Origin of the sequence: Sulfitobacter sp. G21635-S1, assembly GCF_027213915.1 — a bacterium.
Lineage (GTDB): Bacteria > Pseudomonadota > Alphaproteobacteria > Rhodobacterales > Rhodobacteraceae > Sulfitobacter.
Window position 1 is genome coordinate 1 of record NZ_JAPWGV010000035.1, and the last position, 47,542, is coordinate 47,542.

A 47,542-nucleotide genomic window follows, 5' to 3' on the forward strand; every position below is an offset into this window, starting at 1 on the left:
GCAATGGCCACCGGGCGGACCCGCTGCTTGGCCAGACTGACAATTTCAGCATAGCGAGAGTTCATTCCTGATCCTCCGTGACGTTGTGCTCACACCGGTTGCAGGCGCGGTACATCGTGACCGATTGACTGTTGGTGTTCGCGAACTTGCGCGATCGCCCGCGCCATTTGCGGCAATGCTGCTTTTCAATTTCCCCCAGGACCGGGCAGGCAATCGTTTCCTTGAGCAACGTACCCCGGACGATATCCTCAACGGTTTCCATGCTGCCGCGATAAGTGTTGCGCAGAACACCCGAGATCACGGGCGCGGATCGTTCAAGGCGTCTTGCAACCTGGTTCTGGGAGCTGCGGTCGCACTCCATTGCCAGGGCTATGATCCAGTCTGGCGGATTGCCCCATGCGTCTTTTGCGGTTTCCAGCGCACTCATGACTTGATGCTCCTGTCTGCCGGGTGAAACGTGTTGCAGTTGGGATCGATCAGACCCTGCAGACGTGTCGTTCTCGGCGCACGGGGGCCGGTGTCATTGATCAGCTGATAATGCGCTTCCCGGCGACCGGGGATCGCTGTCACCCGGACCCGCAGATACTCCGCCGACATAAGCTTCCGGCAATACCCACGTGCCTCTTCCACAGAGACCGCGATGCCACCAGCGTTGGCATGTGCGGCCACATCGGTGGCAGAGAACTGACCGAGACGCCGCATGGCACGCCACATGTTGCCCTCAGGTGTCGGTTTCGCAGAGACCGGTTCAACCTCCAGAACCGGGCGATCCGCAGCGGCGAAGTACCGGCGTTTGTTGTCGTCGGTGCGGACCAGCCTGATCCAGTTCCACCGCTCCCAGCGGCGCATGTAGCCGCGTGCGGTATTCTCGCTGATCCCGAACTGTACGAGATCGGTGTAATGAAATTCGTGCAGTTTCCGGGCGTCTTCCCAGACAACCTGCTCGGTCTTTGTTGGGGAGGGTTTCATGCGCGCTTTACCCGTTTCTCGAGGCTTAGAACCGCGGCGCTCTGCCCCAACTCCTTGGCGTTTCGCTTTGCAGGGGGCAGCCCGGTGTCAAAGGCCCGATCTCCCCAAAATGCAAGATCAGCCTCGGGTTCGCCTCGCCGCCGCGCCAATTCCTGGACGCGCGACAGGTTTGTCGCGACCCGCCTGATCGAGCCGCCCGAGGAATTGACGATGGTCTCCAGCAAATCGTCAGAAACGGCCACGCCCCGGCAATAGATCGGAGCCAGATATTGCGCGTCATCCAGGTTGCAGGGCAGGGCAGGCTCCCAGACCAGCATCCGGTTGTGGATATTCTCCCACTTGGTCAGCGTCTGGGGCAGTTCTTCCTCGCCCACCAGGATCACGGGTGCCTGACTGCTCTCGTAGATGTCGCGGGTCAGTTCGATCATCCGCTTACGCAGAAGGTACTGGGCGTCGTCGATGATCAGGGGCCGGTCGCTGCGCGCCAGCTGCGCCCCGATCATATCGACCATGGCGGCAACCCCGCGCACCTTGGGCAGGCCCATTTCGCGCATGATGGCCTCGGCCAGATAGGTTGGCGTCCAGCAATCCTTGACCTGGACGCAATAGGCCTGAAATTCATTGGCCGCGACCGTAACGGCCGTTGTCTTGCCAAACCCTGATGGCCCATGGAATGTCGCCATGCCCGGCAAGCTGAAGGCGCGTTCCTGGACGCGCTCCACCATGCCGATGAAGGCTGCGACGTTGCGCAGGGGGGCGATGGAAGGTGTCATGCTCTGTTCCTCTCCTAATCGTTGCTCTGACCGAACAGCCTGCGCGTGCGCGCATAGCCGCTGTACTCACTGCTCAACTGGTAATCGGCCAACCAGTCGGCTTGTGCTTTGGTGATGGGATCACCTGCTGCCAGCTTCGCTTCGAAGGCCAACGCACGCGCAAACCGCACCTCTGGCCCTTCAGGCTCTGCGGAACGTGCGCGCTGGCGTTCGGCAAGGCGGGTGACGTGCCCGGTGATCCGGTCAGCATCCTCCCGGTTTGCATCTGAGGCGCGCTCTGGTTTTGGGGCCCGCGGGTGCGGCGGCACCATCCTGACAATCCCGGCTTCGGGGCGATCGTCTTCAGGTGCCGGTGTGGCATCGCGAAGCCGCGCGGCAAGATCTGCGGCCTTGTATTTCTGAGCCGCCTTGGCCTCTTCGCGGATGGCCTTTTTGTAGTTGCCACGCTCCCGAGCTACGGTGCGGGCGTCTTCGACATTCAGGAAGCCGCCCTTGTCGAGGCAGGCTGCATCGCCGAGGTAACTGCCCTCGAGGTCATAGATGTGGATGCCTTCGTGCAGCGCATCAGGATCAAACCGGGCCACGATCTTCTGCCCGGCGATGCGGTACATCCACTCCGACCAGTACCGATTGTCGTGGAGCCGGATTTCACCGTTCTTGCTGTTGCCTCGCAAACCTTCAGCTGAGAGCAGCCAGAGACGGCACTGTTCTTCCGTCGCGCGCCGGATCGGTGAGGTCTTGTAACCCTCTTCAAATACCGCATTAAAAGAGCGACCGAATGCCACTTCGCTGCGCCTTCCGGGACGCTCATTGTGCTCGATCACTTCCTGCGCCAAAACCGCCTTGAATACGTCCAGGTCAATCGCTCGGGACCGGTAGTTCTCAGGCTTCGCATCGGGCTTGTTGCCGGTGTAGGCACCGGAAAACTCGGGGTGCTTGGCAACACGATCACACAGATCACGGAAAGCGCGCTCGATCGGCTTGGATTGACCGGAATAGGGTGTCGCCCAATGCACATCCACACCGAGCAGCGGCAGAAGGCCAGGAATGTCATCGTCGCGGACCTTGAACCGAAAGCGGGTCTTGGCCCCGCCGGTGATCACTTTCGCCGCGAACTCCCGTCCGTTGTCCAGCAAGGCGGACTGAGGGATGCCAAAACGCTCGATCATATCGCCGATGGCCAGCTGCACCGTGTGGCTGTTGGCCGTGGTCGACAGACGCTGTACCAACAGCTTGCCCGAATGGACGTCGGAAAAGAACACACCCTGCGGCCGAACCGGTTCGGGCTCGCCGGGCCAGTTCACGAACACATCAAAGCGGTGGAAATCGCCCTGCACACATTCCATTGGTGCCAGGGCAGTTTTATCGCGTTCCTGATGCGGGAAGAAGCGGCGCAGCGCCTCCTGGCCCTTCCGGTGAAATATCTCGACCGGTTTGGAAACCTCTGCCTTGTACAGACGGCGCAGCTGGTGGATCGGAGCGACTGGCAACCGCTCGGCCTTGGCGATCCGGACCGCACGGTCATAGCAGGACGTGAATGTCGGTTGCTCGGGCCGCAAAAAGTCGTCTTTTACCAGGGCGAAAAATTCAGGATCGACGGCCGCGGTCTTCTTGCGCTTGGTCCACCGATGGCGCGGCGCAAGGAATGCCGCGTGATCTTCCGGGGCAACGCCGTCAACAAGTGCCAGCCAATTATAGACCGTCCGCTCTGATACATTGAACCGGCCAGCGGCACCCGACACCGCCGCGACATGGGTGCAACCGGCCTCGTGAAGGGCATCAACAGCTCTCAGGCAGGCGAGGCGTTCAGCGGCGGCATCCTTGATCCGCTGGGGCAGTCTGTCGAAGGCAATCCATGCCTCATCGCTGCCCAGCTTTTGAGGTTCGGGTTCGCGGCGTGCCAGCAACACACGCTGCGCCGACAGGGGCAGAACCGACCAGTGATATTCCCAGCCCCCACCACGACCGGCCTTGCGCCGGGCACCGCCCGGAATGCGCCGCCATTCTTCGGCCCGCAGGTTCACCGCGCGCTTGGATGTTGGCAGATCGGGCAAGGCGGCATCGACCAACTCGTCGACACTCCACCAGATCTGTTCGGGGGCGCTGCGCTGGGTCATTTGGACACCTGCGCAATCAGCTTCTGCAATGCCTCAAGGTGATCACGTGCAAACCGCTTGCGGCCTTCCTGCGAGGCACGGGCAAAGGCATCCGCCAGCCGTCGTGCGTCAAGATCGGCAGGCTGTCGCGCCACATCGCCGGGCTTGGCGTACCGAGCAGTGAGCGCGGCCTTTGCGGACTTCGCTTCACCCGCCGCTAGGGCCGCGCAGATCGCGCGCCGGTCGGCCTCTACGCCACATTTGGCGAGGGTTTGCAGATCGGCGAGGGTGACGCGTTTCGGAGCGGCACGAAGCTGCCGAATGGATTCTCGGTCAAGGGCCTGACCCGCTGCGACAAGGCGACGAATTTGACGCTCGCTCAGGTCGCGTTGTTCAGCAACGCTTTGGCAAAACGACATGACGTCGTTTTCTTTTGATACGGCGGACATCATGTCCGTCGTATTCCAACGCTTCGCCACAAGGGCCGCTCCAGTAGCCGCTTTTGCCTCTGGATACATCCGCTCATACACGACCTTTCGCTCGGCCAAGAACACCGCCAGATCAAGCGCATTCAGGTCGGCATGGGCGAGGTTGTCGTCGATCTCGGCCATCCGGGCCCAGTCATCCGTGCAATCCCACAGCTTCGATGCGATGGAAGTGCAGCCCAACCGGCTCAACGCCTCGATGCGGTGCCGCCCGAGGATCAACTTCATGCGCCCGCCCTGGTGGCGGATTTTGCGCACATGGATTTCGGATTGCTGCCCGACTTCCTCGATCGACGCCATCAAGCTGACGACAGCGGTCTCGGACAGCGGGCGCAGTCTGTCTGACACGTCAATATCGCGTATCGGCAACTCGCCGGTGAATAGAAGCTTGGCAGCCATCAGGTCTTGGTCTCCGGTGATTTCAGAAGGGTGTAGTAGAACCGCCGCTTGCCATCCTTGACCTCCTGTCGGCAGTTGATCTCGGCTCCGTTGGCGCGCAGTTCGGCAATCGTGGAATTGACAGCGCAAATCTCGGCACGCTCAGCCAGCTCTCGGGTACTGATTTCCCCGTTGGCAGCCTGCAAGGCGCGCAACGCCCGCTGCAGTCTTGGGCTTGAACTGAGCCTGCCGTGATGCATCAGGGACGCCCCGCCGTCTCAATGGCGAGGATCTCTGCACAGCGCTCAAGAAGCCCGCCTGCAAGCACCACCAGGGCCTGCCCGGCCAGCACGTCCCGCGCGGTTTCAACTTGCCTCAGCAAGGCCTCTGCGCGTTCGTGGTCGGCTTCTGCCGATGCCGTGGTCCCCTCGCGCTCCATAAACTGGATGAAATCGGCATGTTGCTGCTGCACGTCGCGATAGTTCTCGATGGCACGTTCAAACGCCGCCAGCTTGTAAGCGGGGGGATGGGGTTGCGAATTCGCGCCAAATGGATCGAGCCACATTGGGTCAGTCATTGCAAAATGCTCCCGATAAAGAGACCGGCAAACAGCATTCCGAAGATGCAGATCACGCCGATCAGGTCTGAAAGGAAAACGGCCGCGCGGCGCTGCCTGGGGGAGGGTTTACCCGCCGCGCGACCACCCGGTACGTCAGGGCTGCCAAGCCGACGCCGGGATGAGAAAAGGGAGGTGCCGATCATGACGCCTTCCGTTCGGTTTTGTTGAGGGATGGGCGCGGAATGTCCTCCGGCCATTCGAGATCGGCGGGCCAGTTCTCATCGAACCATTGGATGATCCGGTCCGCCTTTCTCAGCGTGCAACCTGCACCCTCGGAAAGGCTCTTGAAGAACTTTCCGTCGTTGGCCGCGTAGGTCGACACTGTGGACAGCTTGAGCCCAGTCTGTTGCGCGTATTCCGTTGCGATCTTCGTGAGTGTCTGCGTCTGCATGTTTTGCCTCGGTGTTGTTACCGAGAGATTAGACGGTAATAATACCGATAGTCAAGAGTTGAGTATTTCGGTAATAATCCCGAATCATGATGCCTGACCGGATTGACTTCCAAAAGATCGTTAGAAACCGACTTTCTGAGTTGGACGAAAAGGTCTATGCGATTGAGAAAAAACACGGTTTGCCAGCCGATGCGCTCAGGAATGTTGGTCGTGGTGACAAACACAGCGGGCCGAGGCTAGCGCGAGTAGAAGAGATATGTAACGCGCTCGGGTTGGAGTTATATATTGGCCCTCCACGTGCGCCGATTTCAAATCACCAGAAAATCGGTGCCGACTTTGCCCGCATTCCTCGGTATGAGGCGCAGCTTGCGGCCGGTCATGGTGCGCACAACGGCGATAACATCCCGACCTCGTCTCTGGCGTTCAGGCTGGATTGGCTGTCCAGAATTGGTGTAAACCCAAAGCATTGCTGCCTCGTGAACGTCATGGGTGACAGCATGGAACCGACGCTCTACAATGGTGACTTGGTCATGATCGACCAGCAGGTGCGCAGGTTTCGCAGTAATCGCCTGTTCGCCTTCGTGAACGCCGATGGCGACGCCCAGGTGAAGCGTGTGACCGTCCACTCTCAGGCGCTGGCGCTGATTTCCGACAACAGAAACTACGAGCCGCAGCTGCTTACAATGGACGATGCCGATCGACTGACGATCATCGGCCAGGTCGTCTGGTCAGGGCATGATTTTGAAAGGTAGACTAATGAATAGACGTTGGATTACAGCAGGGATTTTGGTAGCTGGATTGGCTGGGTGTCAGGATCAAGGCACTGCGCTTTCGGGGCCTTTTGATGCTCAATTCATAGTTCAGAATGGATATCAGCAAAACTATGCACGCACTCTCCGAACCATGCGGATATGTTTGGGCTCGGGAGGAATATTCTCACCAACGGGCGCAAGTATCTCCGTTGACGGTCAACTCTATTCAGATCTTCGATACGGCGAGATCATTCATTCGATTGAGAGCTATACGCCAGCAATTTTGGGGATTGTTCGTTTCGATGCAAACGGGGCAAATTCAAAGGTATCGATTAAGGCACCATATGGAATTCAGTCGGGTAGAGCTCGCGAGAAAGCGTGGCTGCGCTATTGGGCGCAGGGCGGCACGCGATGCGCCAAGCTAGGCAGCCCCAATCCACCAACCTAGAAATTCTGCAAAAAATCGCTTCCAGGTTCGCGGCCTTATGTTAAGCCTGTAAACTTGGCTTATGTTTTTGTTTTAATTGATGTAATCCCGTTCTGGGAAGTCACGGATCGAAGTTGGAAGCCCACTTCCCAGTTCAAGCACCGTTTTTTCGCCGATAAAGCTAATTATGCCGCTGCAAAATATCCTTTGAAGCCTTTTTTACTGGGTCTTCCCAGCCAGTGGGAAGCTGAAGGAACCGATGTCGCGAAATGACTTGGTCGAACCTAAAAAGGGCGCTTTGTCGGTCACTGAAAAACACCGGACCACCGCATTGCGGTATCCGAATAGGTTGAGCGTGCCCCTTGTTTATATGGCGCATTTCCGGCCAAAACCGCTTGATTCCGGATAATCCCACTTACTGCAGGTTTCAGTGTTTCCCAACATGGATGTAGTTGTAGCGTGACAGGGGTTCTGCAGGGATTTACGGAGAGGTTTGCAGCAAGGGGTTTTGGGAGACTATTGGCGGGCTGAGGACCTTCGCTGCGGCAGTTTCGGCCCATTGCGGACTTTGGCCACACGACCCTAATGCCGCGATGCGGCCCGTCGAAGGGGACATTCGCTTCAATAGTGCAGTGCAAAGAAAAGTAACTTTGGTATACAAGATGAAAAGGTTATCTGTTGCGCCAAACTCTTGATTTTGCGATGCTTCCGAGAACCACATCGAAGGACCACTCCTGCTCATGACCAATCACACAATGCACGGTATCAGACTGCCGGGGCGACGCAGGAAGCTTCGCGTTTTGAACACTCGGAACTGCTAGATGAATGTGAGCGAAGTTAAGAGACTGGCTGACATTGTTGATCAGAAAAAGTGGGCTGCTTATGATGGCCTTCGAGCATCTGGGGAAACAGTCCTAGACGCACTCAGGTTATTTCTTAGCGGAATGGATGTTCAACAAAGAAAACTGTCGCTCGATATTCTGGAACGATACTTGATCATCAAAGAGTATCAAGTACCAGCAAAGCATCTTCTCGAAAGGATTGTTGCCGAGACAGACCAAGAGCGGATTTTCATTTCAACGGTCAAAGATTTTGAATCAGAAAAGGTGAAAAGCGGTGCGAGCCTTAGCTATGAATTTTCAAGTTTAATCAACCTCTTTCCTCAGAAACGTTTCTCCTTCTTCGAAGACCCAACCAGCGAGAAATTTCTTGCTGCTGATGGCTTCTGTGTTTTGGTTGATGATTTCATTGGCTCTGGAAATCAGTTTTTTAAGATGCTCACTTATCTCAATGACAACGACATTGCGGTTAGGTGCGATTGCGTCGCCGCGCTCATCTTTCAGGATGAGGGGCGACTAAGAATTGAAGAAGAGGGGTATTCAACTGTTCACCTTCACAGCCGCCCAAAATGCCTCCATGAGATTGCCCAACTAAGAGGTGTTGACGTGGCCAAGATACATGAAACTTATGATGCTATTGAAGCCTCGACATGCTGCAATGCTGACTACAAGAGAGGCTATTCTAGTTGTGAAGCTTCGGTTACATTGAAGAAGACACCTAATAACACACTACCAATATTTTGGCATGAAGGACGAAAAAAATGGCCAGCACCGTTCCCTCGCCCCAAAAATTGAGGCAAATTAGAAACAGCATACTTCGTTCAGTCTATTTTCGGCAAAAGCTACCTGTGGACACCTTCCGAAACGGCGTAGGCTGGGTTAGCGCAGAGATGACCGTTCTCGTCAATCAGGGACTACTGGTGGACATTGAAGGCACATTTGAATTGACTGAACTTGGTAGAGCGTCGCTATTTAAGATGAACCGAGGTCGCGCACCCAAGATGATCTCAATGAAACGGGAGATTTTTGAAAGAAGTAAAGCAGGACAGAATTTCATAGTTGGACGGTCTTTAGCGGATGAGATATTCCGCGAGGTTAGTTTTAACGATTGATCGAAAGGTCGGTTGTTGGGGTGGCGTGTCGCCACCCTTGATCGGACTGAGTACTAGCCATCGTCTTAGTGACTTTACTTGGAAAGAAAAGACCACTAAGACGATGTCGTCCTTACGTCCTCCATCTGTAATTAATGAAGAATTAATTACAGTGATTTTGGTAGCCGAAAGACCGCCCTACTATGAAATTAGAAACTTTAGAAATCTCATTCACCGAAAAGGTCAAGGAAGCCCACAAAGCCGCTGTTCTGTCGTATATTGAGAACATCGCCTCAAAGGGTTTGCCAGCGATACTTTCGGTTGAACACTTCTCTATGCTCATTGGAGTCCGCGCTGAGAGCCTATATGAGATGTCGAACGGCCCCCAGCATTTTTATCGATCATTTGATCTCCAGAAAAATAGTGGTGGAACAAGGCGTATCGATGCTCCCCTTCCAAGCTTGCACTTTGTTCAACGCTGGATTCTTGACAACATGTTGTCGAGTGTAACGCTGCATGGAGCAGCCAAGGCCTATCGAAAAGGGGTTGGCATTAGGGAGAATGCCCGTTTTCACAGATCTCAACCATTACTTTTGAAAATGGACGTAAAAAACTTTTTCGGCTCAATCATCGAGCGGCAAGTTGTTTCCATCTTTTTGAAATTTGGTTACTCAAAAAAGGTTAGCGTCTTCTTGGCCAAGCTCTGCTGCTTGAATGGAAGTTTGCCGCAAGGAGCCGCAACGAGTGGTTGCTTAAGCAACATATACTTAACTAACTTTGATGAAGTAATATTTGCGAAATGCAAGGCTGAGAAAATCCGCTATACTAGATACGCCGACGATATGACGTTCTCGGGTTCAGATTTACATGTTGAGAATTACGTGAAATTGGTTTCAAAAGAACTTGGAAAACTGAAGCTTAGCCTGAACCCCAAGAAAACACGCGTACTAAAGCCTAACAATCAGCAAATTGTGACAGGTCTGGTTGTGAATGAAAAGGTATCTGTACCTCGTGAGTATTTGCGCTCATTGAAGCAGGATTGTTATTTTATTCATAAGTTCGGCATTTACGGTCACTGTCGTCAAATAGAAAACGAAAATCCTAGAAGTACCCTTGAACAAGTCATTGGTCGCCTTTCATACGTGTCCAATATCCTGTCCAAAGACAAAAGATGGGTCGATCTTCACGGAAGTATGATGGCCCACAGGAAAGAGACCTTTGGTTACTGATATCAATGTTTTTTCACTTTTAAATTACACCAACGAAAGTTTAGCCTGACTAGGCGTTGATCCCACGGTTGGATATTACGATCCTTTCGAAGGAAAGGAAGGAAACAGTATGGGGCAATTTCATCATGGTAGCGCCATGTCCTATTACCTGACAGCGCACGCAAAGCCTGTGCGAGAGGGTACGCACGCCATTAGAACTGCAATACAACTACCCACTTTCTGGCAAGGTTATGCTCGGCATGATCTCGAGAGGGGCAGCTTCGGTCGCGCAGCTGAGCCGGGATGTCCGCTTAGGAATCCCCGTCGTTTGCACATCGCTACTGCAGCGAATGACCGCTTCCCGCCCTCATCCACTGATCAGCCCCTTCTCCCCGCTCCTCTAATCCTGATCAGCCCCCCAAAGGCTCCTGCGTTCAGAACCCCGCCCGCCATTTTGGTTTGTTCGACGGTGCCGTGGTGATCTGCGCAAGGCCGGAGGTTTCCATCAGGCGGGCGGCCTCTTCCGCCAGCAGGCGCTCCTCGGCCTCGCCCTGGACCGGGACGCGGCCCATTTCAAGGAACAGGGGTGCGGCCAGCGGTGTCACCCGGGACAGGCGGCGGTGGTCGATGCGGCCGCCGATGCGGGTCAGCATTTCTTCGATGCGGCCGAAATCCACCAAACCGCGCAGGGCCTCTTCGCGGGTGATCTGCAGCATCAGGTGGTCCGGGTCGTAGCGCATCAGCGTGTCATAGAGGATGTCGGAGGAAAACGTCGCCTGCCGCCCCGACTTGCGCGCCGAGGGCGTGTTGCGTTCGATCAGCCCCGCGATGGTGGCGGAGGCGCGGAAGGTGCGTTTCATCACCGCATTGCCTGCCAGCCAGGTCTCCAGCCCCTCGTGCAGCGCCGCGGGGTCAAAGAGCGGCGCGGGGTCCTTGAGCGCCTCCAGACCCCAGATCAGCGTGGCATAATCGGTGGCGACAAAGCCCAGGGGATGCAGGCCCAGTTCCTCCATCCGCTTGGTCAGCAAGAGGCCCAGGGTCTGCATCCCGTTGCGCCCGGCAAAGCCGTAGACGACCGTCTGTTCGCGCCCGTCATGGGGGAAACTCTCGATCAGCAAGCGGCCCGGCTGCGGCAGCTGGCTGACCTCGCGCTGCAGATGCAGCCATTCGGCGGTGTGGCGTGGCAGGTCGGGCCAGTTGTCTTGCGTGAACATCTCCTGCACCCGGGCGGAAAGCTGCGTCGATGTGGCGAATTTGGTGCCCATGAAGGTGGCGATCTTTGGCTTTCGGGCCGCATCCCGGCTGACCTCCACCGTCATCTCGCGCAGGCCCTCGTATTTCACGATCTGCCCGCCGATCAGGAAGGTATCGCCGGGGGTCAGGCTGGCGGCAAAGCCTTCCTCGATCTCGCCCAGCGGCTTGCCGCCCCGGTTGCGGCGCAGGCGGACCTTGAGCGTGTCGGTGTCCTGAATGGTGCCGATGTTCATGCGGATGCGCTGTGCCGCGCGGGGGTCGCGCAGCTGCCACCGCCCGTCGGGGCGCTGCAGCAGGCGTTGCCAGCGGTCATAGGCGCGCAGGGCATAGCCGCCCGTTGCGCAAAAGGCGAGGCAGGCGTCGAATTCGGCGCGGGACAGGGCCGCATAGGCCCCTGCGGAAGTGACTTCGGCAAAAAGCGCCTCGGCGTCGAAGGGCCCGGCGCAGGCGGCGATCAGGATGTGCTGGCACAGCACGTCGCGCGGGCCGGGGCCGCGCGGGTCGCCGTCCAGATCCACCGCCAGCACCGCGTCGAGGGCAGCGACACATTCCACCACTTCAAAGCGGTTGGCGGGCACCAGCAGCGCCTTGGAAGGGGCGTTGTAGCGGTGGTTGGCGCGGCCGATGCGCTGCACCAGACGTTTGACGTTCTTGGGCGCGCCGATCTGGATCACCAGGTCCACATCGCCCCAGTCGATTCCCAGATCGAGGCTTCCGGTGCAGACGATGGCGCGCAAGTCGCCACGGACCATCGCCGCCTCTACCCGCTGGCGCTGGTCGCGGTCTAGGCTGCCGTGGTGGATGCCGATGGGCAGGCTGTCGTCATTGGCGAGCCAAAGGTTGTGAAAGAAGATCTCGGCCTGGGCGCGGGTGTTGTGGAAGATCAGCGTGGTCTGATGCTTGCGCACCTCTTCCAGCACCGCGGGGATGGCATAGGCCGCACCGCCGCCGGACCATGGTGGAGCCTCTTCGGTGCGCAGCATCCGGATGTCGGGGGCCGGGCCGGGATCGGCCAGCAGGATCTCGCAGGGGTCGGGATGGCGGGCCATCAGATGGGCAATGGCGGCGGGGTCTTCCACCGTGGCGGAAAGCCCCACGCGCTTCAGATCGGGGCAGAGGGTCTGCAACCGCGCCAGTGCCAGCATCAGCTGGTCGCCCCGCTTGCTTTCCGCCAGGGCATGGATTTCGTCGATCACCACCCGCTTGAGGCCGCGAAACATGCGCGGTGCATCCTCGTAGCTGACCAGCAGGGCAAGGCTTTCCGGTGTGGTGAGGAAGATATTGGGCGGGTCGGCGCGCTGGCGGCGGCGGCGCGCGGAGGCGGTGTCGCCGGTGCGTTCGTCGATGGTGACGGGCAGCGACATCTCCTGCACCGGGGTGGTCAGGTTGCGTTTGATATCGGCGGCCAGCGCCTTCAGCGGCGAAACATAAAGCGTGTGCATCCCCTCGTGCTGCCCATCGGCAAGGTCGATCAGCGTGGGCAGGAAGCCCGACAGCGTCTTGCCCCCGCCGGTGGGTGCGATGAGCAGAAGGGCGGGGTCATCCGCGCGGTCCAGCATCGCCTGCTGGTGCGGGTGGATGGACCAGCCCTTGGCGGCGAACCAGTCGGAGAAGAGGGGGGGCAGGGGGCGCATGTCGGGCAAGGTAGCATGGGACAGACCGGGGGCCAGCCCCCGGACCCCCGGGAATATTTGGGGCCAAAAAGAAATGGATAAGAGCGTTTCGCGTTTACCTTGAGGCAGTTCTTGTCATCTGAGCGTTGAAATCTCTGATTTCCGGCAGCGTCAGGTCACGATTTACGCTTTTGAATGCGGGTAGGGCGCGGAAAACAGCGCCTGATTTCCGGAAACCCCTGGTGAACCAGGTGCCGTTCGCGTCAGCCGGTCAGATCGGGTGCATCTATTTCACGATATGTTCGTCCTTCACGAACATGTTCGCCCAGGCGCGGTCGATCAGATCGGGGCTCATCTGGTAGGGGATGCCTTCGAATTCACAGATCGCGATCATCTGGTCGATCAGGAAGATCGGCTGGTAATTCGCATAGATGTTGTCGATCGTCGGGTATTTCACCTTGAGCAGATGCACCAGGGTCGCCTCGTCCAGCGGCATGCCGCGTTTCTTGGCGACCATGGCAAAGATCTTGAGGAAGTTCTGCTGGTTCGGGCCGTCGATCTTGATCTTGAAGAAGATGCGGCGCAGGGCGGCCTGGTCAAAGATCTCGTTCGGGTGGAAGTTGGTGGAAAAGATCACCAGCGTGTCGAAAGGCACCTCGAACTTTTCGCCCGATTGCAGGGCAAGGATGTCCTTGCTCTCTTCAAGCGGCACGATCCAGCGGTTGACGATGGATTGAGGCGGTTCCTTCTGCCGGCCAAGGTCATCGACGATGAAGATGCCCCCGGTGGATTTCAGCTGCAGCGGCGCCTGATAGGTGCGCGCGGTGGGGTTGTAGACCAGATCGAGCATGTCGAGCGACAATTCGCCCCCGGTGATCACCGTGGGCCGTTCGCAGCAGACATAGCGCATGTCATAGCGGGTGACGCGGCGCAGCGAGGTCGGATCCTGCACTTCGTCCTCGGCCTTGGAATGGACGATAGGATCATAGACCGTGATCACCTGGCTGGCGTATTCGATGGCGCGCGGCACATAGACCCTGTCGCCGAGCGCGTCGCGGATGCCGTTTGAAATCGAGGATTTGCCGTTGCCGGGCGGACCGTACATCAGGATCGACCGGCCTGCGCCGACAGCGGGGCCGAGGTGGTCGAGCAGGCTGTCGGGCAGCACCAGGTGGCCCATGGCGCCGGTCAGCTGTTCGCGGGTGATCTGCAGGTTGCGCACCGACTGGCGTTTGACCTGTTCGCGGTAGACGTCCAGCGGCACCGGCATCGGGCCGAAGTATTCCGACTGCGCCAGCGCGTCCAGCGCGCGGGCCTTGCCTGCGTCTGTCAGCTGGTAGCCCATTTCGTTGCCGTTCTGGGCATTCAGCGTGCCTGTTGCCTCCAGCAGGCGCTGGGTGCGGGCCATGTCCACCAGTTCCTGGGTCACCGGGATCGGCAGGCAGATGGCAGCCGAGAGTTCGCTGACAAGCTCGACGTTCTTGCGGAAGATCGTCTTGAGCAGGATGTCCCGCATCATCACGATCGGCAATTTCATGTCTTCAAGCCGCTTCGGCGGCGGCGGGGCCATGACGGCGGTGGTCTGCATGTTCACGGTGCGGCTCCTGTCGGGCGGGGCGTTGCTGCTCAGACGGGGTTTAACGGCGGATTATGGCGTTTATCAGGCGCCATAGAGGGCACCCAGGATCAGATAGATGGCCAAAGTGGGGCCAAGAGCGAGGCCCATGGGGAATTTCTTGGTCTGCTCCCAGCTGACCCATTCCGGGGCCATCCGGCGCAGGGGGGAATATTTGGCCCCCTTGTGGGCCACGACAGCCGCCAGAAGGGTCACCATGAACAGCGAGATCAGCAGCCGCAGGTCACCCAAGGCGATGTAAGGCGCGGCGGCCGCGGCGAATTTGGCGTCGCCCGCGCCCAGGACCCCGGCCGCGTTCAGGACCACACCCACTGCCAGCACAATCAGCAGTGCCGCAAGCCGCCACAGGTAGACGTCGAAAGGCAACAGGAAGAAACCCAGCACGACAAAGATCAGGGCCAGCAGGATGACAGCCTTGTTGGTGATCTTCATCAGCGCCATGTCGGTATAGGCGACGTAAAGACAGATCGGCAGGACAAAGGGCAGGAACCACAGTGCGTCCGTGGCGCTGATCGTCAAGAGACTAGCTTTCCAAAGCGCGCAGCGATCGCACGGCGGCTTCGAAATGCTGCGGATGGGTGTCAATGGCTTCGCGCAACAGCCCTTTGCCGGTTTCCACATCGCCTTTCTTGATCGCGGACAATGCCATGGTGTGCAGCAGTTGCGCGCGCTCCGTCTGGTCCATCGGGATCACGGGCAGGGTGTAGTCGCGCTGTGCGGCGCGGGCCAGGATCAGGTTGTTCTTGGCGGTGAACAGGGTGGTGTCCTGACGCACGGCTTCAGAGAACAGCCGCTCCGCATCGGCATAATCGCCGCGGGTCAGTTTGGAATAGCCCCAGTTGTTCATGACGGCACCCGGCGTGGTGGTCAGCCCGACTGCGATCTCGTAAAAGCTGTCAGCCTTCTTCCATTCCTGCTTGCTGTCGGCGACCAGCGCCTCAAGCCTGTAGCGCTTGAATGTCTCATGGGTGGGCGGCACGCCATCAAGGATTTTTTCCGCCTTGGCCCAGTCGCCCGCGCGGATCAGCGCATCGGCATATTCGACGCTGTCGTCGCTGGTGGCGCCCTTCATCTTGGTCACCTTGGACCAGGCGACGGCGCCCTCTGTCACCCGTTTTGCCCGGATCAGCGAGGATGCAAGGCCGCGCTGGTGGCTGATGTCATCGGGTTTCTCGGCGGTGGCGCGTGCGAAATAGGTCACCGCCTCGTTCGGGTCCGCAACTGTCAGCATCACATCGGAAAGATTGCTCTCGTCGACCACGTTGACGTCCTTGAAGGCGCGTTCGACAGTGGCGTTTGCGTCTTTTTCACCGCAGCCTGCAACAGCGGTCACGCCTGCGATGCAGACGGCCAAAAGAATAGGGTGGCGCATGTTTGCGTCCTTTTCTGCTCTACCTCGATACCGGTGTCGTTAAAGAGGGGCTGTGATCAGAAAATCACCGCCGCCCCGGCGCACCAGCTTATAATCGTTGTCGTCAAGTTCTACGTTATCAGAATTTTGCGATTTGGCGAGTGCCAAGCGAAGATTGTCGCGGATTGCGTCACTTTGGCCATTGTCGAGCGCATAGGCCTTCTTGAAGATCTGCTCGGCCTCGACGGTCTTGCCCCGTTCCATCAGGACAACGCCCAGGTTGTTCCAGACTTCGGGCTGGCTGCCATCTTCCTTCACGGCGCGGCGCAGCAGGGTTTCGGCCTGTCCCAGACGGCCAAGCCCGAGGTTGGCGGAACCGAGACCCGACAGCACTTCGCCGTTGAGCCCCTGGTCGAGCGCTGCACGGTTGAAGGATTTGATGGCCAGTTCGTATTGCCCGGCGGCAATCAGGCGGTGGCCCACTTCGACACCGTCAACCGCCTCTGCCCGCTGGTCGACGCCGGGGGCATAGACCTGTTCGGATTTCGACGCAGAAAAGCCGCCCGGTGAACAGGCGGCCAATCCAAGGATGGTTGTCAGGGCAAGGGCACGGATAGATCCGCGCCCGTGTCGTGGTGTCATTATTCCGCCAGTCCACCCATATTGCCAAGTTGCGTGATGCCATGGACCGAAGGACCCACAAGAATGATCAGCAGCGGCGGCACCGTGAGCATCATTGTGGCAAGGGTCATCTTGGTTGGCAACTTGTTTGCGGCCTCTTCCGCGCGCATCACGCGTTTATCACGCATTTCCGCGGCATAGACCCGCAGCGCGTCCGAGATCGACGTCCCGAAGGCGGCCGATTGCACCAGCACGGTCACAAAGGACGACACGTCCTGCACGCCGCAGCGTTCGCCCATGTCATTCAGGACCGTGATCTTGTCCTTGCCGGCCTTCATCTCGTAGGCGACGATCTGGAATTCCTCGGACAGGGCGCGGTAGGAGGCGCGCAGTTCGGCGCTGACGCGGACGATACATTGGTCAAGCGACTGGCCGGCCTCGACGCAGACCAGCATCATGTCGAGCGCGTCGGGGAAACCACGGGTGATTTCCTCCTTGCGGGCCTCGACGCGGCGCGTCACCCAGTATTTCGGCAGGAAGTATCCCAATGCGCCGGGCATCAGGGTGTAGATCATTGTCTTTTGCGTGCTCATGCCTTCGCCACCGCCCAGCACACCGGTGTAGAAGATGCCCGCGGCCATGCCGAGCAGCCCCAGCGCCATCTGTGCGAAGTAGAAGATGCGCACCGCGTCGCGCGACTGATATCCGGCCTGGCGCAGCATGAGCTGTTTGGCGGAGAGTTCGGCAACATCCTCGGGTTCGAGGAATTTGGCGAATTTCTGCAATTGTGCGTTCTGGTCGGCCTGACGCAGCCTGGCGTTCTGGTCTGCCTTGCCCGGGTTCGCCGCGTTGCGCTTGAGCTTGGTCAGCGGGTCCTCGGGCTGGCGCATGTACATGATGGCGGCGGTGGCCACCATGACAAAGCCCACGACACCAGCGATGATGATCAACCCCATCGGGCCGAGGGTCCGGGTGACCTGATCGTTGATCTGTAAAAGGATATCCATGTCTCTGCCTTACACTTTGATGTCGGTGAGAATGCGCATCACAAAGAGGTTCATCGCCAGGAAGATACCCACGAGGAAACAGGCGGGAATGAACAGGGCGTGGTCGCGCACTTCGTCATAGTAATGCGGGTCGGAGACGTTGATCACGATCAGCGCCACGATGGGGAAGGCGGACAGGAACTTGCCGGACCATTTTGCCTCTGCCGTGATCGCCTTGACCCGGCGGAACAGGCGGAAACGGGCGCGGATCACCTTGGCCAGACCGGCGAGGATCTCGGCCAGGTTACCACCTGATTGCTGCTGGATCGTCACGGCCACGGCGAGAAAGCGCAGATCCTGCATGTCCAGGCGTTCGGCCATGTCTTTCAGCGCCTCGCCCACGTCGCGGCCATAGGCGGATTCATCGGCGATCACCCCGAATTCGGAGGCCAGCGGATCCTGGATTTCCTTTGAAACAATGGAAATGGCGTTGGAGAACGGATGCCCCACCCGAAGCGAGCGCACCATCAGCTCCACCGCATCGGGCAGCTGTTCCTCGATCATGCCCATGCGTTTGTTCGCCTTGGCCGAGATCCAGAAATAGACGCCGCCGACACCGATGCCGACCGACAGAAGGGCGCGCACCGGCGCGTCGGTTTCGGTGCCCACGGTCAGCGCCATGAAGGCCGCGGCAGAGACCCCGGCCATGATCATCAGAAGCTGCTTGGGCGTAAAGGCGATGGCCGCCTTTTGTGCCTTGATCGACAGCAGCGAATACAGCGGGATGGTCTTGGCATCCATGTGCTGCTGCATTTCCTTGCGCAGCTTGTCCAGCACCTCCTCGCGGCGGGTGCCTTTTTCCAGCATCTCAAGGCGGCGGTTCACGCGGCTGTTGAGGCTGATGGATTTGCCAAAGGCGACAAGGTAAAGGCCTTCGACCAGCACCAGAACACCGATGAAGATCAGGCCGTAGATGATTGGTTCGGCGCTCATTGCACTAATTCCTTACAGGGCAGATGCATTCTTGTGACGCGGCCCGGCGGGCCGGGGGTTTCCTGGGGTGCAGCCTATTGGGCCGCAATCGGTTCATAGATGGACGAGGGCAAGTCATAGCCCCACATGCGGAAGCGTTCCGCATAGTGGCTGCGCACCCCGGTGGCGGTGAAATGGCCGATGATCTTGTTGTCGGGTGTCAGGCCCACGCGCTGATAGCGGAAGATTTCCTGCATGGAGATGACATCGCCCTCCATGCCCGTGATTTCGGTGATTGAAGTCATGCGGCGCGAACCGTCCTGCAGGCGGCTGGCCTGCACGATCAGGTTCACAGCCGAGGAGATCTGGCTGCGCACGGCTTTCAGCGGCATTTCGATCCCGGCCATGGCGATCATGTTCTCCAGACGGGACACGCCGTCGCGGGCGGAGTTGGCGTGGATCGTGGTCATCGAACCGTCGTGGCCGGTGTTCATGGCCTGCAGCATGTCGATGACTTCCTCGCCGCGCGTCTCGCCCACGATGATCCGGTCAGGACGCATCCGCAGGGCGTTTTTCAGACAGTCGCGGGGGGAAACCTCGCCCTTGCCTTCGACGTTGGCGGGGCGGCTTTCCATCCGGCCCACATGGGTCTGTTGCAGCTGAAGTTCCGCCGTATCCTCGATGGTCAGGATACGCTCGGCGTTGTCGATAAAGGACGACAGGGCGTTCAGCGTCGTGGTCTTGCCCGAACCGGTGCCGCCCGACACGATGATGTTCAGGCGGGTCGCCACGGCGGCTTGCAGATAGGCGGCCATTTCCTCGGTGAAGGCACCGAAATTCACCAGATCGTCGATCCCCAGCTTGTCTTTCTTGAACTTACGGATGGAGACAAGGCTGCCGTCCACCGCAACCGGCGGCACCATCGCGTTGAAGCGCGAGCCATCCTGCAGACGGGCGTCCACATAGGGGTTGGATTCATCCACCCGGCGGCCCACGGCGCTGACGATCTTGTCGATGATGCGCAGCAGGTGTTTTTCGTCCTTGAAGGTGATATCGGTCAGCTGCAGCTTGCCGTCGCGTTCGACGAAAATCTGCTGCGGGCCGTTCACCAGGATATCGTTGACCGTATCGTCCTTGAGTAGGGTTTCCAGCGGCCCAAGGCCCGTCACCTCGTCAAAGAGCTCGGAGTTCAGCGTCATCCGGTCTTCGCGGTTCAGAACGATGCTTTTCTCGGCCAGAATCTCCGCCGAGATCGCGTTGATCTCCTGACGCAGGTCGGCTTCGCTTGCATGTTCCAGCGCCGCCAGGTTCAGGTTGTCCAGCAGGGCGCGGTGCAGTTCCAGCTTGATCTCGCCCATCCGCTGCTTGCGCTTCACATCCTTGTCGATGGGTGCGGCTGCGGCAGGTTGCGCGGCCTTGCGCACCACCGTTTTGGCCGCATGGGCGGCGGGTGGCGGTGCGAGGTCAACCACCGCCGCCGGTTTGCGGGCCGCTGCGGTCTCTGGCGTCTTCTTGTATTTCGAAAACATGGCAGGCTCTTTCAGTTCGGGGATCAGGCCGCTTCGGCCTGGTCGCCTTTCAAGTGATGGATTGAGGCGGCAAGCTTGGCGATTTCGCGGCGCAGCGGGCTTTTCGGCGCGGAATTGGCAAGCGGCAGGCCGTGGTCATTGGCCTGCGTGATCGGCTTGCCCCCGTCCGGCAGTTGCACGTCGATGGAGATGCTCAGCGATTCCGCCATCCGCTTGACGCGGCTCTTGCCGTTCAGGTCCGTGAACTTGGGTGCGCGGTTCAGCACATAGCGCAGCTTTTCAACCGGCAGATCCTCGGATTGCAGCGCGCGTTTGAACCGCAGCGTGTTCTGCGCCGACCGCATGTCGAGTTCGAGCATGGCAAAATAGACATGCGCCTGGTTGAGAACGGTTTCAGACCATTGCACCAGCGTCGAGGGCATGTCGATCACCACGTAATCGAACTGGCTGCGCGCGATGCTCAGCACACGTTCGATGTCTTCGGAGCCCAGCAGGTCCAGCGGCAGCATATCCGTGGGGGCGGTCAACACGTTCAGCTTGTCTTCATAGGTCAGCATCGCCTGACCGAAAATTTCGTCGTCCATGGCTTCGGTGTCAGACAGCATCTCGTAGACGGCCTCGCGGCGCGGCAGGTCGAGGAAGGTCGCAACGGAACCGTATTGGAAATCGAGATCCAGCAGGCACACCGAGGGCGCGTTTTTCTTGTCGGCCGTGGCCAGTTCCCAAGCCAGGTTCACCGCCATTGTGGTGCTGCCGGTGCCACCGGCAAGACCGTGTACCACGATCACCGCGCCATTCTTGTTGGCACCTGCACGCAGGCTGGGTCCGCTGGCTTCGACGTGCTGCTGGACCGCCTGGTCGACCATGCGCACGCGGTCGATGGCCTGCGCCAACTCGCCTTCGGGCAGGGGATAGGGAACAAATTCATCCGCGCCCTGCCGCAGCAGGCTGTGCAGCGCGGCGGGGGTGACATCCTCTGCGATCAGGATGACCTTGATGTCGTGGGCCTTGGCCTGGCTGATGATCTGGGTCATCAGCACCAGGTTGTCCTCGTCCTCCTGGTCCATCGCCAGGGCGATGAATTCCATCGCATTGGCTTCGGGCTGGTTGAAAAAGGCAAGTGCCTCGGCAAACCCGAGATCGCCCCAGCTTTCGCCCATGGAATCTTCCATGTCCTCGATCAAAAGATCGAAGTTCTGCACGTCGCGGCTGACGGTACAGGCAACAATCGGCGCTGTTTCTGGTTGGGGCATTACACTACTCATAGCCTTTATCCTCTACTCACAAGGGCTTGGCGGCTGGAGCTGCTGCAGGTTCAATGCAGTTTCGATCCCGCGCGGTCACCCATGTCTGGCATTCTGCACAGACACATCTGTCCTATTGCGTGAATATCGCGGCAAACTTGGGCGAGATTGGGGCCAAAACGGTCTGATTGTTGGGTATGTTGAAACGATCAGGCGCTGCGGTTGAGATTGATCAGACCGCTCCGTCTGGGCCAAAAAGGCAGGGGACGGGCAAGAAGAAGGGGGCCAATGGCCCCCTGCTGTCCGGATTACTGGCCGCCGACCCCTGCGGTCAGCGTATCGCTCAGCTGACTGGGGGGCACGCCGCTTGCGACGTAGTCGCGATAGATGATCTGCGCGTATTTGCCATCCAGAACGGTGGGGTGGCGTTCCACAAAACCACTGACCTCGGTCACGGTACGGCGGTTCCTGCGCTCGCGGCCCTGTGTCACGATCAGGGGCTGGGTTTCGCCAAAGGAGACCACAGCTTCGAGACGGCTGCGGCTGATGCCCAGTGTCGACAGATAGCTCACGACAGCATTGGCGCGGCGCAGGCCAAGGCCCTTGTTATAGCGGTTCGATCCCACCGCGTCGGTGTGACCGTAGACGCGGAAGCGGATTTCCGGGAACTGGCGGATCCAGCCGGCCTGCTGGCGCAGGATCGCCTGGGCGTTGCCATCCAGCTGCGATGAATTGAAATCGAAGTTCACGACCGATGTCACTTCGTTGGCAAAGCGGTTGGCCAGATCGAAAGTATATTGCCGCTCGCCCGTCATCACCAGACGGTTGTTCAGCGTCGCATTGCCAAAGTAGCCGGTATCGGCCAGCGCGCCCGCCTCGCTGTAGAACTGGGTATAGACCGGATCGGAACTGGGCGCGCAGCCCAGAAGGGCGGCCAGAGCTGCCGAAGCAGTGGTTACTTTGAGTTTCATGGCCAGCATTGGTGTCATCTGTTCAGTCCAGTACATAACCATATGACCCGCCAAAGTCCTGTTTGGCAACCTCGCCGGCGGCACCCTTGCTCGGGGCGCGTGTGCCTTCTGCGGTGCGGCCATAAAGGAACAGGTCCTTCTCGGTAGGCGGCTTGATCCGGTCGGTGGGCAGCGCAAGCGCTTCGCCACGGGTCGGCGTGACCAGATGCGCGGTCACGATGATGACAAGTTCGGTCTGGCTGCGCTGATAATCCGCGGAGCGGAAGAGGGCGCCCAGGACCGGCACATCGCCGATCCACGGCAACTGCCGGGAATTGTCGGTAAAGTCGTCGGTCAGAAGCCCCGCGATGGCAAAGCTTTCACCGTCACGCATTTCAACCGTGCTGGAGGTCTCGCGACGGGTGAAGGCGGCAATCGAGATGCCGTTGCCCAGTTCGAGGCTGTTGGTCGGGTCGATGGCGGAAACCGCCGCCTTGAGTTCGAGGTTGATCAGATCCTTGTCGACCACGCGGGGGATAAATACCAGTTCGACGCCAAAAGGCTTGAATTCGACCGAGATCCGGTTGTCCGTCTGCGCCACGGGGACGGGATATTCGCCACCGGCGAGGAATTTTGCCTCCTGCCCGGAAAGTGCAACCAGGTTCGGCTCTGCCAGGAACCGGACGACACCTTTTTCTTCCAATGCTTCCAACAGGATACCAACCTGGGTCGATCCTGCATTGAATCCGAAGAGGACCGCGCCCGCGTTCTGGTTGCCGGCTGGAATGTTGCCACCAAGCGAGCCTGCGACCCCGCCGGAGGTATTTGTCGTTCCGGTGCCGCCGTTGATCCCGGTGCCGCCGATGGCCCCGTTCAGCGCCAGCGATGCGCCAAGCGATTTGGAAACGTTGCGCTGCATCTCGGCAAAGCGCACTTTCATCATCACCTGCTGGATACCACCGACGCTCATCAGGTTGGACACCCGTTCGGGGGCGTAGCGCTCCGCGAGGTCCAGCGCGCGTTGAAGCCGCTGGGTGGAAGAGACGATGCCCGACAACACGATGCCGTCATTGGCGGTGCGCACTTCGATATTCTCGCCGGGCATGATCTGCCGCAGGCGTTCCTTGAACTCCGACACATCCGCCGCGACGCGCACATCGACGTTGGTGATCAGCTGGCCGCTTGCGTCAAGCAGTGTCAGCGTGGTCAGACCCGGCGATTTGCCCAGCACATAGATGGTGCGATCGGAGAGCGATGAAATATCCGCGATACCGGGGTTGGCGATGCTGAGCTCGGCAAAGGGGATATCGCTTTCCACCACCACCGCACGGTTCATCGGCACGTTGAGCGCCGCGTTCGTGCCACGTTTCATGACCCGCAGCGTATCCGCCTGGGCGGTCAGGGGAGCGAGCACTGCGACAGGCGCAGCGGTCAGTGTCAGGCCCAATAGAGCCGCTTTCAGAAATCTGTCGATTTTCATGTGACCTGCCTTTTTGATCACGCCTCAATGTAGGGTCTTTTCGCCCGTCGTTTGAAACACTCTGCGTCAGTTTCGATTTTATTGCAAGAATCAAGGTGTTCGGCTGGTTTTCTTATGTGGACAAATAGCAACATAACGCAAAACCGAACCGGCGCCGCATCACTGCGGCGCCGGGTCAAGCGATTGGTTTCCAACAACCTTGATGGCCTTGGAGCTGATCAGTTGGTGCAGGGGATCGGCAGTTCGACCACTTCAGCACCGCGCCGTGTGCGGATGGTGCAGACCTTTTCCTTGGCAACTTCGGCCTTGATTTCCTCGGCAGCGATGCCAAGCAGCGCGCGTTGGTCCACTTCGATGGCAGAGGCCACCGTGTCATCTTCGGCACCCACCAGCGACAGCGAGAGGTTCCCGGTCGATTGCGCCTGGGCAAGCCCGGCAACCTGCTGCGGGCTGACGGCAACAGTGACGGTGCGGGCGATGGTCGCCTCGCTCAGCTCGCCACCGGCGGATTGGTCCACCGCGATCAATTGCACGCCGGCCTCGATCAGCTTGGTGACTTCGGTGCTGGGTGTGTCGCGGTTGATGCTGACGCGGCCTGTCCAATAGACATCGACCTTGTCGCCCGGACGCAGGAAGCCCGAAACGCCACTGGAGACGTCAACCTTGATGGTAAACGCGCGTTTGCCGCGTTCCAGCCGCGAAGTCAGACCGGTATCTTCACCCGGTGCCGTGACCTTGAGCGCCATGATTGCTTCGTCTTTCTCCATGGCGCGCAGGACAACGCGGGGTTCATCCGTATTTTCGGGGAAGAGGACCGCATAATCTGTAAAGGCACCTTCGGGGATGGCATTCTCGGGCCATGCAACTTCGCGTACGTCCTCCGGGGTCAGCCGCTGCCCGTATTTCAGGGGGCCTTCGGCGACAAAGACCGAAACCGTGGGCACAACCTGGGACAAGGCTTCCTGAGCGCGCGCATTCGCCAGTTGGTATTGCGCGATCCGATCCTTGGCCAGATATACCGCCCCGCCGGCAAGCGCGATGCCCACCAAAAGGACCAGTCCAAATACCATCCGCATGTTATCACCTCTTGCTCATTCGTGCCGGGATTGCCCGACGCCTCTTTGTCAACACCCGGCCTAGCAGCCGAATATGACGAAACTTTGCCTCTCCGGTGGAAAGGGTTGGGCGCCCGCCGCCGCGACGCTGACAGGGTCAGGATCATCGGAGAAGAGCGCCCGAAAGGCCGACCCGGAGGCCGGCCCGTCAAGTCAGTTTGTGGTCAGTTCCCGACCAATCGATTGCCCAGCCAGGTGCCAGTGCCATCGCCCACGCTTTCTGCGCCGTTGTGGATCGCCACGACAATTACAACCGCCAGTGAGACGACTGCAGCAGTCAGGACAACCCAATCCACCGTGACTGCGCCACGTTCGGATTTTCGGAATTGCTTCAGTTTGCGCAACATGGTTGTGCTCCTCTTAAAGAGGGTTGACCCGATCGTCCGACCGGGACGAAAACGGGGCCGCAGTCTGATCAACAGAGTGCGGCCCCGCAATTTCACACCATCAGGTGAGAATTAGTTGGTGCCGGGTGTACGGTTGTCCAGGTATGTCGCTGTACGGTCGGTCAGGCCGGAAGCGCCGGTCTGGATCGAGGAGTAGGCTGCGACGGCCAGGCCAACAACGGCGGCGGTCAGCACGACCCAGTCAACAGTCACGGCGCCGGATTCGTCAGATTTGAAGTTTGCGAAGAAGTTCATCATGGTTTGTCCCTCCAAGGATCAGGTTTTAAGGTTACACCCTGCCGTCCGTTGGTGGCGCCGTTCTCTCAGTTGAGCGCCTGTCCGACTTGGTATGACGCTATATAGCTGTCTGATTGGGGCATGAATTTGGCGGCAAATGTGACTTTTTGGTTTTTTCGCCCATCTCTGGCCAAAAAATTTACAAGCACATGTTATTAAACGAAATTTCCCGCGATACACGTGTGGGTTTAGTTAAATTCGAAAGATCTTGGGGCGAATTATGGCGAAATTGCCGCAATTCCTGCCTCGATTTAGGGGTTTTGGCAGGGCGCGCGGCGCGATTTACTGGTTTCGACAGTGATTTTGTGGGAAGCTGTCTGAAAATCGAGCCGATAAACAAACAACGGCAGGCAGGCATGTATCGTATTCTGGCAATCGCGCTCTTTTCGGGCGCCATGGTGGCGGCACCGCTATGGGCGGAGAGCGCGCGTCCCTTTGCAGATTTCAGCGCCAAGCGGATCAAGGCCCCCAAACCGGGAAGCCGGCCACGGATCGGCATCCAGATCGACCCGGCGGTTCAGGCCGCAGCGCTGAAGCCCAGGGTCGGCCCCGACGTCGTGGCGCAGCCATCGGGGGCCATCCCGCCCAGGGAACCTGGTCAATATGACTGGTTCTGGGAAAAGGTATCTCCGAATATTGCGCAATCCGGTCCGGGACGTCTGGAAACCGCGATGGCAACGCTGGCGGGCGCGGCCGACCGCGTCAACAGCCCGCGCCTGCAGCAGATGCAGGATATCGCCAAGGTCAACGGCATCGACATCCTGCGTTCCACCATCGGGACGCAGGTCTCGCCCGCGCTGGTGCTGGCGGTGATCACCGTGGAATCCGCCGGAAAGCCTGATGCCGTCAGCCGGGCCGGTGCGCAGGGGCTGATGCAACTGATGCCCGCCACGGCGGAACGGTTCGGGGTGACGGACAGCCTGGCGTCTTCCCAGAACATCACCGGCGGGGTGAAATACCTGAACTGGCTGATGGACGAATTTGACCGCGACCCGATCCTGGTGCTGGCAGGGTATAATGCCGGAGAGGGCTCGGTGCGCAAACACGCCGGTGTGCCGCCCTTTGCCGAGACGCGCGACTACGTGCCCAAGGTGCTGGCGGCCTTCCAGGTGGCCAAGGGCTTGTGCAAGACCCCGCCCGAGCTGATCTCGGACGGCTGTGTATTTGCTGCGATGAACTGAGTGGCGAGAAACGGAGTTTTTAAAAACTCCGGCCCGATCTTTTTGAAAAGATCGCGACACCCGGCCTTGCAGACATCGAAAGCCTCCGCCAGTCACGGATGTTTTCGCCACCCGCCACTCACGAGAGGGCAGAGCGCCATGGTCAGCGGGAGAACCGGAGTTTTTGAAAACTCCGGTCCGATCTTTTTGAAAAGATCGCGACACCCGGCCTTGCAGACATCGAAAGCCTCCGCCAGTCACGGATGTTTTCGCCGCCCGCCGCTCACGAGAGGGCAGAGCGGCATGGTCAGCGGGAGAAACGGAGTTTTTGAAAACTCCGGTCCGATCTTTTTGAAAAGATCGTGCAACCCGGCCTTCAGACGTTGAAGGCGTCCGCCCATTCCGGATGTTTCCGCCGCATCGCGTTCACGAAGGGGCAGAGCGGCACGATCTTGAAACCCTCGGCACGCGCATCCTCGACCAGCCGTGTTACCAGTTTCAGACCGGCGCCAGTGCCTTTCAGGGCTTCCGGTACGCCGGTGTGATCCGCGATCACCTGGGTTTCACCAAGGCGCGAATAGGTCAGCTCAGCCTCGTGACCGTCCTGGGTCAGGACATAGCGGCCCTTGCTGCCGCTGACCTCGCGGGTGATCTCAGACAATCGTCGCCTCGGTCGCCGCGCGCAACTCGTCCTCGGTGACGCCATCTGCGCATTCGACAATTCTCAAACCGCCTTCGACCACGTCCAGCACACCAAGGTTGGTGATGATCCGGTCCACCACGGCCTTGCCGGTCAGCGGCAGGCTGCATTCCTTGAGCACCTTGCTTTCACCGGCCTTGTTCTGGTGGTCCATCACGACAATGACCTTGCCGACCCCTGCGACAAGGTCCATCGCGCCGCCCATGCCCTTGACCAGCTTGCCGGGGATCATCCAGTTCGCCAGATCGCCGTTTTCGGCCACTTCCATGGCCCCCAGGATCGCCGCGGCAATCTTGCCGCCGCGGATCATGCCGAAACTCATGGCGCTGTCGAAATAGGAGGTGCGGGAAAGTTCGGTGATCGTCTGCTTGCCCGCATTGATCAGGTCGGGGTCCTCATCGCCCTCAAGGGGGAAGGGGCCCATGCCCAGCATGCCATTCTCGGATTGCAGGGTGATGTCCTTGTCACCGACATAATTGGCCACCAGCGTCGGAATCCCGATGCCGAGGTTCACATACATGCCGTCTTCCAGCTCTTGTGCCGCGCGTGCGGCCATCTGATTGCGATCCCAGCCCATTATGCTTCCTCCCGCTTGCGCGTGGTGCGCTGTTCGATGCGTTTCTCGTGGGTGCCCTGGACGATCCGGTGCACGTAGATGCCCGGCAGGTGGATCGCGTCGGGGTCAAGAGACCCGCGCGGCACGATTTCCTCGACCTCTGCGATGCAGACCTTGCCGCACATGGCGGCAGGCGGGTTGAAATTGCGCGCGGTCTTGCGGAACACCAGGTTGCCGGTGTCGTCGGCCTTCCAGGCCTTGACGATGCTGAGGTCGGCAAAAATGCCCTCTTCGAGGATGTAATCCTCGCCGTTGAACTGTTTGACTTCCTTGCCCTCGGCGATCTGGGTGCCGACACCGGTCTTGGTGTAGAAACCGGGGATGCCGCAGCCGCCCGCGCGCATCCGTTCGGCCAGGGTGCCTTGGGGATTGAACTCAAGCTCCAGCTCACCGGACAGATACTGTCGCATGAATTCCGCGTTCTCGCCCACGTAGGAGGAGATCATCTTTTTCACCTGCCGGGTCTGCAACAGGATGCCGATGCCAAAATCGTCCACGCCCGCGTTGTTGGACGCAAAGGTCAGGTTCTTGGCACCATTCTCCTTGATCGCCTGCAGCAGCAATTCCGGAATGCCGCAGAGGCCAAAGCCCCCGGCGGCGATCAGCATGCCATCTGACAGAACGCCTTCCAGCGCCTCGGTGGCGGTTGCGTAGATTTTGTTCATTCTGCATGATCCCCTGTCGCTATGGTCAGAAGAACTTGTGACGCCGCGTCGCGGCAAAGTCAATTCATGCAGGGGTTGCGCGCCGACCGGCGGATTACACGATACGCACCTGCGTCCCGATCGGGGCGATCTGGTACAGGGCTTCGATCATGTGGTTGTAAAGCCCGATGCAGCCGTCAGAGCTTTGCCGCCCGATCTTGCGCGTGTCATGGGTGCCGTGGATCAGATAGGCGGGCCAGCTCAGGTACATGGCATGGGTCCCCAGCGGATTGTCGGGGCCGGGGGGCATGTATTTCAGCTCCGGGTCGCGTTCGATCATGCTGGGTGTCGGGGTCCAGTCGGGACCGACGCGCTTGCGCACGATCTTTGTATACCCGCGCTTGGTCAGCTCGTCGCTGCGGGGCACGGAGGTGGGGTAGACATTGTAGGTCTTTCCGTCACCGCTCCAGAAATGCAGCGCGCGGCTGGTGGTGTCGGCAACGATGGCGGCCTTGCCCAGGCTGTCAAAGTGGTCCTGCCAGCGTTGCGAGACAAAGCTGGTCGCATTGCGCCGCACCGGGTTGAGGTCGCCGGGGTCTGCCCGCAGGACAGTCGGGGCAAACAATGTTGCCGTTGCCCCGATGATGAAACCGCGCTTGCTCAGATGCTCTGTCATTGGTCTGCCTTTCGCCTGAAGTTTTGCCACTGGTCTGGCAAGCTTCGGGGGCAGGTTCAAATCACAAGTCTTTGATCAGCGGTCATTTTGTCGCAGTCAGGCTTTCTTGACAGCGGGTTTTTTGGGGGCGGCCTTCTTTTTCGCAGCCGGTTTTTTCTTTGCCACGGGTTTTTTCTTGCCGGACTTGGCCGCGCGTTCGTCGATCAGGGTGATCGCCTGCGCCATGGTCAGATCTTCGGGGTCGATCGTGTCGGGAATCGTCGCATTGATCTTTTCCCACTTCACGTAAGGCCCGTATTTGCCCTTCATCACATTGACGGCACCGCCCGCTTCCGGATGCTCACCCAGTTCGCGCAGCGGTTTCGCGGCCTGTCCGCGTCCGCCCCGGCTGGCGACTTTCTCGGCCAGCAGCTGCACCGCGCGGTTCATGCCGACGGTAAAGACCTCTTCGATGTTTTCCAGGTTGGCATTGGTGCCGCCCCGGTGCGAGGTGCTTTCCGCGTGTTTGAGGTAGGGGCCGTAGCGCCCGATGTTGGACCAGACCATCACGCCATCCTCGGGGTGCGGACCAATCTCGCGCGGCAGCGACAGCAGCATCAGCGCGCGTTCAAGCTCCAGCTCCTCCGGCGGCCATTCCTTGGGGATCGACTGGCGCGGCGGCTTCTTGTTTTCTTCCGTCACCTCTCCGCGCTGGACATAAGGCCCGAAGCGGCCCTTGAAAACGCGGATCTCCTCGCCCTGATCGGTGCCCAAAAGCTTGCCGTCGGGGGGGATGGCGCTGGCCTCGGCTTCCGGGTCGGGCGGGCCAAAGGGGCGCGTATAGCGGCACTCAGGATAGTTGGAGCAGCCGATGAACGCCCCGCCGGACCGCGCGGTGCGCATCGAAAGCCGGCCCGCACCGCAATGCGGGCACAGCCGCGGATCGCTGCCGTCTTCGGTGGGCGGGAACAGATGCGGCTCCAGCACCTCGTTGATCTTTTCCAGCACCTCGGTGATGCGCAGCTCGGAGGTTTCCGCAATCGCGGCGGAAAAGTCGCGCCAGAACCGGCCCAGCACGTCCTTGTAATTCGCATCGGCCGCAGAGACCTTGTCGAGCTGGTCTTCGAGATCGGCGGTGAAATCATAACCGATGTAGCGGCGGAAGTAGTTCTCCAGAAAGGCGGTGACCAGACGGCCCTTGTCCTCGGGGATCAGGCGCTGGCCCTCGCGGCGCACATATTCACGGTCCTGGATCGTGGTGACGATGCTGGCATAGGTGGAGGGGCGGCCGATGCCCAGTTCTTCCATCCGCTTGACCAGCGTCGCCTCGGTATAGCGCGGCGGGGGCTGGGTGAAATGCTGTTCGGGCGTGACGGCGCGCTTGTCCATCTTGTCGCCTTCGCTGATCTGGGGCAGGCGCTTGTCGTCCTCGTCCACCACGTCATCGCGGCCTTCTTCATAGACGCGCAGAAACCCGTCGAAGAGCACAACCTGACCGGTGGCGCGCAGGCCGACCTGACCGTCCTTGCTGCCGACCTCGACCGTGGTCCGCTCCATCCGGGCGCTGGCCATCTGGCAGGCAAGGGTGCGTTTCCAGATCAGGTCGTAAAGCTTGGCCTGGTCCGATTCGAGCTTGAGCGAGGCCGCATCACGGGTCATGTCCGTGGGCCGGATGCATTCATGTGCTTCCTGCGCGTTCTTCGCCTTGTTCTTGTAGATGCGCGGCTCACCGGGGACATAATCGGCGCCGAATCGTTCCTTGATCGCGTCGCGCGCCATGGTCACGGCCTCGGGCGCCATGTCGATGCCATCGGTCCGCATATAGGTAATGTGCCCCGCTTCATATAGGCGCTGCGCGGTGCTCATGGTCTGGCGCGCGCCCATGCCGAACTTGCGGCTGGCCTCCTGCTGCAGGGTTGAGGTCATGAAAGGGGCGGATGGGTTGCGGGTGGCCGGTTTCGCCTCGACGCTGGTGACGGTGAGGTCGCGGCTGGTGATCGCCTGCACAGCCATTTCGGCCCTGGTGCCATCGGAAAGGTCGAATTTTTCCAGCTTGTCGCCCGCCAGCGTGACCAGCCGGGCCTCGAATTCCTGACCCCGTGGTGTCGCCAGCAGCGCCTTGACGGTCCAGTATTCGCGGGCGCGGAAGGCTTCGATCTCCATCTCGCGCTCGACGATCAGGCGCAGGGTGACCGATTGCACCCGGCCCGCCGATTTCGCACCGGGCAGCTTGCGCCACAGCACCGGAGAGAGGTTGAACCCCACCAGATAATCCAGCGCGCGGCGGGCCAGATAGGCCTCCACCAGCGGCATGTCGACCTGACGCGGGTTTTTCATCGCTTCGGTTACCGCGGCCTTGGTGATCGCGTTGAACACCACGCGGCTGACCGGCGTGTCCTTCTTGATCGACTTGCGGGCGGTCAGCGTCTCTTGCAGGTGCCAGCTGATCGCCTCGCCTTCGCGGTCGGGGTCGGTTGCGAGGATCAGTTCGTTGTCGTTCTTCAGCGCATCGGCGATGGCCTTGACATGTTTCTTGCTGTCGCTGGCGACTTCCCATTTCATGTCGAAATCATGCTCGGTGTCCACAGACCCGTCCTTGGGCGGCAGGTCGCGGACGTGGCCGTAAGAGGCAAGAACGGTGTAATTGTCCCCCAGATACTTGTTGATCGTTTTGGCCTTGGCAGGAGATTCGACAACAACAACTGGCATGAATTCAGTACCTTGATAATAAAAGCGGGCGCGTTCGTGCGTTGTGTCATGTGGGATGGCGGGGTGGATTGTCAATGCGCCTCAGTCCGACGGGCCGATCCCCGAAGGCTGCGGGAGGGGCTGATCGTGGCAGTCAGCATGGCGGCAAAGGCAGCTCTGCAGACGATGCGATGCGCGCGGCAAACTGCGGCCCTGGCCGCTTCGCATGCCTCCTGGTCCGGGGCGGCAAGGCTCAGCGGATGAGGGCCGCCTTTCCCCGCCGCCACCTTGTTTCATCTGCCGCCTTGGGACGCGGATCGGGCGATGGTCAAACCACTCTGGTCAGCAGGCCGCCGGGTTGCCGCGCGATTTGTCCGTCAAGTTCGAGGTCGACAAGCGCCGGTGCGACCTGCGCCGGTGCGGCTTTCAGATCGCGGATCAACTGGTCTTCGGCAAGGGGCGACGGGCCAAGACGTGACAGGATCTGCTGGTGCAGGCGCGCGGCGTCCTTCAGGCTGTGCCGGGGCGGTGGCGCCGAGGCGGGCGCGCGCAGGCCAGACAGGTTTTCGGCAGTGCCCGGCACCGTGCCATTGAACGGGGTGCTTTCCGACAGGGCATCCAGGACATCCACCGCGGACCGCACCAGCATCGCCCCGTCGCGGATCAGCATGTTGCAGCCTGCCGCACGCGCATCCAGCGGATGACCCGGCACTGCCAGCACCTCGCGGCCCTGATCAAGCGCATCGCGCGCGGTGATCAGGCTGCCGGATTTCGCGGCAGCCTCCACCACCACCGTGGCGCGCGACAGGCCCGATATGATGCGATTGCGGCTGGGAAAGTGGCGCGCCATCGGTTGCAGGCCAAAGGGCTGTTCGGAAAGCCGCAACCCGCGGCGGCCAATGTCGCGGGCCAGTTCGGCGTTTTCCGCAGGATAGATCACGTCGACACCGCCCGCCTGCACGGCGATGGTTCCGCTGTCCAATGCGCCCAGATGTGCGGCGGCATCGACCCCGCGCGCAAGGCCGGAGACCACGACATATCCCGCGGTACCAAGATCATGTGCCAGGGCGCGCGCCATCCTAGTGCCCAGCGACGATGCATTGCGCGCACCCACCAGGGAAACCATGGGCCGCGACAGCAGTGCGGGATCGCCCAGACACCACAGAAAGGGCGGCGCATCCGCAAGTTCCGCCAGTGGTTCGGGATAGGGGGATTCCCCCAGTGCCAGCAATTGCGCGCCCGCAGCACGGGCGGTTTTCAATTCAGCGAGAACCACGCCCTCGGGGCAGGGGGTATAGCTGGAAACGCCTGCGGCGCGCGCCACCTCCGGCAGCGCGGCCAGCGCGTTCTGCGCAGTGCCGTATTCAGTCAGCAGTCGTTTATACGTCGCTATTCCGACCCGGCGCGAGCGCAACAGACGAAGCCGGGCAAGCTGTTCGTCTTCCGGGGTGGGTGGGAGTGGGGGGTGAGTGGAAGAAGGATGTTGGTCCTTGTCAGTCATCCCGTGTCTCCGTCCGTTGCAGAATCAGGTATAGGACAGCGCGGTTAACAGGGCGTGAATCAACTGCTGCCGTTTTGGCACAAACTGCCTGCCTGACGGCAAGGGTCGGTATATCATGAAGGGCGCAACGGCAGTGCCGGTTCAGGTGGCAGAGCCGCCTACCGTCAGCCCGCCGATCATCAGCGTCGGCTGGCCCACGCCCACCGGCACCCACTGGCCCTGCTTGCCGCAATTGCCCATGCCGGGGTCAAGGCTGGGGTCATTGCCGATGGCCCTGATCTGCTTCAGCGCGGTGGCACCGTCGCCGATCAGCGTCGCCCCCTTGACCGGTGCGCCGACCACGCCGTTCTGAACCCGGTAGGCCTCGGTGCAGGAGAACACGAACTTGCCATTGGTGATATCGACCTGACCGCCACCGAATCCCACCGCGTAGATGCCATCGCGCAGGTCCGCCACGATATCGCCGGGGGCTGCATCGCCGCCCAGCATATAGGTGTTGGTCATGCGCGGCATGGGAATATGCGCAAAGGATTCGCGCCGCCCGTTGCCGGTGCTCTTGACCCCCATCAGCCGCGCATTCTGCCGGTCCTGCATGTAACCCACCAGCCGCCCGTCCTCGATCAGCACGTTCCTGGCCGAGGGCGTGCCCTCGTCATCGACGCTGATCGACCCGCGCCGGTCCGGGATCGTCCCGTCGTCCAGCACCGTGACACCGGGGGCGGCGATCTGCTGGCCCATCAGCCCGGCAAAGGCCGACGACCCCTTGCGGTTGAAATCGCCCTCCAGCCCGTGGCCAATGGCCTCGTGCAGCAGGATACCGGGCCAGCCGGGGCCAAGCACCACATCCATCACACCCGCGGGGGCAGGCACGGCATCAAGGTTGACCACCGCGACGCGCAGCGCCTCGCGCGCCTTGGCCTGCCAGTCTTCGGGGGCCAGCATGCCATCCAGCCCGATCCGCCCGCCGCCGCCTGCCGTGCCGCTTTCGCGGCGGCCGTTCTGTTCGACGATGACCGAGACATTCACCCGCGTCATCGGGCGCACGTCCCTGACGGAGGTGCCTTCCGGCCGGAGAATCTCGATTTCCTGCAGCGAGGCCGAAATGCTGGCGCTGACCTGCACCACCCGGCTGTCCAGATCGCGGGCAAAGGCGTCGATCTCGCGCAGAGTCTGGATCTTGACGGGAAAGGCGGCCCCGGCGATCGGATCCTCGTCCGTATAGAGCTTGCGGTTGGTGCCCTCCGGCGCATCGGCCCAGGTGCCGCCGCCGTCTGCCACGGCCAGGCGCGCAGTCTCGCAGGCGCGTTCCAGCGCGGCATGGGAGACTTCGGTGGAATGGGCGTAACCCGCCACCTCGCCACGCACCGCGCGCAATCCGAACCCTTCGGAGGCATCATAGCTTGCCGTCTTGAGCCGCCCGTCATCGAACATCAGCCCCTCCGACCGGCGCCGTTCAAAGAACAGCTCGCCATCATCGGCACCGGCAACGGCCTCGCGCAGGGTTTTCAGGGCCGCATCGCGGTCCAGCAGGTCGTTGAAGGGGGAAAAGGGGGTGCTGCTCATGAAATTGTCCTGAATTGGTGCCACAAAATGCGCATCGCGTCTGTTTGCCGCAATCGAAGTGGCTTTATCTTGAGGATAGAATATGATTGTAAGCACCCAGATTACAACGGGGCGGGCAGGGATCATCTGCTTCTTCCGGCGAAACCGTAGCCAAACATGGTCACAAGATCAGGACGACTTATGAAAAAACTTCTCTCTCTTAGCGCGCTCTTGGCAGGCCTCGGGGCCATGCCGGTACTGGCCCAGGACAATCTGCGCATTGATGGGCTTGAGGTCATCGGTACGCCCGTGGACGGCAAAATGGGCTTTCAGCCTGCCGTGACCCGGCTGGCACAGGATATTCATGATCTCGACTGGCTGATCCTTGTCATCATCACCCTGATCACCCTGTTCGTGACCGGTCTGATCATCTGGGTGATCCTGCGCTACGGCAAGAAGCGGAATCCGAACCCGTCGTCCTTTACCCACAATACACCCATCGAAATTGCCTGGACGGTTGGTCCGATCGTGATTCTGGTGCTGATCGGCGCCTATTCGCTGCCGATCCTGTTCCGCCAGCAGGAAATTCCCGAAGCCGACATCACCATCAAGGCGACCGGCAACCAGTGGTACTGGTCCTATGAATACGTGGACGAAGGTTTCGGCTTTGACAGCTACATGATCGGCGCGCCCGCCACCCTGACAGCCGAGGACGAAGCCGCAGGTGCCATCGCCAACACCCTGGACGATGTCATGGTGGCCAAGCTTGAAGCCGCCGGTTATTCGCGTGACGAATGGCTGCTGGCGACAGATACCGCTGTTGTCGTGCCGGTGGGCAAGACCATCGTGATGCAGGTCACCGGCTCTGACGTGATCCATGCCTGGACCGTTCCGGCCTTTGGCGTCAAGCAGGATGCGGTGCCGGGCCGTCTGGCCGAACTGTGGTTCAGCGCGGAGCGTGAAGGTGTCTATTTCGGCCAGTGTTCCGAACTTTGCGGCCAAGCCCATGCCTATATGCCGATCACTGTCAAAGTGGTGTCCGAAGCCGCCTATGCCGACTGGCTGGGCAAGGCCAAGGAGGAATACGCCGGTATTCCCCAGACTCTGACAGTCGCTTCGGCTGACTGATCCTCGCGGCGCGGTGTCCGTCACCGCGCCCGACCTGCAGGCCCCGAGTGGCCTGCAGTGATTGTATGGTGGATGCTGTCCACCCTGTTGCCAGCTAAAGGTGTCCCATGACCGACGTCAGCCAAACGCCAGCCTTGGAAAACGAAGCGGAACTGGGTGATTACTTTGCCCTGTTGAAGCCGCGCGTGATGCAACTGGTGGTCTTCACGGCCCTGGTCGGCATGCTGGCCGCACCGGTGTCGGTGCATCCGGTGATCGGTTTCGCCTCCATCCTCTTTGTGGCCATTGGCGCGGGGGCCTCGGGTGCGCTGAACATGTGGTGGGACGCGGACATCGACTCGGTGATGCGCCGCACGGCCAAGCGGCCCATTCCGGCAGGCAAGGTGCAACCGGGCGAGGCGCTGGCGCTGGGCGTGGGGCTTTCGCTCCTCTCTGTCATGATGCTGGGCCTCTCCGCGAATCTTCTGGCAGCCGGCATGCTGCTGTTCACCATCTTTTTCTATGCCGTCGTCTATTCCATGTGGCTCAAGCGTGCGACACCGCAGAACATCGTGATCGGCGGCGCGGCAGGGGCCTTTCCGCCGGTGATCGGCTGGATCATCGCAACCGGCAGTTTCTCGGTCGAGGCCTGGCTGATGTTCGCGCTGATCTTCATGTGGACGCCGCCGCATTTCTGGGCGCTGGCGCTGTTCATGCGGTCCGATTATGACGATGCGAATGTGCCGATGCTGACCGTGACCCACGGCCGCCCGGCCACACGCCGTCACATCATGGCCTATACCGTGCTGCTTGCGCTGCTGGCTGTCGGCACCGGCTTTACCGCCATCGGCGGCTATATTTATCTGACCGTATCGGTGGTGCTGAACCTGCTGTTCCTGATCGGCGCATGGCGCATCTGGCAGCGGGACGAGGCAGCGGCCGAAGCGGACAATTATCTGGTGGAGCGCAAGTTCTTCCGTCTGTCATTGTATTACCTGTTCCTGCACTTCGGCGCGATCCTGGTCGAGGCGACGCTGCGGACCTGGGGCATGGGAGGCTGGTAATGGCCATTCGCGCAGAGCATGAGATTCACACAAGACGCAAGGGCCGCAACGTCGGCGTCGGCCTGATGCTGGGCGGCTTCGTGGTGCTGGTCATGGTGCTGACCTTTGTCAAGATTACCCAGACCGATTTCACCCGCGCGCCGGGAACAGCCAATCCGCCCGCCGCCGTCGGGGGGCAGGACTGATGGCAATTACCGGTCCGCAGAAGACAGTTCTTCAAACCGTTTCTGTTGTGGTCCTCATGGGCGGTCTGGCATGGGCCTCCGTGCCTTTCTATGACTGGTTCTGCCGGGTCACCGGCTTTGGCGGCGTGCCGCAGGTCGTGGGCGGCGGCGGCGACAATATCCTCGACCAGACCATCAAGGTCCGCTTCGACGGCAACCTCAACAGCGGCATGCCCTGGAGCTTCAAGCCGGTGGAGCGCGAGATGGAAGTGCGCATCGGCGAGACCGCCCTTACCTTCTACGAGGCGCATAATCCCACGGATCGGCCCATCGCCGGGCAGGCCAGCTATAACGTGACGCCCTATTCCGCGGGGGCGTTCTTCGACAAGATCGACTGTTTCTGCTTTACCGAACAGGTTCTCGCCCCCGGTGAGACCGTGCAGATGCCGGTCAGCTTCTATGTCGATCCCGAAATCGTCAATGACAGGGATGGCAAGTATGTACACACCATCACCCTGTCATATACATTCTACGAAATTGATCTGCCCGAGGGCTATGCCGCCCTTGATGCAGAGACAGCAACAGACCTGAATTAATCAAGAGGGACCCCGGCACATGGCCCATGCTAAGAACCACGACTACCATATTCTCGCCCCGTCCAGCTGGCCGCTGATCGGCGCGATCAGCGGCTTTGCCATGCTGTTCGGCGCTGTCCTGTGGATGCATGACGTGACACCGTTCCTGTTCTGGGGCGGCTTTGTGGGCGTGCTTTACGTGATGTTCGCCTGGTGGAAGGACGTCGTCGCAGAAAGCCACATCGGCGATCATACCCCGGTCGTGCGCATCGGCCTGCGCTATGGCTTCATCCTGTTCATCATGTCCGAGGTGATGTTCTTTGTCGCCTGGTTCTGGACCTTCTTCAAACAGGCCCTCTACCCGATGAACGAATATGTGGGCTCGGAATACGTGCCGCCGGTCTTCGACCCGGTGAACGCCTTCCACCTGCCGCTGATCAACACGCTGATCCTGCTGCTGTCGGGCTGCGCCGTGACATGGGCGCACCATGCGCTGGTGCATGAAAACAACCGCAAGGACCTGGTCAGCGGGCTGGCAATCTCCATCGTACTGGGCATCGCCTTTACCGCGCTGCAGGCCTATGAATACGGCGAGCTGCTTTTGCATCACGAATGGACCTTTGGCGGCGACGCGTTCTTTTCCGCCTTCTTCATGGCCACCGGTTTCCACGGCGCACATGTGATCATCGGCACCGTGTTCCTGACGGTATGCCTGATCCGTGCCATGCGGGGTGATTTCACACCCGAGAAGCATGTCGGTTTCGAGGCCGCTGCATGGTACTGGCACTTCGTGGACGTCGTCTGGCTGTTCCTGTTCTTTGCCGTCTACATCTGGGGCGTGCCTGCGGGCTGATCCTTCGCGCGGGGTTGCATCCGCCGCCCCGTCGCCTAAAACCCCAAAGCGCGCGATCCGCTTCGCGCGCTTTTTCGTTGCAACACGGACCCCTGCATGAGCCGCGCGCTTTTTGTCATCCTCATCGGTCTCGGCGGTGCCGCCATCCTGATCAGCCTCGGCGTCTGGCAGGTGCAGCGCCTGACCTGGAAACAGGGCATCCTGGCCGAGATCAATGGCAGGATCGAGGCACCCGCCGTCCCCCTGCCGGAGCAGCCCGACCCAAAAGAGGCAGCCTATCTCCCCGTCGAGGTTACCGGAAGCTTTGAAGGGCAGACCCTGCGTGTACTTGTCTCGCAGAAAGATCAGGGCGCGGGCTACCGTTTGATCACCGCGTTGAACACCGGAGATCGCCGGTTGCTGGTGGATCGGGGCTACATCCCCAACGAGGCGGTTGCACCCCCGCTTCCGGACGGGCCGGTGACAATCACCGGCAACCTGCAATGGCCGCAGGAGACCGACAGTTTCACACCCGCCCCGGACATTGACGGCAACATCTGGTTCGCCCGCGATGTCACCGCCATGTCACAGCTCTTGCAAAGCGAACCGGTGCTGGTGGTTGCGCGCGCCCTGTCGTATGACGCGGCACCGGTGTCGCCCTTGCCCGTGGACACGTCGCGTATCCCGAACGATCATCTGCAATATGCCATTACATGGTTTTCGCTGGCGGCAATCTGGGCCGCCATGTCCCTCTATTTCCTGCGCCGCCGTGCCAAAACCGAAAGCTGAACCCATGCGCTATATCTCCACACGGGGCCAGGCCCCCGCGCTGACCTTTGAAGAGGCGATGCTGACCGGGCTGGCGCGCGACGGCGGGCTCTATGTGCCGGAGGTGATTCCGACCCTGACCTCCGACCAGATCGCGGCACTGCACGGCAAGAGCTATGAGGAAACCGCCTTTGCCGTCATGCGCCCCTTTATCGGGGATACCTTCAGCGACGACGCCTTCCGCGCCATCATCGACCGTGCCTATGCCGGGTTCAGCCATGGCGCCCGCGCGCCGCTGGTGCAGCTGGCCCCCGGCCATTTCCTGCTGGAGCTGTTTCACGGCCCGACGCTGGCGTTCAAGGACTTTGCCATGCAGATGATCGGCCAGATGTTCCAGGCGGCGCTTGCCCGCCGGGGCGACCGGGTGACCATCGTCGGCGCGACCTCGGGCGATACCGGATCGGCGGCGATCGAGGCGTTCCGGGGGTTGAGCAACGTGGATGTCTTCATCCTCTACCCGCATGGCCGGGTCAGCGACGTGCAGCGCCGCCAGATGACCACGCCGTCGGAATCCAACGTGCATGCGCTGGCCGTCGATGGCGATTTCGACGATTGTCAGGCCCGGCTGAAGGATATGTTCAACGATTTCGAGTTCCGCGACAGTGTAAAGCTGGCAGGCGTCAATTCGATCAACTGGGGCCGGGTGCTGGCACAGGTGGTCTATTACTTCTCTGCCGCTGTCAGCCTTGGCGCGCCTGAGCGCGAGGTCAGCTTCACCGTGCCCACAGGCAATTTCGGTGACATCTTCGCAGGCTATATCGCCAAGCGGATGGGCCTGCCGATCCGCGACCTGGTTGTGGCCACCAACCAGAACGACATCCTGGACCGCTGCCTGAAGGGGCAGGGGTATCACAAATCCACTGTACATCCCTCGATCAGCCCTTCGATGGACATCCAGGTCTCCTCGAACTTCGAACGCGCGCTGTTTGATGCCTACGGGCGCGACGGCAACGCGGTGGGGCAACTGATGGCCGAGCTGGGGCGGGGCGGTTTCGACGTGAGCCAGGGTGCGATGCAGGCCCTGCAGGCCATTTACCGCTCGGGCCGCGCCTCGGAAGAGGAGACCTCCGCCACCATCGCAAGCGCCCGTGAAACCATGGGCGAGCTGCTCTGTCCGCATTCCGCCGTGGGGGTCAAGGTCGCCGAGGAACATCGTGACGCGACCACCCCAATGGTCACACTGGCCACGGCACATCCGGCAAAATTCCCCGATGCGGTCGAGGCTGCCACCGGATTGCGCCCTGACCTGCCGCCGCATATGGCGGACCTTTTTGACCGGCCGGAGCGTTTCACACGCATCGACAACGATCTCGGTGCCCTGAAAAAACATATCAAGGAAAATCTTTCCGCATGAGCCTGAACCAGACCCGCCTGCCCAATGGCTTTCGCATCGTGACCGAACATATGCCGGGGCTCGCCTCGGCCTCCGTCGGGGTGTGGGTGACTGCGGGCGGACGCCACGAGACGCCGCAGCAGAACGGCATCGCACATTTCCTTGAACATATGGCGTTCAAGGGGACGGCCAGACGCAGCTCGCTCCAGATTGCCGAGGCGATCGAGGATGTGGGCGGCTATATCAACGCCTATACCTCGCGCGAGGTGACGGCCTATTACGTGCGGGTGCTGGAAAACGACGTGGCGCTGGGGCTGGACGTGATTGCCGACATCCTGCGCAACCCGGTGCTGGACCCCAGGGAGATCGAGGTCGAGCGCGGCGTGATCCTGCAGGAAATCGGACAGGCGCTGGATACCCCCGATGACGTGATTTTCGACTGGTTGCAGGAAGAAGCCTATCCTGATCAGCCGCTGGGACGCACCATTCTGGGGCCGACCGAACGGGTGTCGAATTTCAACCGCCAGGACCTGCAGGGTTTCATTGCCGATCACTATGGCCCCGACCAGATGATCCTTGCCGCCGCCGGTGCCGTGAACCACGACGAGATCGTGAAGCTGGCAGAGACCCTGTTTGGCGACATGCAGGCCAAGCCGATGTTCCAGATGCAGAACGCGACCTTCCGGGGCGGCGAGACCCGGCAGATCAAGGCGCTGGAGCAGGCCCATTTCGCGCTGGGTTTCGAATCGCCCGGCTACCGTGCCGACGATATCTACGTGGCGCAGATCTATGCCTCCGCGCTGGGCGGCGGCATGTCGAGCCGCCTGTTCCAGGAGGTCCGCGAGAACCGCGGGCTGTGCTATACGATCTTTGCCCAGGCCGGGGCCTATGCCGACACCGGCATGACCACGATCTATGCGGGCACATCTGCCGCGCAGCTGCCGGAGCTGGCCGAGATCACCATTGACGAAATGAAACGTGCCGCCAGTGACATGTCGCCGGCCGAGGTTGCCCGCGCCCGCGCACAGATGAAAGCGGGCCTGCTGATGGGGCTGGAAAGCCCCTCCAACAGGGCCGAACGGCTGGCGCGGCTGATCCAGATCTGGGACCGCATCCCGCCCCTGTCCGAGACCATCGAGAAAATCGATGCCGTGACCACCGGTGATGTGCGCGACCTGGCGCAACATATGGCAGAGATTTCGCCGGCGGCACTGGCGCTCTACGGCCCGGTGGAGAACGCGCCGACGCTGGATGCGTTACAGGCCCGACGCGCTGCCTGATGCTGTTGGTCAAACGGAAAATACGCATCGAAACAGAGAGGCTGACCCTGCGTCCGCCGCAACATGCCGATTTCCGCGACTGGACCAGCCTGAGGATCAGAAGCCGCGATTACCTGACCAAATGGGAACCGGCCTGGGCCGAAGACCACCTGACGCGCAAGGCCTTTACCAACCGGGTCTACTGGGCGCAGCGGTCGGTGAACTCCGGCACCGCCATGCCGCTGTTCCTGATCCGGCGCGAGGATCGGACCCTGGTGGGGGCGATCACGCTGGACAACGTGCGCCGGGGCCCCGCGCAATCGGCCACGCTGGGCTATTGGACCGGAGAAACCTTTGCCAGGCATGGCTATATGCGCGAGGCGATCGAGGCGATGGTGCATCACGCCTTTACCCGCATGGACCTGAGCCGGATCGAGGCGGCCTGCCTGCCCGAAAACGGCCCCTCGCGCGGGTTGCTGGAAAAGACCGGTTTCAAATACGAGGGCGTTGCGCAGAGCTATCTGCAAATCGACGGGCGCTGGCGGACCCATGTGCTCTATGCCGCGCTGCGCGGTGACCGGCGGGGCAAATCGGAAGCGGGATAGGGCTGGGACCGCGCGGAGCCGATACCTCAATGTCACCGGCCCGGTGCAAGCCGCCCCCGCGCGTTCTAATGCACAGTTGCCGTCCGCGCCTGCGCCTCTACCGACAACAGGGCGTTGCTGAGGGTTTCGGCCTGGGTGATTGCATAAAGACTGTAGGCAACGCGCCAGTCCGGGCCATCCCGGCGTTCCAGCCACGAATAGGTCTGATAGGGGGGCTGTAGCAGTTCCTCGCCCCGATAGATGCGCGCCTCATGCAGGGATTCGACCAGGTTCTTGCTTTTGAACTTGGCCTCCACGCAATGCCGGACCACCCGGGTCACGCCGCGTTCGCGGTAGTTGGCGCGCACGGCGCGGAAGATCTGGTGCAGTGTTTCCCTGTCGGTCACAAAACGGCGCCCCTCGATGGTTTCGAGATGCTGGGGCAGGATGAAACAGGGCGCAAATGCGTCGAAGTCGCCGCACATCAATGCGACGCCGGTGCGGCGCAGAAGATATTCGGCTATGTCACTTGCCTTTTCGAACTCGGTGGACACGGGGGCAATCCCTCCTTGGACATTGGCGAAACTGGTACCAAACGCACAACCGCCGTCCCCTGGGTCGCACGCGAACAATTACGTCGGGGTGATCATACACGGAATTCCCCGAACGCGATGACGAAACGATCACACAACAATGGCGATTCTATGGAAACAGATGGGTTTCGCCCGGATTTTTCGCGGCATGCCCTGCCTGGCCAGGTATTTTACCCTCCCGCATTGCCGCCCACGAAATGCAGCCTGTCAAAGGTTGCCCGAAACGCGCGCACCTCCTCTGCCATGCCGGCGGGGTCGTTTGACCGCAGCGCACGGGCAATCATGGCAGCGAGCGGTTTGGCATCCGCCACACCCACACCCCAGCGCACCAGTTCGGGCGTGCCGATGCGCAGGCCGTTCATGTCGCCCGGCACCTCCGCGATCGGCAGGCCGATGCCACATGCCAGGAACCCGGCCTTGCGCAGCGTCTTTGATGCGGTCTGGCCGCCGCCGAAAGCCTCGGCCTCGACCGCGAACTGATGCGACCGGGTAAAGCCGCGCGCCTTGCCGAACACCGTCAGCCCTTCGGCGTCCAGGGCTTCGGCCAGCGCCTGCGCCACCGCAATCATTTCAGCAGCATAGGCGGCCCCGTAATCCACCCAGTCCAGAAGGGTCAGGGCCAGAGCCGCCGATTTGGCCGCATCGAAATTCGCGGTCATGCCGGGAAAGGCGATGGCGTCCAGCCGTTCGGCAATGGCCGCATCGTCGGTCACGATCAATCCGCCAGCCGGTCCGCCAAGGCTCTTGTAGGTGCTCATCGTCATCAGATGCGCACCCTCTTTCAGGGGATTGCGCCAGGCGCGCCCGGCGATGATCCCGCATTGATGCGCCGCATCGAACAGCACTTTCGCGCCGACCTCATCTGCGATGGCCCGCACCTGCGCCACGGGATGTTCGAAAAGGTTCAGCGAGGCCCCGACCGTGATCAGCTTGGGGCGCACCTCATGGGCCAGCCTGCGCAGCTGGTCGATGTCCAGCGAATAGCCGTCTGCATCAACCGGTGCGGGCACGGTCCTGAGCCCGTAGAGCCCGGCGCAACCGGCCGCATGATGCGTCACATGCCCCCCGACAGAGGCAGGCGGCGCAATGATCGTATCCCCCGGCTGACAGAGCGCCATGAAGCCGTAAAGGTTTCCCAGGGCACCGGAAGGCACGCGGATTTCGGCATAGGCCGCGTCAAAAACCTCTGCGGCAAGTTCGGCGGCAATGACTTCGATCTCTTCGATGGCCTCAAGCCCCATTTCGTACTTGTCGCCGGGATACCCCAGCGAGGGCCGGGTGCCGATGCCACTGGCAAGTGCCGCTTCGGCGCGGGGTGACATGACGTTGGTGGCCGGGTTCAGGTTGAAACAGGCGCGTTCGTGAATTTCCCGGTTCTGCGCGATCAGCGCGTCAATCCGCGTTGCGGTCTGGCCGGTATCGGCGGCAGCGGTCCGGGTGGCAACCCGCTGGACAAGGGCTTCGCTGGCGGCAGGCACCCAGTTTCTTTTGGCAAGCATCTCAGGTCTTTCTGCTGTTTTTCGGGCAGCATGCATCGCCGCAGCGGGATTTGGCAAACCGCATTGTTCAAACCGCTCGAAATATCGAAAGCGCGTGTTAGTTTGATCGGCAGGGGGTCTGCCATGTTGCCTCGATGTTTCACCTTGATCCTTGCCGCGCTGGTGCTGCCCGTCGCCGTCTCGGCGCAGGACCGCACGCCAAGCCATTGCATTGCCCTGGCGGATGCCACGCCGGGCATTGCGCATGTGATCCCCGCCAACCTGCCCGATGTGGCGCCCGAAACGGTGCACCTGCATTACATCGCCCATGCCTCCTTTCTGATCCGTAGCCACGGCGGGCTGAACATGGTGACGGATTACACCGGCTTTACCGGGACACTGCCGCTGATCCCGGATGTGGTGACGATGAACCACGCCCACGACAGCCACTGGACCCCCTTTCCCGACCCGGCGATTCCCCATGCGCTGCCGGGCTGGGGCCCGTTCGGAGAAGGCATCGACCACGAGGTCGACCTGGGCGAAGTGCTGATCCGAAACGTATCCACTGACATCCGCTCGCAGTTTTCCGAGGTGGAGCCGGAGGGCAATTCGATCTTCGTCTTCGAGATGGCAGGCCTGTGCATCGGCCACCTGGGCCATCTGCACCACGAACCGACCGAGGCGCAATATGCCGCGCTGGGCCGGATCGACGTGCTGATGGCCCCGGTCGATGGCGGATACACCCTGCCGCTGCCGGTGATGATGCAGGTGATCCGGCGGCTCAAATCCTCCATCGTGATCCCGATGCACTGGTTTTCAGGCCATGCACTGGATGCCTTCCTGACCGGGATGTCGGATGAATTCCAGGTGGTGGAACTGGAAAGCGCCAACCTCAGCGTCTCACTCGACCGGCTGCCGTCGCGGCCCACGATCATGGTGCTGAACCCCTCCTATATCAACGTCGCGCGATAAAGTGTTTCCGGTATTCCTTGCAACAAGGCATCGCCGATGTCCCGGGAGCGCCGAAGGCGTGGCAGGGTATTGGCGTTTCAACGTGAACCGGAAACGCTATTGGGCTTGCATCCGGCGCGGCCAGGGCTGATCAAGTGGCATGCTGAACCCTGCCGATAAAGATTTCGAAGCCCTTCTGCTGGACCATTTGCCCGCCGAAGTCCTGCGCCCCGTCGAACCGCGCTATGCCGAAGAGCCGCGGGGCTATTTCAAGGGCCTGATCGGCCTGCTGGCCCTGCCGCGCACGGTCGAGGAGGTCTCCACCCTGATCCGCTGCGCCAATGCGGCGCGCGTCGGCGTGATCCCCTATGGCGGCGGCACCGGGCTGGTTGCGGGGCAGGTGATCCCCGACGAGCCCGCGCCGATGGTCCTGTCGCTGGAACGGATGAACGCGGTGCGCGAGGTCTATGCCGACGAAAACGTGCTGGTGGCCGAGGCGGGTGTGATCCTGGCCGATGTACAGGCGGCCGCACATGCGGCGGACCGGCTGTTCCCGCTGTCACTGGCCGCCGAAGGGTCGGCGCGGATCGGGGGCAACCTTGCCACCAACGCGGGCGGCACCGGGGTGCTGCGCTATGGCAATACCCGTGACCTCTGCCTGGGGCTGGAGGCGGTACTGCCTGACGGGCAGATCTGGCACGGGCTGACCCGGCTGCGCAAGAACAACACCGGCTATGATCTGCGCAACCTGCTGATTGGGGCGGAGGGGACCCTGGGGGTGATCACCGCTGCCGCCTTCAAGCTCTTTGCGCAGTCAGAGCAGACCGGCACGGCGCTGCTGATTGTGCCATCTCCCCGCGCGGCACTTGAGCTGCTCTCGCTGGGGCGCAGCCAGCTGGGCGAGGCCATCAGCGCCTTTGAACTGATGAACCGTCAGGGGTTCGACTTCCTGACCGAGGTGCTGCCGCATGTGCGCCAGCCTTTTGCCACGCCGCCGGAATGGTGCGTGCTGATCGAACTGGGCCTGAACGGCGGCCTGGATGCCGCCGAAGCGATGGAAAGGCTGCTTGTGGCCGCGCTGGAGGCGGGGCTGGTCACCGATGGGCTGATTGCACAAAATGCCCAGCAGGCCGCGGATTTCTGGGCCGTTCGCGAACAATTGCCAGAGGCCAACCGCATCATCGGCGCGGTATCGAGCCATGACATCTCCGTCCCGCTGCGCGCCTTGCCCGATTTCATCGAAGCGGGGGCAAAGCGCATCGCCGATCTGGGTGACTTCCGGATCAACTGCTTCGGGCATCTGGGTGACGGCAACCTGCATTACAATGTTTTCCCTGCAAAAGGAAAATCCCGCAACGCCTACAGCAGTCAACGCGACCAGGTGCAGCGGTCCGTTCACGACCTGGTTCATGAGGTCGGCGGATCGTTCAGTGCGGAACATGGCGTCGGGCGACTCAAGGTCGGGGAGCTGGAACGTTACGGCGACCCCGCGAAACTTTCTGCGATGCGGGCGATCAAGGCGGCGCTGGACCCCAGGGGCATCATGAACCCGGGCGCTGTGCTGCGGATGGGGGCATCGTGATGCAGGCCTGTTTCACCGCTGGCAACAGCGGCAGTTACCAGGCCTGCTGACAGGCTCCGCAGCCGCCGGTACGTCAATGCTACGGGTGTAATTTCCCTCCTGTTTGGCGCAACCGCCTCCCGGCATCCGCCAGACGGTGGCTGATCCTAGGTCGTGTTGACATTCATTGTCGCCCACCCGCGCGAGACGGATTTTGCCGCTGGCGCCCTGATGTGAGCGCAGCA

At 60.8% G+C, this 47,542-nt stretch carries 49 protein-coding genes; 17 read left to right on the plus strand and 32 right to left on the minus strand.

What is annotated here, in order from left to right:
* Positions 1 to 61: 61 nt before the first annotated feature.
* The 9 genes from O4H53_RS24100 to O4H53_RS24140 are packed head-to-tail and all read right to left on the minus strand — an operon-like array spanning position 62 to position 5,711.
* Entirely contained in the window at positions 62 to 427 is a 366-nt protein-coding gene (locus O4H53_RS24100; protein WP_269367525.1) for a hypothetical protein, read from the minus strand.
* Positions 424 to 969 (minus strand): hypothetical protein, encoded by a 546-nt coding sequence (locus tag O4H53_RS24105; protein WP_269367526.1) that lies wholly within the window; start codon positions 967 to 969, stop codon positions 424 to 426. The genes O4H53_RS24100 and O4H53_RS24105 overlap by 4 nt, the downstream gene beginning before the upstream one ends.
* Positions 966 to 1,742 carry an AAA family ATPase gene (locus O4H53_RS24110; protein WP_269367527.1) on the minus strand — a complete coding sequence of 259 codons (777 nt, stop codon included), beginning with the start codon at positions 1,740 to 1,742 and terminating at the stop codon, positions 966 to 968. The genes O4H53_RS24105 and O4H53_RS24110 overlap by 4 nt, the downstream gene beginning before the upstream one ends.
* 14 nt (positions 1,743 to 1,756) lie before the next feature.
* Positions 1,757 to 3,811 (minus strand): transposase domain-containing protein, encoded by a 2,055-nt coding sequence (locus O4H53_RS24115; RefSeq protein ID WP_331284250.1) that lies wholly within the window; start codon positions 3,809 to 3,811, stop codon positions 1,757 to 1,759.
* Between the two features lie 44 nt (positions 3,812 to 3,855).
* Positions 3,856 to 4,722, minus strand: a complete 867-nt coding sequence (locus O4H53_RS24120) for a ParB/RepB/Spo0J family partition protein (RefSeq protein ID WP_269367529.1) — start codon at positions 4,720 to 4,722, stop codon at positions 3,856 to 3,858.
* Positions 4,722 to 4,907, minus strand: coding sequence for a hypothetical protein (locus O4H53_RS24125; protein ID WP_443069635.1), 186 nt, complete (start codon positions 4,905 to 4,907; stop codon positions 4,722 to 4,724). The genes O4H53_RS24120 and O4H53_RS24125 overlap by 1 nt, the downstream gene beginning before the upstream one ends.
* Positions 4,908 to 4,960: 53 nt before the next feature.
* Positions 4,961 to 5,278: a hypothetical protein gene (locus O4H53_RS24130; RefSeq protein WP_269367531.1), complete on the minus strand. Its 318-nt coding sequence runs from the start codon at positions 5,276 to 5,278 to the stop codon at positions 4,961 to 4,963.
* Positions 5,275 to 5,463, minus strand: coding sequence for a hypothetical protein (locus O4H53_RS24135; protein ID WP_269367532.1), 189 nt, complete (start codon positions 5,461 to 5,463; stop codon positions 5,275 to 5,277). Before O4H53_RS24135 ends, O4H53_RS24130 begins: the two co-directional genes overlap by 4 nt.
* The gene (locus O4H53_RS24140) at positions 5,460 to 5,711 is read right to left on the minus strand and encodes a hypothetical protein (RefSeq protein ID WP_269367533.1); all 252 of its coding nucleotides are present in this window, start codon (positions 5,709 to 5,711) and stop codon (positions 5,460 to 5,462) included. The genes O4H53_RS24135 and O4H53_RS24140 overlap by 4 nt, the downstream gene beginning before the upstream one ends.
* 89 nt (positions 5,712 to 5,800) lie before the next feature.
* Here O4H53_RS24140 and O4H53_RS24145 point away from each other — a divergent pair, with 89 nt between their 5' ends.
* The 5 genes from O4H53_RS24145 to O4H53_RS24165 all read left to right on the plus strand — a co-directional run bounded on the left by O4H53_RS24145 (position 5,801) and on the right by O4H53_RS24165 (position 10,049).
* A complete protein-coding gene (locus O4H53_RS24145) occupies positions 5,801 to 6,463 on the plus strand; it encodes a S24 family peptidase (protein ID WP_269367534.1) in 663 nt (220 codons plus the stop codon).
* Between the two features lie 502 nt (positions 6,464 to 6,965).
* Positions 6,966 to 7,163: a hypothetical protein gene (locus O4H53_RS24150; RefSeq protein ID WP_269367535.1), complete on the plus strand. Its 198-nt coding sequence runs from the start codon at positions 6,966 to 6,968 to the stop codon at positions 7,161 to 7,163.
* Between the two features lie 548 nt (positions 7,164 to 7,711).
* Positions 7,712 to 8,524 (plus strand): phosphoribosyltransferase-like protein, encoded by an 813-nt coding sequence (locus O4H53_RS24155; RefSeq protein WP_269367536.1) that lies wholly within the window; start codon positions 7,712 to 7,714, stop codon positions 8,522 to 8,524.
* On the plus strand, positions 8,491 to 8,841 hold the full coding sequence (locus tag O4H53_RS24160; RefSeq protein WP_269367537.1) for a hypothetical protein: 351 nt from the start codon (positions 8,491 to 8,493) through the stop codon (positions 8,839 to 8,841). Before O4H53_RS24155 ends, O4H53_RS24160 begins: the two co-directional genes overlap by 34 nt.
* A gap of 182 nt (positions 8,842 to 9,023) precedes the next feature.
* Positions 9,024 to 10,049, plus strand: coding sequence for a reverse transcriptase domain-containing protein (locus tag O4H53_RS24165; RefSeq protein ID WP_269367538.1), 1,026 nt, complete (start codon positions 9,024 to 9,026; stop codon positions 10,047 to 10,049).
* Positions 10,050 to 10,462: 413 nt separating this feature from the next.
* Here O4H53_RS24165 and O4H53_RS24170 read toward each other — a convergent pair whose 3' ends face one another.
* The 14 genes from O4H53_RS24170 to O4H53_RS24235 form a co-directional block, all read right to left on the minus strand.
* Entirely contained in the window at positions 10,463 to 12,916 is a 2,454-nt protein-coding gene (locus O4H53_RS24170) for a ligase-associated DNA damage response DEXH box helicase (protein ID WP_269367539.1), read from the minus strand.
* Between the two features lie 265 nt (positions 12,917 to 13,181).
* Positions 13,182 to 14,489, minus strand: coding sequence for an ATPase (locus O4H53_RS24175; protein ID WP_269367540.1), 1,308 nt, complete (start codon positions 14,487 to 14,489; stop codon positions 13,182 to 13,184).
* Positions 14,490 to 14,555: 66 nt separating this feature from the next.
* Positions 14,556 to 15,050, minus strand: coding sequence for a prepilin peptidase (locus O4H53_RS24180; RefSeq protein WP_269367541.1), 495 nt, complete (start codon positions 15,048 to 15,050; stop codon positions 14,556 to 14,558).
* 4 nt (positions 15,051 to 15,054) lie between these two features.
* Positions 15,055 to 15,903 carry a tetratricopeptide repeat protein gene (locus tag O4H53_RS24185; protein ID WP_269367542.1) on the minus strand — a complete coding sequence of 283 codons (849 nt, stop codon included), beginning with the start codon at positions 15,901 to 15,903 and terminating at the stop codon, positions 15,055 to 15,057.
* A 39-nt stretch (positions 15,904 to 15,942) separates the two neighbouring features.
* Positions 15,943 to 16,524 carry a tetratricopeptide repeat protein gene (locus O4H53_RS24190; protein WP_269367543.1) on the minus strand — a complete coding sequence of 194 codons (582 nt, stop codon included), beginning with the start codon at positions 16,522 to 16,524 and terminating at the stop codon, positions 15,943 to 15,945.
* Positions 16,524 to 17,510, minus strand: coding sequence for a type II secretion system F family protein (locus O4H53_RS24195; protein WP_269367544.1), 987 nt, complete (start codon positions 17,508 to 17,510; stop codon positions 16,524 to 16,526). The genes O4H53_RS24190 and O4H53_RS24195 overlap by 1 nt, the downstream gene beginning before the upstream one ends.
* Positions 17,511 to 17,519: 9 nt before the next feature.
* Positions 17,520 to 18,482 carry a type II secretion system F family protein gene (locus O4H53_RS24200; protein ID WP_114272678.1) on the minus strand — a complete coding sequence of 321 codons (963 nt, stop codon included), beginning with the start codon at positions 18,480 to 18,482 and terminating at the stop codon, positions 17,520 to 17,522.
* A gap of 74 nt (positions 18,483 to 18,556) precedes the next feature.
* The gene (locus tag O4H53_RS24205) at positions 18,557 to 19,990 is read right to left on the minus strand and encodes a CpaF family protein (RefSeq protein WP_269367545.1); all 1,434 of its coding nucleotides are present in this window, start codon (positions 19,988 to 19,990) and stop codon (positions 18,557 to 18,559) included.
* A 23-nt stretch (positions 19,991 to 20,013) separates the two neighbouring features.
* Positions 20,014 to 21,255: an AAA family ATPase gene (locus O4H53_RS24210; RefSeq protein ID WP_269367546.1), complete on the minus strand. Its 1,242-nt coding sequence runs from the start codon at positions 21,253 to 21,255 to the stop codon at positions 20,014 to 20,016.
* A gap of 287 nt (positions 21,256 to 21,542) precedes the next feature.
* Entirely contained in the window at positions 21,543 to 22,241 is a 699-nt protein-coding gene (locus tag O4H53_RS24215; RefSeq protein WP_443069637.1) for an OmpA family protein, read from the minus strand.
* Positions 22,228 to 23,664 (minus strand): type II and III secretion system protein family protein, encoded by a 1,437-nt coding sequence (locus tag O4H53_RS24220; RefSeq protein ID WP_269367548.1) that lies wholly within the window; start codon positions 23,662 to 23,664, stop codon positions 22,228 to 22,230. Before O4H53_RS24220 ends, O4H53_RS24215 begins: the two co-directional genes overlap by 14 nt.
* Before the next feature lie 218 nt (positions 23,665 to 23,882).
* The gene (cpaB, locus tag O4H53_RS24225; RefSeq protein WP_269367549.1) at positions 23,883 to 24,740 is read right to left on the minus strand and encodes a Flp pilus assembly protein CpaB; all 858 of its coding nucleotides are present in this window, start codon (positions 24,738 to 24,740) and stop codon (positions 23,883 to 23,885) included.
* Positions 24,741 to 24,943: 203 nt separating this feature from the next.
* Positions 24,944 to 25,126, minus strand: a complete 183-nt coding sequence (locus O4H53_RS24230) for a hypothetical protein (RefSeq protein ID WP_114272683.1) — start codon at positions 25,124 to 25,126, stop codon at positions 24,944 to 24,946.
* 111 nt (positions 25,127 to 25,237) lie between these two features.
* On the minus strand, positions 25,238 to 25,423 hold the full coding sequence (locus O4H53_RS24235; RefSeq protein WP_114272684.1) for a hypothetical protein: 186 nt from the start codon (positions 25,421 to 25,423) through the stop codon (positions 25,238 to 25,240).
* A gap of 395 nt (positions 25,424 to 25,818) precedes the next feature.
* Between O4H53_RS24235 and O4H53_RS24240 the strand changes: the two genes are divergently transcribed.
* On the plus strand, positions 25,819 to 26,643 hold the full coding sequence (locus tag O4H53_RS24240) for a lytic transglycosylase domain-containing protein (RefSeq protein ID WP_269367550.1): 825 nt from the start codon (positions 25,819 to 25,821) through the stop codon (positions 26,641 to 26,643).
* 355 nt (positions 26,644 to 26,998) lie between these two features.
* Here the strand turns inward: O4H53_RS24240 and O4H53_RS24245 are convergent, their stop codons facing one another.
* The 7 genes from O4H53_RS24245 to tldD form a co-directional block, all read right to left on the minus strand.
* Positions 26,999 to 27,328, minus strand: coding sequence for a GNAT family N-acetyltransferase (locus O4H53_RS24245; protein ID WP_443069638.1), 330 nt, complete (start codon positions 27,326 to 27,328; stop codon positions 26,999 to 27,001).
* Positions 27,276 to 27,899: a 3-oxoacid CoA-transferase subunit B gene (locus O4H53_RS24250; protein WP_269367551.1), complete on the minus strand. Its 624-nt coding sequence runs from the start codon at positions 27,897 to 27,899 to the stop codon at positions 27,276 to 27,278. Before O4H53_RS24250 ends, O4H53_RS24245 begins: the two co-directional genes overlap by 53 nt.
* Entirely contained in the window at positions 27,899 to 28,603 is a 705-nt protein-coding gene (locus tag O4H53_RS24255; protein WP_269367552.1) for a CoA transferase subunit A, read from the minus strand. The genes O4H53_RS24250 and O4H53_RS24255 overlap by 1 nt, the downstream gene beginning before the upstream one ends.
* Before the next feature lie 94 nt (positions 28,604 to 28,697).
* Positions 28,698 to 29,258 (minus strand): L,D-transpeptidase, encoded by a 561-nt coding sequence (locus O4H53_RS24260; RefSeq protein ID WP_269367553.1) that lies wholly within the window; start codon positions 29,256 to 29,258, stop codon positions 28,698 to 28,700.
* Positions 29,259 to 29,354: 96 nt separating this feature from the next.
* Complete coding sequence (topA, locus tag O4H53_RS24265; protein WP_269367554.1) at positions 29,355 to 31,946, minus strand: type I DNA topoisomerase; 2,592 nt, start codon at positions 31,944 to 31,946, stop codon at positions 29,355 to 29,357.
* A gap of 307 nt (positions 31,947 to 32,253) precedes the next feature.
* Entirely contained in the window at positions 32,254 to 33,426 is a 1,173-nt protein-coding gene (gene dprA, locus O4H53_RS24270) for a DNA-processing protein DprA (RefSeq protein ID WP_269367555.1), read from the minus strand.
* Between the two features lie 141 nt (positions 33,427 to 33,567).
* Positions 33,568 to 34,989, minus strand: coding sequence for a metalloprotease TldD (gene tldD / locus O4H53_RS24275; protein WP_114272756.1), 1,422 nt, complete (start codon positions 34,987 to 34,989; stop codon positions 33,568 to 33,570).
* Between the two features lie 180 nt (positions 34,990 to 35,169).
* Here tldD and coxB point away from each other — a divergent pair, with 180 nt between their 5' ends.
* From coxB to O4H53_RS24320, 9 genes are all read left to right on the plus strand, one after another.
* Positions 35,170 to 36,096 (plus strand): cytochrome c oxidase subunit II, encoded by a 927-nt coding sequence (gene coxB / locus O4H53_RS24280; protein WP_269367556.1) that lies wholly within the window; start codon positions 35,170 to 35,172, stop codon positions 36,094 to 36,096.
* A gap of 107 nt (positions 36,097 to 36,203) precedes the next feature.
* Positions 36,204 to 37,139, plus strand: coding sequence for a heme o synthase (gene cyoE / locus O4H53_RS24285; protein WP_269367557.1), 936 nt, complete (start codon positions 36,204 to 36,206; stop codon positions 37,137 to 37,139).
* On the plus strand, positions 37,139 to 37,324 hold the full coding sequence (locus O4H53_RS24290; protein ID WP_114272692.1) for a cytochrome C oxidase assembly protein: 186 nt from the start codon (positions 37,139 to 37,141) through the stop codon (positions 37,322 to 37,324). The genes cyoE and O4H53_RS24290 overlap by 1 nt, the downstream gene beginning before the upstream one ends.
* Positions 37,324 to 37,899: a cytochrome c oxidase assembly protein gene (locus O4H53_RS24295; RefSeq protein ID WP_269367558.1), complete on the plus strand. Its 576-nt coding sequence runs from the start codon at positions 37,324 to 37,326 to the stop codon at positions 37,897 to 37,899. The genes O4H53_RS24290 and O4H53_RS24295 overlap by 1 nt, the downstream gene beginning before the upstream one ends.
* A 19-nt stretch (positions 37,900 to 37,918) precedes the next feature.
* On the plus strand, positions 37,919 to 38,731 hold the full coding sequence (locus O4H53_RS24300; protein WP_269367559.1) for a cytochrome c oxidase subunit 3: 813 nt from the start codon (positions 37,919 to 37,921) through the stop codon (positions 38,729 to 38,731).
* A 96-nt stretch (positions 38,732 to 38,827) separates the two neighbouring features.
* Positions 38,828 to 39,499 carry an SURF1 family protein gene (locus O4H53_RS24305; protein WP_269367560.1) on the plus strand — a complete coding sequence of 224 codons (672 nt, stop codon included), beginning with the start codon at positions 38,828 to 38,830 and terminating at the stop codon, positions 39,497 to 39,499.
* Between the two features lie 4 nt (positions 39,500 to 39,503).
* Entirely contained in the window at positions 39,504 to 40,892 is a 1,389-nt protein-coding gene (thrC, locus tag O4H53_RS24310) for a threonine synthase (protein ID WP_269367561.1), read from the plus strand.
* Entirely contained in the window at positions 40,889 to 42,151 is a 1,263-nt protein-coding gene (locus tag O4H53_RS24315; protein WP_269367562.1) for a M16 family metallopeptidase, read from the plus strand. Before thrC ends, O4H53_RS24315 begins: the two co-directional genes overlap by 4 nt.
* A complete protein-coding gene (locus O4H53_RS24320; protein WP_114272698.1) occupies positions 42,151 to 42,735 on the plus strand; it encodes a GNAT family N-acetyltransferase in 585 nt (194 codons plus the stop codon). Before O4H53_RS24315 ends, O4H53_RS24320 begins: the two co-directional genes overlap by 1 nt.
* 65 nt (positions 42,736 to 42,800) lie before the next feature.
* Here the strand turns inward: O4H53_RS24320 and O4H53_RS24325 are convergent, their stop codons facing one another.
* Together O4H53_RS24325 and glyA are read right to left on the minus strand one after the other, a co-directional pair.
* Positions 42,801 to 43,268, minus strand: a complete 468-nt coding sequence (locus O4H53_RS24325; RefSeq protein WP_269367563.1) for a hypothetical protein — start codon at positions 43,266 to 43,268, stop codon at positions 42,801 to 42,803.
* 209 nt (positions 43,269 to 43,477) lie between these two features.
* Entirely contained in the window at positions 43,478 to 44,806 is a 1,329-nt protein-coding gene (glyA, locus tag O4H53_RS24330) for a serine hydroxymethyltransferase (protein ID WP_269367564.1), read from the minus strand.
* Positions 44,807 to 44,929: 123 nt separating this feature from the next.
* On the opposite strand from glyA, the gene O4H53_RS24335 reads away from it, so the two are divergent.
* Together O4H53_RS24335 and O4H53_RS24340 are read left to right on the plus strand one after the other, a co-directional pair.
* Entirely contained in the window at positions 44,930 to 45,757 is an 828-nt protein-coding gene (locus tag O4H53_RS24335; protein WP_269367565.1) for an MBL fold metallo-hydrolase, read from the plus strand.
* A gap of 139 nt (positions 45,758 to 45,896) precedes the next feature.
* A complete protein-coding gene (locus tag O4H53_RS24340) occupies positions 45,897 to 47,318 on the plus strand; it encodes an FAD-binding oxidoreductase (RefSeq protein ID WP_269367566.1) in 1,422 nt (473 codons plus the stop codon).
* Positions 47,319 to 47,542: the final 224 nt, after the last annotated feature.

Bases quoted from the DNA above. Each gene is read 5' to 3' on its own strand.
- O4H53_RS24185 (WP_269367542.1), bottom strand. From the start codon at position 15,903: ATGCGCCACCCTATTCTTTTGGCCGTCTGCATCGCAGGCGTGACCGCT.
- coxB (WP_269367556.1), top strand. From the start codon at position 35,170: ATGAAAAAACTTCTCTCTCTTAGCGCGCTCTTGGCAGGCCTCGGGGCC.
- O4H53_RS24105 (WP_269367526.1), bottom strand. From the start codon at position 969: ATGAAACCCTCCCCAACAAAGACCGAGCAGGTTGTCTGGGAAGACGCC.
- O4H53_RS24130 (WP_269367531.1), bottom strand. From the start codon at position 5,278: ATGACTGACCCAATGTGGCTCGATCCATTTGGCGCGAATTCGCAACCC.
- O4H53_RS24190 (WP_269367543.1), bottom strand. From the start codon at position 16,524: ATGACACCACGACACGGGCGCGGATCTATCCGTGCCCTTGCCCTGACA.
- O4H53_RS24195 (WP_269367544.1), bottom strand. From the start codon at position 17,510: ATGGATATCCTTTTACAGATCAACGATCAGGTCACCCGGACCCTCGGC.
- O4H53_RS24165 (WP_269367538.1), top strand. From the start codon at position 9,024: ATGAAATTAGAAACTTTAGAAATCTCATTCACCGAAAAGGTCAAGGAA.
- O4H53_RS24230 (WP_114272683.1), bottom strand. From the start codon at position 25,126: ATGTTGCGCAAACTGAAGCAATTCCGAAAATCCGAACGTGGCGCAGTC.
- O4H53_RS24240 (WP_269367550.1), top strand. From the start codon at position 25,819: ATGTATCGTATTCTGGCAATCGCGCTCTTTTCGGGCGCCATGGTGGCG.
- O4H53_RS24135 (WP_269367532.1), bottom strand. From the start codon at position 5,463: ATGATCGGCACCTCCCTTTTCTCATCCCGGCGTCGGCTTGGCAGCCCT.
- O4H53_RS24200 (WP_114272678.1), bottom strand. From the start codon at position 18,482: ATGAGCGCCGAACCAATCATCTACGGCCTGATCTTCATCGGTGTTCTG.
- O4H53_RS24205 (WP_269367545.1), bottom strand. From the start codon at position 19,990: ATGTTTTCGAAATACAAGAAGACGCCAGAGACCGCAGCGGCCCGCAAA.
- tldD (WP_114272756.1), bottom strand. From the start codon at position 34,989: ATGAGCAGCACCCCCTTTTCCCCCTTCAACGACCTGCTGGACCGCGAT.
- O4H53_RS24140 (WP_269367533.1), bottom strand. From the start codon at position 5,711: ATGCAGACGCAGACACTCACGAAGATCGCAACGGAATACGCGCAACAG.
- O4H53_RS24220 (WP_269367548.1), bottom strand. From the start codon at position 23,664: ATGAAAATCGACAGATTTCTGAAAGCGGCTCTATTGGGCCTGACACTG.
- O4H53_RS24170 (WP_269367539.1), bottom strand. From the start codon at position 12,916: ATGCGCCCCCTGCCCCCCCTCTTCTCCGACTGGTTCGCCGCCAAGGGC.
- glyA (WP_269367564.1), bottom strand. From the start codon at position 44,806: ATGCTTGCCAAAAGAAACTGGGTGCCTGCCGCCAGCGAAGCCCTTGTC.
- O4H53_RS24305 (WP_269367560.1), top strand. From the start codon at position 38,828: ATGAGCCGCGCGCTTTTTGTCATCCTCATCGGTCTCGGCGGTGCCGCC.
- O4H53_RS24215 (WP_443069637.1), bottom strand. From the start codon at position 22,241: ATGTACTGGACTGAACAGATGACACCAATGCTGGCCATGAAACTCAAA.
- O4H53_RS24100 (WP_269367525.1), bottom strand. From the start codon at position 427: ATGAGTGCGCTGGAAACCGCAAAAGACGCATGGGGCAATCCGCCAGAC.
- O4H53_RS24155 (WP_269367536.1), top strand. From the start codon at position 7,712: ATGAATGTGAGCGAAGTTAAGAGACTGGCTGACATTGTTGATCAGAAA.
- O4H53_RS24260 (WP_269367553.1), bottom strand. From the start codon at position 29,258: ATGACAGAGCATCTGAGCAAGCGCGGTTTCATCATCGGGGCAACGGCA.
- O4H53_RS24320 (WP_114272698.1), top strand. From the start codon at position 42,151: ATGCTGTTGGTCAAACGGAAAATACGCATCGAAACAGAGAGGCTGACC.
- O4H53_RS24145 (WP_269367534.1), top strand. From the start codon at position 5,801: ATGCCTGACCGGATTGACTTCCAAAAGATCGTTAGAAACCGACTTTCT.
- thrC (WP_269367561.1), top strand. From the start codon at position 39,504: ATGCGCTATATCTCCACACGGGGCCAGGCCCCCGCGCTGACCTTTGAA.
- O4H53_RS24235 (WP_114272684.1), bottom strand. From the start codon at position 25,423: ATGATGAACTTCTTCGCAAACTTCAAATCTGACGAATCCGGCGCCGTG.
- O4H53_RS24300 (WP_269367559.1), top strand. From the start codon at position 37,919: ATGGCCCATGCTAAGAACCACGACTACCATATTCTCGCCCCGTCCAGC.
- O4H53_RS24255 (WP_269367552.1), bottom strand. From the start codon at position 28,603: ATGAACAAAATCTACGCAACCGCCACCGAGGCGCTGGAAGGCGTTCTG.
- dprA (WP_269367555.1), bottom strand. From the start codon at position 33,426: ATGACTGACAAGGACCAACATCCTTCTTCCACTCACCCCCCACTCCCA.
- O4H53_RS24120 (WP_269367529.1), bottom strand. From the start codon at position 4,722: ATGGCTGCCAAGCTTCTATTCACCGGCGAGTTGCCGATACGCGATATT.
- cyoE (WP_269367557.1), top strand. From the start codon at position 36,204: ATGACCGACGTCAGCCAAACGCCAGCCTTGGAAAACGAAGCGGAACTG.
- O4H53_RS24340 (WP_269367566.1), top strand. From the start codon at position 45,897: ATGCTGAACCCTGCCGATAAAGATTTCGAAGCCCTTCTGCTGGACCAT.
- O4H53_RS24290 (WP_114272692.1), top strand. From the start codon at position 37,139: ATGGCCATTCGCGCAGAGCATGAGATTCACACAAGACGCAAGGGCCGC.
- O4H53_RS24315 (WP_269367562.1), top strand. From the start codon at position 40,889: ATGAGCCTGAACCAGACCCGCCTGCCCAATGGCTTTCGCATCGTGACC.
- O4H53_RS24160 (WP_269367537.1), top strand. From the start codon at position 8,491: ATGGCCAGCACCGTTCCCTCGCCCCAAAAATTGAGGCAAATTAGAAAC.
- O4H53_RS24250 (WP_269367551.1), bottom strand. From the start codon at position 27,899: ATGGGCTGGGATCGCAATCAGATGGCCGCACGCGCGGCACAAGAGCTG.
- O4H53_RS24245 (WP_443069638.1), bottom strand. From the start codon at position 27,328: ATGGCGTCACCGAGGACGAGTTGCGCGCGGCGACCGAGGCGACGATTG.
- O4H53_RS24210 (WP_269367546.1), bottom strand. From the start codon at position 21,255: ATGAGTAGTGTAATGCCCCAACCAGAAACAGCGCCGATTGTTGCCTGT.
- O4H53_RS24110 (WP_269367527.1), bottom strand. From the start codon at position 1,742: ATGACACCTTCCATCGCCCCCCTGCGCAACGTCGCAGCCTTCATCGGC.
- cpaB (WP_269367549.1), bottom strand. From the start codon at position 24,740: ATGCGGATGGTATTTGGACTGGTCCTTTTGGTGGGCATCGCGCTTGCC.
- topA (WP_269367554.1), bottom strand. From the start codon at position 31,946: ATGCCAGTTGTTGTTGTCGAATCTCCTGCCAAGGCCAAAACGATCAAC.
- O4H53_RS24335 (WP_269367565.1), top strand. From the start codon at position 44,930: ATGTTGCCTCGATGTTTCACCTTGATCCTTGCCGCGCTGGTGCTGCCC.
- O4H53_RS24295 (WP_269367558.1), top strand. From the start codon at position 37,324: ATGGCAATTACCGGTCCGCAGAAGACAGTTCTTCAAACCGTTTCTGTT.